At 59.8% G+C, this 55,908-nt stretch carries 59 protein-coding genes and 1 pseudogene (1 of these 60 only partly in view); 17 read left to right on the top strand and 43 right to left on the bottom strand.

The features are described from left to right. The 5 genes from V6766_RS18925 to V6766_RS18945 form a co-directional block, all read right to left on the bottom strand. Positions 1 to 355: ParB N-terminal domain-containing protein (locus V6766_RS18925; RefSeq protein WP_448469185.1), on the bottom strand; the 355-nt coding region annotated here is incomplete at its 3' end. Positions 356 to 607: 252 nt separating this feature from the next. After that, a complete protein-coding gene (locus V6766_RS18930) occupies positions 608 to 5,713 on the bottom strand; it encodes a DEAD/DEAH box helicase family protein (protein WP_024706430.1) in 5,106 nt (1,701 codons plus the stop codon). A gap of 87 nt (positions 5,714 to 5,800) precedes the next feature. After that, positions 5,801 to 6,199, bottom strand: a complete 399-nt coding sequence (locus V6766_RS18935) for a DUF3085 domain-containing protein (RefSeq protein ID WP_024706431.1) — start codon at positions 6,197 to 6,199, stop codon at positions 5,801 to 5,803. Positions 6,200 to 6,207: 8 nt separating this feature from the next. Then, positions 6,208 to 6,804, bottom strand: a complete 597-nt coding sequence (locus V6766_RS18940; protein WP_024706432.1) for a DUF1419 domain-containing protein — start codon at positions 6,802 to 6,804, stop codon at positions 6,208 to 6,210. A 201-nt stretch (positions 6,805 to 7,005) separates the two neighbouring features. Continuing rightward, positions 7,006 to 7,899 carry a DUF3991 and toprim domain-containing protein gene (locus V6766_RS18945; protein ID WP_036235775.1) on the bottom strand — a complete coding sequence of 298 codons (894 nt, stop codon included), beginning with the start codon at positions 7,897 to 7,899 and terminating at the stop codon, positions 7,006 to 7,008. A 397-nt stretch (positions 7,900 to 8,296) separates the two neighbouring features. Here V6766_RS18945 and V6766_RS18950 point away from each other — a divergent pair, with 397 nt between their 5' ends. After that, on the top strand, positions 8,297 to 8,761 hold the full coding sequence (locus V6766_RS18950) for a hypothetical protein (protein WP_024706433.1): 465 nt from the start codon (positions 8,297 to 8,299) through the stop codon (positions 8,759 to 8,761). Positions 8,762 to 9,112: 351 nt separating this feature from the next. Here V6766_RS18950 and V6766_RS18955 read toward each other — a convergent pair whose 3' ends face one another. The 17 genes and pseudogenes from V6766_RS18955 to V6766_RS19035 form a co-directional block, all read right to left on the bottom strand. After that, positions 9,113 to 10,621, bottom strand: coding sequence for a multicopper oxidase domain-containing protein (locus V6766_RS18955; RefSeq protein WP_024706434.1), 1,509 nt, complete (start codon positions 10,619 to 10,621; stop codon positions 9,113 to 9,115). A 58-nt stretch (positions 10,622 to 10,679) separates the two neighbouring features. Further along, positions 10,680 to 10,781 (bottom strand): annotated as a pseudogene (locus tag V6766_RS18960) (multicopper oxidase domain-containing protein); the annotation flags it as partial. A gap of 52 nt (positions 10,782 to 10,833) precedes the next feature. After that, positions 10,834 to 11,031: a hypothetical protein gene (locus V6766_RS18965; protein WP_024706435.1), complete on the bottom strand. Its 198-nt coding sequence runs from the start codon at positions 11,029 to 11,031 to the stop codon at positions 10,834 to 10,836. A gap of 81 nt (positions 11,032 to 11,112) precedes the next feature. Next, a complete protein-coding gene (locus V6766_RS18970) occupies positions 11,113 to 11,853 on the bottom strand; it encodes a cytochrome c biogenesis CcdA family protein (protein ID WP_024706436.1) in 741 nt (246 codons plus the stop codon). Positions 11,854 to 11,883: 30 nt separating this feature from the next. After that, on the bottom strand, positions 11,884 to 12,687 hold the full coding sequence (locus V6766_RS18975) for a DsbA family protein (RefSeq protein WP_024706437.1): 804 nt from the start codon (positions 12,685 to 12,687) through the stop codon (positions 11,884 to 11,886). A 17-nt stretch (positions 12,688 to 12,704) separates the two neighbouring features. After that, positions 12,705 to 13,331, bottom strand: coding sequence for a hypothetical protein (locus V6766_RS18980; protein WP_024706438.1), 627 nt, complete (start codon positions 13,329 to 13,331; stop codon positions 12,705 to 12,707). After that, positions 13,328 to 13,777 carry a copper chaperone PCu(A)C gene (locus V6766_RS18985; protein WP_024706439.1) on the bottom strand — a complete coding sequence of 150 codons (450 nt, stop codon included), beginning with the start codon at positions 13,775 to 13,777 and terminating at the stop codon, positions 13,328 to 13,330. Before V6766_RS18985 ends, V6766_RS18980 begins: the two co-directional genes overlap by 4 nt. Next, on the bottom strand, positions 13,777 to 14,418 hold the full coding sequence (locus tag V6766_RS18990) for an SCO family protein (protein ID WP_024706440.1): 642 nt from the start codon (positions 14,416 to 14,418) through the stop codon (positions 13,777 to 13,779). Before V6766_RS18990 ends, V6766_RS18985 begins: the two co-directional genes overlap by 1 nt. A gap of 60 nt (positions 14,419 to 14,478) precedes the next feature. Continuing rightward, the gene (locus V6766_RS18995) at positions 14,479 to 14,778 is read right to left on the bottom strand and encodes a hypothetical protein (protein WP_024706441.1); all 300 of its coding nucleotides are present in this window, start codon (positions 14,776 to 14,778) and stop codon (positions 14,479 to 14,481) included. Then, positions 14,771 to 15,202 (bottom strand): hypothetical protein, encoded by a 432-nt coding sequence (locus tag V6766_RS19000; RefSeq protein ID WP_024706442.1) that lies wholly within the window; start codon positions 15,200 to 15,202, stop codon positions 14,771 to 14,773. Before V6766_RS19000 ends, V6766_RS18995 begins: the two co-directional genes overlap by 8 nt. A 13-nt stretch (positions 15,203 to 15,215) precedes the next feature. After that, complete coding sequence (locus V6766_RS19005) at positions 15,216 to 15,764, bottom strand: TlpA family protein disulfide reductase (RefSeq protein ID WP_244435493.1); 549 nt, start codon at positions 15,762 to 15,764, stop codon at positions 15,216 to 15,218. 59 nt (positions 15,765 to 15,823) lie between these two features. Then, complete coding sequence (locus V6766_RS19010; RefSeq protein WP_036235782.1) at positions 15,824 to 16,420, bottom strand: DsbE family thiol:disulfide interchange protein; 597 nt, start codon at positions 16,418 to 16,420, stop codon at positions 15,824 to 15,826. 2 nt (positions 16,421 to 16,422) lie between these two features. Continuing rightward, positions 16,423 to 16,896 carry a c-type cytochrome gene (locus tag V6766_RS19015; RefSeq protein WP_244435494.1) on the bottom strand — a complete coding sequence of 158 codons (474 nt, stop codon included), beginning with the start codon at positions 16,894 to 16,896 and terminating at the stop codon, positions 16,423 to 16,425. Positions 16,897 to 16,904: 8 nt separating this feature from the next. Continuing rightward, a complete protein-coding gene (locus V6766_RS19020; RefSeq protein WP_256389227.1) occupies positions 16,905 to 17,036 on the bottom strand; it encodes a hypothetical protein in 132 nt (43 codons plus the stop codon). A 4-nt stretch (positions 17,037 to 17,040) separates the two neighbouring features. Next, on the bottom strand, positions 17,041 to 17,523 hold the full coding sequence (locus tag V6766_RS19025; RefSeq protein ID WP_152534433.1) for a DUF411 domain-containing protein: 483 nt from the start codon (positions 17,521 to 17,523) through the stop codon (positions 17,041 to 17,043). Between the two features lie 11 nt (positions 17,524 to 17,534). Further along, positions 17,535 to 18,473 (bottom strand): WD40/YVTN/BNR-like repeat-containing protein, encoded by a 939-nt coding sequence (locus V6766_RS19030; protein WP_200866632.1) that lies wholly within the window; start codon positions 18,471 to 18,473, stop codon positions 17,535 to 17,537. A gap of 133 nt (positions 18,474 to 18,606) precedes the next feature. Continuing rightward, on the bottom strand, positions 18,607 to 18,945 hold the full coding sequence (locus V6766_RS19035; RefSeq protein ID WP_024706446.1) for a hypothetical protein: 339 nt from the start codon (positions 18,943 to 18,945) through the stop codon (positions 18,607 to 18,609). Positions 18,946 to 19,243: 298 nt separating this feature from the next. On the opposite strand from V6766_RS19035, the gene V6766_RS19040 reads away from it, so the two are divergent. Next, the gene (locus V6766_RS19040; protein WP_024706447.1) at positions 19,244 to 19,834 is read left to right on the top strand and encodes a transglutaminase-like cysteine peptidase; all 591 of its coding nucleotides are present in this window, start codon (positions 19,244 to 19,246) and stop codon (positions 19,832 to 19,834) included. Between the two features lie 253 nt (positions 19,835 to 20,087). Here the strand turns inward: V6766_RS19040 and V6766_RS19045 are convergent, their stop codons facing one another. The 10 genes from V6766_RS19045 to V6766_RS19090 all read right to left on the bottom strand — a co-directional run bounded on the left by V6766_RS19045 (position 20,088) and on the right by V6766_RS19090 (position 30,212). Beyond that, on the bottom strand, positions 20,088 to 20,279 hold the full coding sequence (locus V6766_RS19045) for a hypothetical protein (RefSeq protein ID WP_024706448.1): 192 nt from the start codon (positions 20,277 to 20,279) through the stop codon (positions 20,088 to 20,090). A gap of 859 nt (positions 20,280 to 21,138) precedes the next feature. Next, positions 21,139 to 22,203, bottom strand: a complete 1,065-nt coding sequence (locus tag V6766_RS19050) for a transglutaminase-like cysteine peptidase (protein ID WP_051423965.1) — start codon at positions 22,201 to 22,203, stop codon at positions 21,139 to 21,141. 479 nt (positions 22,204 to 22,682) lie between these two features. Next, complete coding sequence (locus tag V6766_RS19055; RefSeq protein ID WP_200866633.1) at positions 22,683 to 23,669, bottom strand: arsenic resistance protein; 987 nt, start codon at positions 23,667 to 23,669, stop codon at positions 22,683 to 22,685. A gap of 428 nt (positions 23,670 to 24,097) precedes the next feature. Further along, positions 24,098 to 24,706 (bottom strand): SCO family protein, encoded by a 609-nt coding sequence (locus V6766_RS19060; protein WP_024706451.1) that lies wholly within the window; start codon positions 24,704 to 24,706, stop codon positions 24,098 to 24,100. Continuing rightward, on the bottom strand, positions 24,703 to 25,176 hold the full coding sequence (locus V6766_RS19065) for a copper chaperone PCu(A)C (RefSeq protein WP_024706452.1): 474 nt from the start codon (positions 25,174 to 25,176) through the stop codon (positions 24,703 to 24,705). The genes V6766_RS19060 and V6766_RS19065 overlap by 4 nt, the downstream gene beginning before the upstream one ends. A gap of 5 nt (positions 25,177 to 25,181) precedes the next feature. Beyond that, complete coding sequence (locus tag V6766_RS19070; RefSeq protein WP_024706453.1) at positions 25,182 to 25,775, bottom strand: SCO family protein; 594 nt, start codon at positions 25,773 to 25,775, stop codon at positions 25,182 to 25,184. A 144-nt stretch (positions 25,776 to 25,919) separates the two neighbouring features. Further along, a complete protein-coding gene (gene phnE, locus V6766_RS19075; RefSeq protein ID WP_024706454.1) occupies positions 25,920 to 26,678 on the bottom strand; it encodes a phosphonate ABC transporter, permease protein PhnE in 759 nt (252 codons plus the stop codon). Continuing rightward, positions 26,678 to 27,460: a phosphonate ABC transporter ATP-binding protein gene (locus V6766_RS19080; RefSeq protein ID WP_024706455.1), complete on the bottom strand. Its 783-nt coding sequence runs from the start codon at positions 27,458 to 27,460 to the stop codon at positions 26,678 to 26,680. Before V6766_RS19080 ends, phnE begins: the two co-directional genes overlap by 1 nt. Continuing rightward, on the bottom strand, positions 27,457 to 28,332 hold the full coding sequence (locus V6766_RS19085; RefSeq protein WP_024706456.1) for a phosphate/phosphite/phosphonate ABC transporter substrate-binding protein: 876 nt from the start codon (positions 28,330 to 28,332) through the stop codon (positions 27,457 to 27,459). The genes V6766_RS19080 and V6766_RS19085 overlap by 4 nt, the downstream gene beginning before the upstream one ends. After that, positions 28,332 to 30,212, bottom strand: coding sequence for a cytochrome c peroxidase (locus tag V6766_RS19090; protein WP_200866635.1), 1,881 nt, complete (start codon positions 30,210 to 30,212; stop codon positions 28,332 to 28,334). Before V6766_RS19090 ends, V6766_RS19085 begins: the two co-directional genes overlap by 1 nt. 92 nt (positions 30,213 to 30,304) lie before the next feature. Here V6766_RS19090 and mntR point away from each other — a divergent pair, with 92 nt between their 5' ends. Next, the gene (gene mntR / locus V6766_RS19095; protein ID WP_024706458.1) at positions 30,305 to 30,763 is read left to right on the top strand and encodes a manganese-binding transcriptional regulator MntR; all 459 of its coding nucleotides are present in this window, start codon (positions 30,305 to 30,307) and stop codon (positions 30,761 to 30,763) included. Between the two features lie 7 nt (positions 30,764 to 30,770). Here mntR and V6766_RS19100 read toward each other — a convergent pair whose 3' ends face one another. From V6766_RS19100 to V6766_RS19120, 5 genes are read right to left on the bottom strand one after another with little or no spacing between them, the layout of a single operon-like run. Further along, complete coding sequence (locus V6766_RS19100; protein ID WP_024706459.1) at positions 30,771 to 31,424, bottom strand: DsbA family protein; 654 nt, start codon at positions 31,422 to 31,424, stop codon at positions 30,771 to 30,773. Then, positions 31,421 to 31,858 (bottom strand): disulfide bond formation protein B, encoded by a 438-nt coding sequence (locus tag V6766_RS19105; protein ID WP_244435495.1) that lies wholly within the window; start codon positions 31,856 to 31,858, stop codon positions 31,421 to 31,423. The genes V6766_RS19100 and V6766_RS19105 overlap by 4 nt, the downstream gene beginning before the upstream one ends. Then, a complete protein-coding gene (lspA, locus tag V6766_RS19110; protein WP_024706461.1) occupies positions 31,845 to 32,330 on the bottom strand; it encodes a signal peptidase II in 486 nt (161 codons plus the stop codon). The genes V6766_RS19105 and lspA overlap by 14 nt, the downstream gene beginning before the upstream one ends. Continuing rightward, a complete protein-coding gene (locus tag V6766_RS19115) occupies positions 32,327 to 32,950 on the bottom strand; it encodes a methyltransferase family protein (RefSeq protein ID WP_024706462.1) in 624 nt (207 codons plus the stop codon). Before V6766_RS19115 ends, lspA begins: the two co-directional genes overlap by 4 nt. 4 nt (positions 32,951 to 32,954) lie before the next feature. Then, positions 32,955 to 35,144: a heavy metal translocating P-type ATPase gene (locus V6766_RS19120; RefSeq protein ID WP_024706463.1), complete on the bottom strand. Its 2,190-nt coding sequence runs from the start codon at positions 35,142 to 35,144 to the stop codon at positions 32,955 to 32,957. 148 nt (positions 35,145 to 35,292) lie between these two features. Between V6766_RS19120 and V6766_RS19125 the strand changes: the two genes are divergently transcribed. Continuing rightward, positions 35,293 to 35,733: a MerR family transcriptional regulator gene (locus V6766_RS19125; RefSeq protein ID WP_081725662.1), complete on the top strand. Its 441-nt coding sequence runs from the start codon at positions 35,293 to 35,295 to the stop codon at positions 35,731 to 35,733. 255 nt (positions 35,734 to 35,988) lie between these two features. Then, positions 35,989 to 36,702 (top strand): heparan-alpha-glucosaminide N-acetyltransferase, encoded by a 714-nt coding sequence (locus V6766_RS19130; protein WP_024706465.1) that lies wholly within the window; start codon positions 35,989 to 35,991, stop codon positions 36,700 to 36,702. Here the strand turns inward: V6766_RS19130 and V6766_RS19135 are convergent. From V6766_RS19135 to V6766_RS19150, 4 genes are all read right to left on the bottom strand, one after another. Next, positions 36,699 to 37,745 (bottom strand): L,D-transpeptidase family protein, encoded by a 1,047-nt coding sequence (locus tag V6766_RS19135; protein WP_244435496.1) that lies wholly within the window; start codon positions 37,743 to 37,745, stop codon positions 36,699 to 36,701. The genes V6766_RS19130 and V6766_RS19135 overlap by 4 nt on opposite strands. A 21-nt stretch (positions 37,746 to 37,766) precedes the next feature. Then, positions 37,767 to 38,447, bottom strand: coding sequence for a L,D-transpeptidase (locus V6766_RS19140; protein WP_024706467.1), 681 nt, complete (start codon positions 38,445 to 38,447; stop codon positions 37,767 to 37,769). 96 nt (positions 38,448 to 38,543) lie between these two features. Next, positions 38,544 to 39,104, bottom strand: coding sequence for a L,D-transpeptidase (locus tag V6766_RS19145; protein WP_036235789.1), 561 nt, complete (start codon positions 39,102 to 39,104; stop codon positions 38,544 to 38,546). 56 nt (positions 39,105 to 39,160) lie between these two features. Further along, a complete protein-coding gene (locus V6766_RS19150) occupies positions 39,161 to 39,505 on the bottom strand; it encodes a hypothetical protein (protein ID WP_024706469.1) in 345 nt (114 codons plus the stop codon). A gap of 442 nt (positions 39,506 to 39,947) precedes the next feature. Between V6766_RS19150 and V6766_RS19155 the strand changes: the two genes are divergently transcribed. The 8 genes from V6766_RS19155 (at position 39,948) to V6766_RS19190 (ending at position 48,395) form a co-directional block, all read left to right on the top strand. After that, positions 39,948 to 40,760, top strand: coding sequence for a ZIP family metal transporter (locus V6766_RS19155; RefSeq protein ID WP_024706470.1), 813 nt, complete (start codon positions 39,948 to 39,950; stop codon positions 40,758 to 40,760). Beyond that, positions 40,750 to 41,715: a cation diffusion facilitator family transporter gene (locus tag V6766_RS19160; protein WP_024706471.1), complete on the top strand. Its 966-nt coding sequence runs from the start codon at positions 40,750 to 40,752 to the stop codon at positions 41,713 to 41,715. The genes V6766_RS19155 and V6766_RS19160 overlap by 11 nt, the downstream gene beginning before the upstream one ends. Then, a complete protein-coding gene (locus V6766_RS19165) occupies positions 41,687 to 42,049 on the top strand; it encodes a SpoIIAA family protein (protein ID WP_024706472.1) in 363 nt (120 codons plus the stop codon). The genes V6766_RS19160 and V6766_RS19165 overlap by 29 nt, the downstream gene beginning before the upstream one ends. A gap of 155 nt (positions 42,050 to 42,204) precedes the next feature. Beyond that, the gene (locus tag V6766_RS19170) at positions 42,205 to 42,909 is read left to right on the top strand and encodes a cytochrome c oxidase assembly protein (protein WP_024706473.1); all 705 of its coding nucleotides are present in this window, start codon (positions 42,205 to 42,207) and stop codon (positions 42,907 to 42,909) included. 185 nt (positions 42,910 to 43,094) lie between these two features. After that, positions 43,095 to 44,090: a cytochrome c oxidase subunit II gene (gene coxB / locus V6766_RS19175; RefSeq protein WP_024706474.1), complete on the top strand. Its 996-nt coding sequence runs from the start codon at positions 43,095 to 43,097 to the stop codon at positions 44,088 to 44,090. Continuing rightward, positions 44,087 to 46,633, top strand: coding sequence for a cytochrome c oxidase subunit I (gene ctaD / locus V6766_RS19180; RefSeq protein WP_061449947.1), 2,547 nt, complete (start codon positions 44,087 to 44,089; stop codon positions 46,631 to 46,633). The genes coxB and ctaD overlap by 4 nt, the downstream gene beginning before the upstream one ends. A gap of 9 nt (positions 46,634 to 46,642) precedes the next feature. Then, the gene (locus V6766_RS19185) at positions 46,643 to 47,020 is read left to right on the top strand and encodes a hypothetical protein (RefSeq protein WP_024707551.1); all 378 of its coding nucleotides are present in this window, start codon (positions 46,643 to 46,645) and stop codon (positions 47,018 to 47,020) included. A gap of 28 nt (positions 47,021 to 47,048) precedes the next feature. Further along, positions 47,049 to 48,395: a c-type cytochrome gene (locus V6766_RS19190; protein ID WP_061449946.1), complete on the top strand. Its 1,347-nt coding sequence runs from the start codon at positions 47,049 to 47,051 to the stop codon at positions 48,393 to 48,395. Positions 48,396 to 49,155: 760 nt separating this feature from the next. Here V6766_RS19190 and V6766_RS19195 read toward each other — a convergent pair. Next, on the bottom strand, positions 49,156 to 49,299 hold the full coding sequence (locus V6766_RS19195) for a hypothetical protein (protein ID WP_156484764.1): 144 nt from the start codon (positions 49,297 to 49,299) through the stop codon (positions 49,156 to 49,158). 334 nt (positions 49,300 to 49,633) lie between these two features. On the opposite strand from V6766_RS19195, the gene V6766_RS19200 reads away from it, so the two are divergent. From V6766_RS19200 to V6766_RS19215, 4 genes are all read left to right on the top strand, one after another. Continuing rightward, positions 49,634 to 51,025 (top strand): hypothetical protein, encoded by a 1,392-nt coding sequence (locus tag V6766_RS19200; RefSeq protein ID WP_036238496.1) that lies wholly within the window; start codon positions 49,634 to 49,636, stop codon positions 51,023 to 51,025. 93 nt (positions 51,026 to 51,118) lie between these two features. Further along, on the top strand, positions 51,119 to 53,785 hold the full coding sequence (locus V6766_RS19205; protein WP_244435624.1) for a UvrD-helicase domain-containing protein: 2,667 nt from the start codon (positions 51,119 to 51,121) through the stop codon (positions 53,783 to 53,785). A 156-nt stretch (positions 53,786 to 53,941) separates the two neighbouring features. Beyond that, positions 53,942 to 54,787, top strand: a complete 846-nt coding sequence (locus V6766_RS19210; protein WP_024710155.1) for a type IV toxin-antitoxin system AbiEi family antitoxin domain-containing protein — start codon at positions 53,942 to 53,944, stop codon at positions 54,785 to 54,787. Continuing rightward, entirely contained in the window at positions 54,777 to 55,700 is a 924-nt protein-coding gene (locus V6766_RS19215; protein ID WP_024710154.1) for a nucleotidyl transferase AbiEii/AbiGii toxin family protein, read from the top strand. The genes V6766_RS19210 and V6766_RS19215 overlap by 11 nt, the downstream gene beginning before the upstream one ends. A 145-nt stretch (positions 55,701 to 55,845) precedes the next feature. Here the strand turns inward: V6766_RS19215 and V6766_RS19220 are convergent, their stop codons facing one another. After that, on the bottom strand, positions 55,846 to 55,908 hold the 3' portion of the coding sequence (locus V6766_RS19220; protein WP_024710153.1) for a hypothetical protein. Its footprint extends 177 nt past the window's final position; 63 of the gene's 240 nt are visible here — the last part of the coding sequence; its start codon lies off the right edge, out of view — the gene reads right to left on this strand; its stop codon occupies positions 55,846 to 55,848.

Below are 55,908 nucleotides of genomic sequence, written 5' to 3' on the forward strand. Positions count from 1 at the left end.
CCATGACGGCCGTACGAACCCAACAGGACAGTTGCGACACAGAACCTAAGAGCGGTTCGCGGGCGATGTTCTCGACCATTGAGCGCATGGCGCCGCCGTCGTCTGCCGGATCGGTCACGATAACCTCGATCTCTTCAAGTTCGGCGGCGATCGCTCCCTTGGTGCGGCGATGGCCGGCCTGGATGATGAAGCCGTTGCCGCCATCAGCCTCGGGAGAAACGACGGGCGGCTGGATGATGCCGACGGCCTTGATGGTCGCGGCCAGCAGCGCATCGCCCTGAGGCGTGGATTTGGACTTCCGGGCATCGTCGGGATTGTCCTTCAGCGCGCGCGGGTCGATCTTGATAATATGCATTGGAAGCTCCTGGTTGGGGATTGAGGACCCGGCACGCCACCGGTTCCCTTTTTCGTCTTCTTCTCGAAGACATCCCCGGGACCGCGGAGCGGGCGGGCCGGTGCAACTGCGGCCGAGCGTCCCTGCCCGGCCGGGTGAGCGGGGCTGGCCAGCCCTGCGAAGAACGACGGGCCGGGATGGCGCAGGCGGCGGTTGAGCGACAGCATCACCGAGCCCAACCGATCTGCGACCGGTCCCTTTCCTCCTTCTTCTTCATGCCGCCGCCCCGGCCTTCTCCCCCTCCTTCAACACCTCATCTGCCAGATCGGCCTCGATTTCGGCGAGTTGTTGGCGCTTCTCGGCAAGCTCGTCTTCGAAGCCGAATTCTCCGCCCTGGCAGGATTGATAGGAGGCCCGCCGGCGCTTGGCATCATCGAGGCGGAAGCGGTATTGCGAGCGCTCGTCCTCGAAGCCGGAAAGCACATGCTCGATGCGCGAGACCGCACCGAGCGGCGTGACGGTTAGCGCAAGGTCGATGTCGGTCTCCACGCCGGTCCGGACGAGTGCAACGTCATATTGGAAGTCGCCCTGAACGTAGCGCTTGCCGGAGAAGACGAGATCGAAGCCGCCTATATTTGCGATGACCGTTTCGCCCTCTTCCTGAAGATGTACCAGCGTCATGATTTCCTTCATCAATGCCCGGCCGGCGGGCTTGCGCTCGGTGAAGTATTGGCCGCCCACGGTCATGGCGAAGGCCTCGCCTACTGTCGGAATCCTGCGTTCGATGTCCTTGCCGATCTCGGAGATCCGCCGCGCGTCGTGCTCGATATCGCGCTCGGCATTGCGGATCTGGCGGCGAACGGCGAAGAGATCGTCTCTATGCGCGGCGCGCAAGCGTTCGAGCCGGGCGATATCGGCCTCGAGGCCTGCCTTCTGCATCAGGCGCTGATCGCCGGAAGCGATCGCTTTGGCCATGGCAAACTGGTTGGCCTGCCCCTCGCCCAGATCTTCGAGCCGGCGGACGGATGTGTCGCCGGACAGCGCCGCAGCGATGAACCGGGCCTTGCGCTCGTTGTTCTGCCACATCTGCGCATCCATCGAGCCTTCGGTGGCGTAAGCGAAAATGTCGATCTCGTCATGCTGATTGCCCTGCCGCTCAATGCGGCCCTCGCGCTGCTCGATCTGGGCGGGAAGCCAGGGCACGTCGAGATGGTGAAGCGCCTTCAAGCGAAGCTGGGCGTTGACACCTGTACCCATGGTCTCGGATGAGCCGATCAGGAAGCGGACCTTGCCCGCGTTCACGTCGGCAAACAGCCGGTGCTTGGCTTCGGTCTTCTTGTAATCCTGCATGAAGGCGATTTCCGACGGCGGGACACCGAGCCGGACGAGCTCGTCGCGGATCCAGCGATAGGCGGAAAAGCCTCTGCTTTTCTCGACGCTGATCGTGCCGAGATCGGAAAAGATCATTTGCGCCGCACCGGGCAACTCGAAAGGCTTTCCCTCGCGGGTCAGGTAGGTATTGGCGCCGGTCTCGCGCCAGATGCGATAGGCGTTGGCGATCAGCTTGTTGAGCTTGTTGTCCGGCTCGTTGTCATTGTCGGGATCGACCAGCCGGAGATCAATCGCCGCATGGCGCCCGTCGGTAATGACGGAAAGCAGAATGTCGTCGCCGGGTTGGGCAGGACCCTCGCGCATTTCGATGGCCTTGATGCGGGCATCGAGGACCTGCTGATAGAGCTTGAAGTCGTCGGTCGGCTTTGCGGTAACGATCTGGCGCTTGCCAGTCGAGACGGCGGGGATTTTCACATATTGCTTCAGATCCTCCGGCAACACGACATCGGCGAAGCAGCGGAACATGGCTATCAGTTCCGGCACATTGACGAAGGTCGCAAAGCGTGAGACGGGCTTGTATTTGCCCGAGGGCTGCAATTCGAGTTCGGTCGTCACATCGCCGAAAGTCGAGGCCCAGGCGTCGAATTCGTGCAGGCCGCGTTCCTTGAGCGCCTCAAATCCGAGGAAGCGCTGAACCGAGAACATCTCGCCGAGCGTGTTGGTGATCGGCGTGCCCGAGGCCAGCACCAGCGCGCGGCCCGGATTCTTGGTCTCGATGAAGCGGGATTTAACATAGAGGTCCCAGGCCCGCTGCGAGCCGTTCGGATCGACGCCTTTCAGCGTCGACATGTTGGTGGCGAATGAGAGTTTCCGGAATTCCTGCGCCTCGTCGACGATGATCTGATCGATGCCGATCTCGGAAATGGTCAGGAGATCGTCCTTGACGGTCGCCAGCGATTCCAGCCGGTCCTTCAGTCCCTCCTTCAACCGTTCCAGTCGCTTGCGTGACACCCGATCGTCGCCCTCGACCCTGGTGAGAAGATCTTCGTAGAGCGCGAGCTCATCCTCGATCATCTGCTTTTCGAAGACTGCCGGTACGGCGATGAACTTGAAGGCCGAATGGGTGAGGATGATCGCGTCCCAAGTGGCCGTCGCGGCGCGCGACAGGAAGCGGTGACGTTTGTCTTTGGAAAAATTCGTCTCGTCGGCGACGAGTATCCGGGCTGTCGGATAGAGCGCAAGGAACTCGCGGGCGGCCTGGGCCAGGCAATGGCCGGGCACGACCAGCATGGCTTTCGAGATCAGGCCGAGCCGACGTTGTTCCATGATGGCGGCGGCCATCGTCATGGTCTTGCCGGCGCCGACGGCATGGGCGAGATAGGTTGCGCCGGACGAGATGATGCGCCAGATGCCGCGTTTCTGGTGGCCATAAAGAACAAAGGCGCCTGATGCGCCCGGTAGCTGGAGATGGTCCCCATTGAAGGATCGGGGTGCGATATTGTTGAAGCGGTCATTATAGACCCGCGCCAGCCGGTCAGTCCGGCCCGGATCGGACCAGACCCAGCGCTGGAAGGCGGCCTTGATCTTGGTGAGCTTCTCCTTTGCCGCCTCGGTATCTACGACATTGAGGACGCGCCGCTCGCTGTCGCCGTCTTTGATCGTGTCGAAGATCTGCGGAATACGGCTGTTGAGGGCATCGGCGAGCAGTTCGCCGGCATGCCGGCGCTTGGTGCCCCATTCCGACGTGCCCTCGGCCCGGAAGGCCAGCATGCGGGCATCGACCGTCCAGGAGGCGAGTTCCGGCATGTGCCGGATCGTGATATCCGTTCCCATCGACTCCTTCACAAAATCGACGACATCACTTGCCGGAATCCATGGTGCACCGAGCCGGGCGGTGATCTCGGACGGGCTGAGATCGGCCGGCTGCACCGCCTCCAGCGCCTCGACATTGAGCCTGTAGGCCGGATCCAGCTCGGCGGCCGCTTCCGCGATCGCCAATTTGTCGCGGACCGGTCCGGATAGGTAGGCGTCGGATGTCTGCCAGGACCCGTCTGTCGGATCTCGATAAATCGCGCTGCCGAGTTCCGCGATGACGGTCTCCCGGTCTTGATGCAGCAGTTCGGCGATATGGTCTGGATCGACATGGCCGCGTTCGTTGAGGACGACGGCCAGAGCGTCGGCGGCGCTGGTGATCACCGGGGGCGATGGCGGGGCAATGACTCGTTCGGAGAAGATCGGACCGGGCTTCGCGGTATCCGTATCGAGATCGTAATTCTCGATGGAGGCGACCAGCCAGCAATCGGGATCGTCGAGGAAGGGCTGCAGGTTCGGGCGGCGATGCGTCTCGCGGGTTTCGCCCGTCGCATCGCTCTCCGAGATCGACACCCTCGTGTGGTTGATCGGCCCGAAATCCCGCACGAAGCTCGACCAGGCGATGCGCAGCTTCACCTGAAGATCGCGCCACGGCTGATCGGTCTCCTGGGCCTTGAGGACCGCGCGCACCGCATCGCGGACCGGGATCAGCTTCCTGACGATGTTGATCTGCTTTTCCGAAATCCCCTCGCCTGTCCGGCCCTTGCGGACGGGAACCGGCGCGGGCTTGCCGTGGAGAACCTGCATCAGCCCTTTCGGTGGGGCGATGAAGAAGCTGCCCTCGCGGACATGGGCGTCCCCTGGTCTGGCGACATCGGTCGGCGTCGTACCGAATTCGAGATCGAAATCGATCTCTCCGGGTTCGCCGTCATAGAGCGCTTCCGGAAGAAGATGGATTGCGGCGTCCAACGCAGCTTTGAGATCGCCGTCACCTGCCAGGCAGGTATAGGTCTCACCGAATGGACCAGATGTGGTCGCGTGGCGGCCGAGCACATGATCGGGGTGATCGGCGAACCAGCGGTTGACCCTGACCGCCTCGCTCTCCTCGCTGGCCGAAATGACCTCGGCCACGTCCAGCCACGCCGCGTCGCTCGGGGACTCGCCCGGCTTGCGCTTGCGGAAGAACAGTATGTCGACGACGACGTCCGTTCCCGCATCCTGCCGGAAGCTGCCTTCGGGCAGGCGGATCGCCGCGATCAGATCGGCGGATTTGGCAATGTGCTCGCGGGCCGCGGCATCCGCCTTGTCCATCGTGCCCGACGAGGTGACGAAGGCGGCAAGTGCACCGGGTTTCAGGAGATCGATCGATCGCGCAATGAAATAGTCATGCAACCGCAGGCCCATTGACCGGTAGGCGCGGTCGGATCGCACGGTCCGGTCGGAAAAGGGAGGGTTGCCGATGGCGAGATCGAAGTGCGCCGGCAGATCGGTACGCGCGAAATCACCTTCGATGATGCGGGCGACCGGCTGCAGGAACACGGCAATCCGGGCTGTCACTGGATCGAGCTCTACGCCCGTGAAGAACGAGGATGCACGAAACGGCTCAGGCATCAGGGCTGGGAAGAGCCCCGTCCCGATCCCCGGTTCGAGCACGCGACCGCCGAGCCAGCCGAGCCGTTCGAGACCTTCCCAGATCGCCCGGATGATGAACTCCGGCGTGAAATGGGCATATTGGGTGCAGCGGGCAAGCGAAGCGTAATCGGCCTCGTTCACGGCCTCCTGCAGCTCTTCGCCAAGGTCTTCCCACCCCTTCCGGAACCCGTCCTCGCCGGGCCGCGAGAAGATCGCATTGGCAAGATCGGAGGCGCCAAAGCCTGTGAAGTGAACAAGACGAGCCTGTTCCTCCGGCGTCGCGGGCCGGTTCTCGGCCGCGATTGTAGCAGCGAGCGAGATGGCGGCGAGATTGTCGCGCGCTCGGGCTTTCCAGCCCTTGGCGAGGTTCCGGCTACCGGAAAGATGAAAATTGCTGCCGCGCTCGGGCGCTTCGGCGGCTTGTCGTTCCGCGGGCCGCCGGCTCTTGGACCGGTTGGCCGCTGCCGCCGGCAGCGGTACGCCCTTGTCGGGTTCGATTTCTGGGCTGTCGGCAAAAGCGGCGACGCCGAAGCCAAGCCCGGAGGACAAGGCGTTCTGCAAACTGCCAAACATGTCGAGGGTGAAGCGGTCGTGGTCTGACATTGATGGTTTCTCCTGGATTGAGGGCGAACGAAGCCGCGCCGCCAGGGGACCCAGCGGCGTCGCCAGCGTGCGGATTTGAAAGCGGAGTTAGCGGGTGATCAGCGAGAACGAGATCTCGTTCTCGGTGAGCTGGATCCCGAGATGGGACGCGGCGAAGTGCCGGTTGAAGCTCGGAACGACAAGGTCGGCATCGATGAACTCGATGCCGTCATCGCCACCGAAATGCCGGCGCTTGTAATCCCACCAGTCGTCGCTGCCCTTGGGGTGGCACTCGTTCGAATAGACAACGAGCGGCTTTTGGCCCTCGGCGAGCTTGCCGTTGGAGATGATGTAGACGCCTTCGTCTCCCACAAGCCAGAAGCCGGGTTTCTCACCCTCGCCTGGTCTGGTGCCGTAATAGGGATTGCGAAAGCCGCCATTGGCGGCCGCGTCCTCTTCCCCGCGCGCGATAACCTTGCGCACCGCTTGAACCGGAAATGTGAACATGACGGACCTCACGCGGCTGCTGGCAGCGGAAGGTGGCGCAAATGAACGCGCAGCTTTTCCGAAATCTGCTCATCCGTCAGGTGGTCGAGCAGCTGAAAGCTGGTCCCCGGGCGACCGTAGACGATGACCGTTCGCTTGCCTCGATGCTCGGGCCGGAAGGCCCCTCCGGCATAGCCTCGATAGTCGTCCTGCGTGGCACTCCAGATGTGCTCGATCCGTTCTTCGCGGGTCATCGCCTTGACCGGCCAGCGTTCGCGCTCGACAATCGCGTCGCGCATCTCGTACGGCGAGCGTGGATCGGCAAGATCGCAATAGGCGTGAAAGAACCGCGTCACTCCATTGATGCTGAGCGTGTAGAAGACGCTGGTGATGCTGCCGGTCAGGAATTCGCGCATGGCGAACATCTCGCCGCGCATCCAGAGCGGCGGCAGGATTTCGAGCATGTAGTCGTGTTCGGGGCGGGCGATTTCGAACCATTCGCCGGCGTAAAGCGCACTGTCGTCTTTCTGCCAGCGGTCGGGTCGCCCAGCATGGCGGTCGAAGAGTCTGAACATCTGATGGCGGTCGGCGATGCCGAAATGGATCTTGCGGATGAGAGAGGTCATGGCGGGCTCCTTTGAAGCCTGTCACGGGCTGGAGCGCGGCGCACCCTTTCGGCATCACCATCTTCTTCAGCCCTTCCGGACCCCCTCCCGCGGCCGCCTCTCCGTCCGGCCGGGTCAAGGGCCGGCGTCAGCCGGGCGAAGCGTCACCCTTGAGGCGGACGGCGGGCATGCGGCATGCCGTCCTCGTTTTTCTCTTCTCCATCATTCCTTCCATTTCAAGGAGGCGTTCCAGTCATCTGATGGCGGCCTGAGCCGCTGCCAGTTGGAGCCTTCCTCCTCAGCGAGAACCCGCAGGCGCTCGGCAAAGGTCTCGCCCTGGCTATTGGCGTCGGTGGCTGCGACCATGAGGACATCCGGGCGGGCGGCGAGCCCGCGTAACGCAGCATCGGTCGATGACGACCAACCCCCGCCGGTGCTAAGGTAAAGCGATCCCGGACGACACTGTTCGATTGCCGCAAGGCTCATTGCGTCGATCGCCGCCTCGGCAACGCAAAGACGCGTTGCATCGGCGGGCCCGAGTCGGAAGAGGACTTTCGCACCTCCATTGGCAAAACCGCGCCATTCCGGACCGCGTTCCTCCCAGCCGGTGATCTGGCCGCGATCGTCTTTATGGGCGGCCCACATGCTGCCGTGCGGGCCTTCGCGCAGCACATCGGAAGCAATAGCTTGGCACAGAACCGGGTCGGGAATACCGCGCATCTCACTGAGATAGCGCCATGTCGCCGAGCCGCGCCACGGCTTGCGGCGGCTTTGCCAGCGTTCCGCCACGGTCTGGTCCAGCATCCTCTCCCTGGCCTGACGGGTCCAGGCGGGCTCTGACGGCATGAAGCCGATGAGGGCGGCGACGACATAAAGGGCGGCGGCGAACGGGATCCCGTCGAGATGTTCAACAAGGCGGAACACGTCGCCCTTGGCGTCCGACAAGGGGTCAAACCAGCCCTTGCCGTCATGAATGACGATGACGATGTCGCCGCCGCGGCGGTATTTGACCGCTTTGCGGGTGCTTTCCTTCAGATCGACGGCAAAGCCGGCGGATTCCAGGACGGCCCCACAATTCACTTTCTCTCTCAGTTCTTCCAGTTCGGCTTTTTCCATTCACTCTCCGCGTTGCGCGCGGTCCTCTGTCCGGGTTTGCGCTCCCTCACTTTTCGGGGCTGGACCCGGAGGCCGCGAAGAGCAAGGCAGGACAAGGGCGCGGATGGCAAGCCGGCAGTTATGACGGGTCGCGGTTTTCGCCGCCAGAAGCGGCGAAGCCTCCCTTGCCGGCCGCCGCGCACAAGCGGCATGGGTGTTCTGGCTGGTCTCTTTAATACCTTCGGCGCCAAGGACCTCAATAGAATAAAGTATAACATTTTCTCGCAAAGCAGTGGTTTGCGAATGCAGCCGCTATCCGCTATCAACCATACACACGCGTAGCAATTTCCCTTCTTCCCGCCGCAACCATTAGGCTCATGCAGCAATCACATTCGCCGTCCAATGCTAAGGAAACCAGATGGACCACGTGACACGCCTGCCCGAATTCTCGGTGATCGTATTCTCCTTCCTGCTCCACTTTGTCTGGGAGTTCTGGCAGGCACCCACCTATGCGGGCATGATCGAGATGAACCATTGGGAAGGCATCAAGCTCTGTTCTTCGGCAACATTCGGGGATGTCGGATTCGCCATGACTGCATTCTGGATTACCAGCGCTGCCGCACGATCCCGCTTTTGGTTTGAAGCACCCAAAGCCTGGCAGATACTGTTGTTTGTTGGGGTCGGCATCGCTCTGACTGTTGGTTTTGAATATTATTACACCAACATATCGCAGCGCTGGACCTACTCCGATCTCATGCCGCTGGTGCCGCCGTTCGGAACAGGACTGAGCCCGCTGCTGCAGTGGGTTTTCATCCCGCTTGCCGTGGTCTGGCTTACACAACGGCAGGCCGCAGGGGCCAAAGCCATGGAGGACCGGAAATGATGAACGACACAATGGGAGGCGGGATTATGGGGCTTGGCGGTGTCTGGATGCTGCTGATTGCCATTCTGGTAATCCTGGCCATTGCCGCACTGGCCAAGTACCTCATGAAGTGAGGCTGCAATCCGTTCCGTCGATGACTTGACCGGTCGGACGTGCGGTAGAAAGGCTCCATTCCCCTCTGCCATTAGGCTGCGGGCCGGCAAGCCGTAGACAGCAAAACATACCGGGCGATGCGTGTTTTGATGACGGTATTCATCAAATGCAACAAACCGCACGCGTTGCCGTCACAGTCCAATGTTTTCGGATTAAGGATTGCCAGGCTCTACGTTGTCGCGAGCCTGCCGTGCGTGGCTAACTCACTGTGAATTGCCCCATCATGCCGGCATCTTCATGCTCAAGAATATGGCAATGATACATGAATGGCGTTTCCTCGGCCGCTGGCTGAGTGAACTGGACAAGCAGCTCCGTTTCACTGTCGACAACGACCGTGTCCTTCCATCCCAGGCTCTCCGGCCGCGGTTCTCTTCCGTTCTCACTGATCACCTGAAAGGAGACACCATGAACATGAAACGGATGCGCGAGCATGCTGGTGCTGATCACCCACTTCTCGGTGTCGCCGAGGCGCACGCGGTCGTTGATGATACTCATGTCGAATGGCTGCCCGTTGATGGCCATGCCGCCCATCATGCCGCGACCCATTCCGCCAGATCCCATCATTCCGCCTCGCATGCCCATATCGAGAGAGAAGTTGCGCAGCTTTGACACCCTGGCGGCTGTGAGGTCAGGTTGATCTCCACCGAGCACATCGGGGATGCGGGTGACTTTGGCGGCAAGCCGCTCGTCGACCAGAAACGGAAGCACTTCGAACCGCCTGCCTCCGGTTATTTCATCGAGCAGGCCGCGGGCCCTTCCCATCATGCCGCCCATACCCGCATTGGGGTCACCCTCACTCATCAGCGACATGCCATGACCATCCGAGAAGTCGACCAGAATCTCGGCACGTTCTCCCGGTCCGAGGCGGAGCGTCTCAAGCTGTACCGGGGCTGGCAGATATCCACCGTCAGTTGCGATCAAGTGAATGGGTCTGTCGTCGCTGGAAAACAATGAATAGATCCGCGCATTCGAACCGTTGATCAAGCGTAGCCGCACGACTGACTTCGGCACAGCGGCGACGGAACCTGCCTGACCATTGACCAGTATCGTGTCGCCGGTCATGCCATGCATGATATCCATCATCGAGTTGGCGTAGGCAAGCTGGCCGTCCGTGGAGAAGCGGCGATCCTGAAGCAGCAGCGTCATGTCATCGACGCCATAGGTTTCCGGCAAGCCTCGTTCGCCGTCGAGCCCGTCTGCTACGTGCAGCACGCCGGCCAGTCCGGCGTACACGTCACGCGCGGTTCGACCATGGATGTGGGTATGAAAAAAGGCGGTGCAGGGCCCCTGTCCAATTTCCATGTCCGGCGCCCATACCTCTCCCGGTTTGACGGGCAGGTGTGGCCCTCCGTCGTGATTGCCTGGCACCACCAGGCCATGCCAGTGCGCGCTGACCGGCCATGACAGTCCGTTTTCCACACTCGGCCGCAGCGCGCCGTTGCTTATCCGAACCACGGGTCCGAGATAGGCTTGATTGAAGCCAATCGTTTCTGCTGGATGGCCCGGAAAGAAGGATGTTGTGCCTGACTGGGCAGTGACCAGAAATTTTCCTGTGTCGACTGTGTCGATCAGCGGCGGAAACTGCAACACTGGACGACCTGCGGCACCAGATGAGGGTGAGATGAAGCGGCTATCTGCCCATGCGTAGAGGGCGCTGCTGGCTGTAAGTGCCGCGCCACCGGCGAGCAGGTTCCTTCTCTTTATCATTGATATGTTCCTTTCGGCAGAATTCGTCTGGTTCCACGGTCATCAGTTCGCTTGCCCATCAGACCACCTCAAACCAGGTGTTCATTCCGGCTGCCGCATGTTCAAGCATGTGGCAATGGAACAGCCATTTGCCGGAACTGTCGGCCACGAAAGCGATCTCGGTCGTCTGGTCAGTGGTGGGCGATTGCGCCTGCCCGTAGAATTTACGGCTTTCAAGAGTCGCGGGGCTCGATCAGATCGCGATAGGAATCGATCAGTGGACGGTTACTCACAGTAGACCTCGCATACTCACCATCCATCTTTTCCAGTGCCGCGAGCATGAATTCGGCGATGTCAAGCCGATCTTGCCGGCAGGCATACCTGAACACGCGCAGGATATCCCGCTCCAGGATTTCGGTTTTCGAGATCACAGCTACCTCCCTATAAAAGTCAAGCCTGCGCCTTTCAGCGACAGGAATGTCAAATCACAATTTCCTCAACGGGCCGTTGGCCTAGCCGATTGTAGACAGCAACGGGAACGTCTCCAAAAGCCAGAAGGCGAAAGCGGACAGATATCCTGTCATCATGGCGACTCCCATCAAGATCATAACCGCTCCGGCGAATGTCCGCAGAATACGCCCGAGGCGTCCGAAGGTCTTCAATCTTGCTGCCAAGGCGCCGGTGAAAACGGCGGCAAGCAGGAACGGCACACCGAGGCCCAGCGAGTAGATCGCTAATAGTGCGACGCCGTCGGCGACCGAGGCTGATGCCGCGCCAACGGTCAAGATGGCACCGAGGATCGGACCGATGCAGGGGGTCCAGCCGAAAGCGAATGCCAGGCCCAGCACATAGGACGATACGGCCTTGCCGCCGGGCAGATCAAGGTGAAACCGTGCCTCGCGCATCATCCACGTGGGTCGAATGGTTCCGAGCATGAACAATCCGAACAACGTAACAATCCCGCCTCCGACGATGTTCATCTCGAAGCGGTAGCGAAGCAGCAATTGCCCCAACGCTGTAGCGCTGGCACCAAGGATGACAAAGACGGTTGTGAAGCCGAGCACGAAGCAGAGGCTGAAACCGAGCGCTGCGCTTCGCGCAACAGAAACCTCACCTGAGGGTGATGTAATCGTCGACCGGCCGGCGACATAGGAAACATACCCCGGCACCAATGGCAGTACGCAAGGCGACAGGAATGAGACGATGCCGGCAACGAAGGCGCTCAGGATACCAATATTGGAGAGTTCAGGCATTCGGACGGCCCTTCAAGTCTTCTTCCGAGCTCACTGGTCACCGCTTTTCCGGGCACGCGCGATCAGCGTTTGCATGGTTTGCAGGTCGGTGGCGCCGCGCAATATTTCCTCACCGATAACAAAGCCCGGCGTACCGTTGATCCGCAGAACTTGGGCGAGCGCAAGGTTGCGCGCGATTTCAGCGTCGACAGCGGGATCGGCCATATCGTTTCGCAGCCGCTCGACATCCAGGCCGATTTGCCCAGCAACCTCCATCACTCGTCCCTCGTCGGCAGCTCCTGACACCTGCATCATTGCTTTATGGAATTCGGGGTAGAGGTTCTGCTGGCGGGCCGCGAGCGCTGCCCTTGCCGCGAACACGGAATTCGGCCCCAGAATGGGAAACTCCTTGTAGACGATGCGCAGTTTCGGATCGTCTGCTTCCGCCGCCATCATCGTTGGCGCAACCTGGCGGCAATAGGGGCAATTGTAATCGAAGAATTCGACCAACGTCACATCGCCTTGCGGATTGCCGCCAACTGGGCTTTCGGGACTTTTGAACAGTTCGTCACGGTGCGTGGCAAGGGCTGCCTGAGCTTCCGTCTGTTCCGCCTCCCGTTGCTTCCGTTCGAGGTTCTGCATGGCCTCGACGATGACCTCTGGGTTGGCTACAAGATAGTCGCGCACGCGCCGCTCGAACGCGTCCTGCGGCAGGTTCTCCGACGCGATAGTGGGCTGCTGGCCGGCCCTGAACCCTGGATCGATCAGATACCAGGTGCCTGCCGCGATGATCAGCAGCAGGGGCAGCAGGAGAAAGCCGAAGCGGCGCCCCGTGAATTTCGAAAATTGCGTCAACTTCCTTCTCCCGCTGTTCAGAACAGGCCTGTCAGCCATTCCCACCACCCCTTTTCGGTAGGCGGCTTTGGCGCATGCGCGTTGTTGATGAGCTGGTTGATGTAGAGGGTCAGATTTGTTTTGCTGAAATCGGATCCATGGAAAATACCGGCATTCCGTCCGTTGCGGTCGATGACATGCGCCATCGGCAACTCCTGGTCGCGGCCGCTGAACGCCGCAAATCGATCCGCCAGACTGGCGGTTGTCTCGTCGTCCGATGGGATCACGCGCCGCCAGTTCGCCTGGTCCGACGGAGCCTGGGTCGAGGCATCTGCGTCAAGGACGGTTACAAACGTGACCATTTGCTTCATCGGCGAAGCATTCACCTGTTCCTGCACGCTCGCAAGAACGGCCTGTTGTTTGGCGCATGGACTGTCACAGTTCTGCGGAACAAAGCTCAGCACGATGATCTGATCATGGAGATCGCCGAGGCGCAGGACATTGCCGCCTGGTTCTTCGACATCCAGATCGGGCGTGGAAGGACGATCCATCACCTCGAAGGCCAACTCCTGTTCAGTCATCACCTCATCGATGCGCTCACCGGGATGATTTGCGAATGCCGGCTGTGCAACCAGCAGGAAGGCCAGGATCAGGAAGCGCTTCATTCAGCAACCTCCTGTGGCCCCTCGGCCGCTATTCCGAGCACGGAAACCTCAACGGTGATCTCTCCGGCGTTCTCGAAGCTGAGCGTCATAGGGAATGTCGTGCCCTCGCTGAGTTTGTCTTGCAGTCCCATCAGCATCAGGTGCATGCCGCCGGGCGCGAGCGTGAACCGCTCACCCGATGGCAATTCAAGCGTTTCGATGTGTTTCATGCGGCTTATGTCGCCGTCCTTTTCGATCGCGTGGATCATGACGTGGCCTGCGACCGGCGTCGTCACGCCTACAAGCCGGTCTTCCGAGGCGCTTTCGATCGTGAGATAGGCAGCGCCGGGCCGGGACGCGAGGATGGTCGCGCGCGCCCACGCATCGGAAACGCGGACACTCTCCTCTGCGAGTGCCGGCGATGCGCCCGCCCAGACCGCCACCGCTATTGCAATCAGTATTTTCATCAATATTTTCCATTCATTCTTGCAAGGACCTCGACGGCCATCTCTTCCGCGAACTGTTCGCCTTCGCGGAAGACATCCTCAAAGCGGCCTTCGGGTGTCATCAGGTAGATGTGCCCGGAGTGCGCCATCAGATATCCGTCCGGCGCTGTTTCCTCTTCCATCTTCTCGTAGTAGACGCGGAAGGATTGGGCAGCTGCGGCGACCGCGGCTTCGGATCCGGTCAGTCCAACCAGCTTCGGGTGGAAGGCCTGGACATATTCCGCCATCACCTCCGGCGTATCGCGCGACGGGTCGACGGTGATGAAGATCGGTGCGACCCGCTCGACCTCGCCGCCAAACCGATCCAGCACATTCGCCATGTAGGCGAGCGTGGTCGGGCAGACGTCGGGGCAATAGGTGAATCCGAAGAACACGAGTTGCCAGCGCCCGAGGAAGTCGGCCTCGGTCACGCGATTTCCGTTGTGGTCGATCAACGAAAACTCGGAGCGAATTGCGGCCTCGCCGGTGGTGACCGACGGCGGCTCGCGGACGCCGATCGTCCGGACGAAATAGGCACCACCGATCACCAACGCGGCAATGGTCACCAGGAACCACAGGCCGTAGCGAATTCGTCTGAGATGTGTTGTTTTGCCTGATGTCATGTCTGTTTCTCGCAGCCCCCCCGCCCGGACCAAATGTCCGGGCGGGGGGATCTCAGCCTCCTATTGGTCTGTCGACGATTTCATGTTGTCTGTCATGCTGGCCATCAACTTGGTGCACTGCTCCATCATCGGCGCCATCTGGGCCATCATTTTCATCATGCCCATCATGCCGTCCATTCCGCCCATGCCGGACATTCCGTCCTGATTCATCATATCTTTGTTGTTCCCCATGCTGCCCTCTTCCATCATGGAGCCCTGGTTGCTTGGAGTTTTGTGCTCAGCGGCTTGAAGGGTCGGGACTGCGGCGATGTTGATCATCAAAACGGCAGCCATAGTGAGAGACTTGATAGGTTTAATCATCGGTCGTGTTCCTTTTCTGCTTGGTTAGGGATAGGGAATGCCGTGACGAAACCGCCACACTGACGGATTGTGCGTGTTGCACGGTTTCGTCCGACAAGAGGTCATTTTGGGCTCCGCCCGGTAATGAAGGTTCACCGTCTGCGGCAGCAGGGTTTCCGGCCTGGTTTGACTTGCAGGAACCGCCGGTAACCTTGTTCATGCAGAGTCCGAGCGCGCACATGGCGACACACGGCAGTGCTGTGAGGAGCAGCGGCGCTATGCCTGCCGCGGCTAGCCAACTCCAATTAAACGCGAGACCGCCAGCAATCAGGACCGCCGCAAGTATGAGGTATCCGCGACGGCCGCTGAGGTAGTAGCGAAGCGCGTAGAGAACATCGCGGCCAAACGAACCGTCCTCGGTGCTGTATTGTCGCGACTTATCCATGAAGGCTTCCTTTTCAGTTCGAGGTCTGATGTGTTCTGAGAAAATCGATCATCTCGGGCGCGTCCCATTCTGCCGGGCCGACGAGCCGTCCCAGTTCCCGCCCCTCACCGTCGATCAGGAGCGTCGTAGGTAGGCCGACAGCCGCAAGGTCGAACGAAGCCCGCATCGATGCATCGATATAGAGGCCGAGATTCCGGATACCGATCTCGGCATAGAATTTGCGGACTACCTCCGGCCCGGCCCGGTCGACAGAAAGAGGCACAACCTCGAAACCGGGGCCGCCGAGTTTTGCCTGAAGCGCATCAAGCGTTGGCATTTCCTCGCGGCAGGGCACGCACCAGGTCGCCCAGATGTTGAGCAGAACGGTTTTGCCTTTGAATGAGGCCAGCGTGAGAGCCTGACCTGCCCCGTCCTCGAACGTGACCACGGGAAGCGGCCGAGGCGTTTCGTGCATGACGAAGGGCTGGGGCAATAGTATTGTGCCTGGTCTGTCGCCAACGGGGTGGGAGCCCTTATCGCCGTCGATGTAAATCATTGCGGCGGTGACTGCGAGCGCGACCACCACGAGGCCCCCTGCCGCAAGTGCGATTAAGATTGTGCGTTTTGCGTGCAATAGAGCCGTCATGAACCAGCGCCCCGCATCTTCTGGTCCGCGGTCTGCTGGCGCAATGATTCCACCAGCGGCAGGATGGTTTTCGCGAGCACCTCTTCGTTCACCGGTCCGATATGCTTGTAGACGATGAGCCCGTCCGCATCGACCACAAAGGTTTCGGGTACGCCATAGACGCCCCAATCGATCGCCACCTTCCCACTGATGTCGGCTCCGGTGCGCGTGTAGGGGTCGCCCAAGCTGTCCAGCCATTGCGCCGCATCGTCCGGCTGATCCTTGTAGTTGAGGCCGTGCAGCGGCACGGTGCCTTGCGCTGCAAGCTGCATGAACAGAGGGTGCTCTTCGCGGCAGGCAACGCACCAGGAAGCAAAGACATTGACCAGCGATACCTCTCCTTTGAGATCATCGCTCGACAGCCCGAGCGATCGTCCCTGAACCGGCGGCAGGTCAAATTCCGGCACCACCTTGCCGATGAGCGCGGACGGAAGACTGCCAGGGTCTTGGGTCAAGCCCCAGGCCAGAAAGATGGCAAGCACCGCAGCGACAGTAAGCGGCAGGAAGGCCAAAACGCTTCGTCCCGTTTTGGCGAACGACTGTTCCCTGTCCATAGTCATAACCCACCACCGGCTTTGGCCGTCACTCGAGCCTGTGATTCCCGCTGGCGCTCGGGCCAGGTACTCTTGATGAATGCGAGTACCGCTGCGATCTCCTCGTTGCTCAGGATGTCCTCGAACGCGGGCATGTCGCTCTCATAGCCCGCAACGACACCGCCGACGCCGAACTTGGTGATGTCGAACAGGTCCTGGTCCGAGTGATGCCAGGTGTGGCCGCTCTCGTCATGGGGCGGCGCCGGCATGCGGCCGTTCTCCAGCCTGCGCCTCCAGTTCGGCTGACCCTGGAGCTCGGCGCCATGGCAGGAGGCGCAGTTTTGCGCATAAACTTGCCTTCCGAGGGTGATCTGCTCGTCTGTCACAGGATAACCCAGCACAGTCAGGTCTTCGGCTTGTGTACCGGTACTTTGCGATTGCCCCTGCGCGGCGATAGCTGCCAGACCCGAAAAGGCGACAGCGGAAAGGAGAAGCATCATCCGCCTCATTGCCGCCCCCGCAGAAACTTCACCAACGCGAAAATGCCGAGGACCAGAACAGCCAGGATCAGAAGGCTGAACAGACCACCTCCGAACATCATAAAGCCCATCATGGAGCCATCCATCATACCGTTCATGCCATCACTCATCGGAGTAAACGGCGACGCCGTCCTTGCCGAAGGCGTAGGTCTTTAGCGTGCCTGTCTTTGCCGGTGCCATGCCGGGAGCATTCCCCGGCATTCCGGGCAACGTGATGCCGGTGACATCTGGACGCTCGCTGACCAGCCGTTCGATAATCTCGACAGGCACGAGCCCGCTTACGACATAGCCGTCAATCTCGGCCAGGTGACACCCGATACCTCGCTCGGGAACGCCCATTTCAACCGAGCGCTTGTCGAAATCGCGATCATCGACGCGCGTCACAGAAAAGCCGTTGGTCTCCAGATAGTCGGCATAGGTATCGCAACATCCACAGCCGGGGTCGCGCCAGATTGTGATCGCCTTGGCACCAGCAACGCTGGCACTTGCGTCTTGGGGAGCTTGAGCCGAGGTCAACGCCGTAAACGCCACACTACCAATGACAGCCAAGGCGGTAACGGTTGCGGCAACAAAGATCTTTTTCATGTTGTTCTCCATTAATTGTTAGCGAGCGGGGTCCAGGACAGACCGCCATCGCGAGTTTGGATGAGACCGTCCTCGGTGAGGGCAACGACTTGATCGGCATTGTTGGGATGGACGGCGACCGCATCAGTGCGGAAAGACGAGCGTCGCGCCCAGACGACCCCCGCGTCCGCGGAAGCCCACACACCGGAAGGTAGGGCGGCATAGAGCCTCATCGGAACCGACGCTGCGCTCACCAAAGCGTGGATCGGTTCTCCGGTGGGCAACGGTGCCTCCGGCGCAGGCGCTGCCCCGGATACCAATGCGTCCATCGCATCGCCTGGCTGCACGTCCTGCCAACGGCAGAAACAGTCGGGCACGCGGGTGAGACCCAATCCGGTTCCAGCGTATAACCAGATGCCGCCCATGCCCGTGGCCAGATCGACCGAGGCCAATGCAGTCAAGTCGCGTTCGGCATCTGCCAGCCAAGGCCGGTCCATCGCGAAGACCCAAGACCGGCCAGCATCTTCGCTTTTCCATAGACCGTCGCCATGAACGGAAACATACAGGGTTTCGGGGTTTGAAGCAGCCGCTGCGACAGCAACTACTGGAGCCTCGGGTAAACCCTGGCTTCTCGCCTCCCAGCTCTGCCCGCCGTCTTCGGATAGCGCAACGCCCCCATTGGACAGCCCCGCCGCAATCCGACCGGCACGGTCGTTGTGTGTCGCAAGCGAAAGAATGCTGCCGCCCTTCGGACCGGGCAGCGGTGTGGACACTCCGCCATCGTCGCGGCGGGTAAGCCCAGCACCTCCGACGATGAGCGCATTGCCATCGAAGGCTATTGCGGAGGGTGTTTCGCCGGGCGCAGCACGAGCTGTCCGGTTTACCGAAACCGAGAGCACTGCACTGGCCCCGAAAGCCATAGCGGACGTGATAAAGGCTCGACGCGTTGGCGTCGGTAGAAACAATGTCATGATATTCCAACTATCCTGAGGGGAACTCAAACCCGCAGCGCGCGAACCCCGCGATGCTGAGTAGGACCATGAACGATCAGATTGATCGCGCATGAAGTCAGCCGCAGCTAGCCGAAACGGATTCCGGGCAGCGTCAGCTCAGGGTGGAGGATCTCGGAGGGTAAGGGTTCGGCAGTCCGGTGCGTCCGGCCATGCTTCGATAAACCGCTACTTCGGTGGTCGTCACCGCCTCAGGCAGGCCGGCCTCGCCCGATGGCAGGATGGCCGACAGGGGAGAAACGCAGAAATAATCGCACGGCTGCATGTCACCGCCGCCGACAGGGCAATCTTTGCAGCTGCCCATATCGCCGTTTTCGACGGCGGTAAGGGCCATCGTCATATTCATGCTGGCTGCATTCGCGGTATGCGCGACCGAACCCGCCGCGAAAACGGCGAGCATGAGGATCGTTAGAATGCGGGCATACCTTTTCATCTCATATCGAATAGCTAAAACTTGGTGACCTGTCCATACACGTTTTGTCGCACCGCTTGTAAGGGTTCAGGAACGCATCAATTGTGGAACTGGTGTCCGGTCCTATCCGATTTTCCAAGCCGATGGGCGTGTGATTTCGCACTGAGCTACTAAAGTTCAGCAATCCAATTGTTTCTAAATCGTGTGTTGCTAAAGCAGCATTTGAATCGCATTTGAGATAAATCCAAGTCTTTGATTTTTCCCAGTTTTTATCTGTTCCTCGTAGTGTCTTTCCATCAACTTTGGGGAAAGGTTCAACATGGGAAAGTCAGTTATTGCGGCGCTTGCGCTCGCCTTGTCATGCGGCGCCGCCGGCGCCAATGCACTCCATCTCAACCAGACGCAGCCAACTAGCGTTGCGAATATGGTGACGTTCGGCAGAACGACAATACCTATCGGCTATTATGACTATTGCCAGCGCTACGCCGATCGCTGTGACCGCCCCGCAGATGGCCAGATCGTCGAATTGACACGCGAACTTTGGAGCGACATCATTCAAACCAATGATGATGTGAATACGTCCGTTGCACCTCTGACCGACAACGAAATATTCGGGGTTGAAGAGCGGTGGGAATATCCCAAAAATGTTGGCGATTGCGAAGATTACGCACTTGAAAAGCGCAAACGCCTAAATCAACGGGGCATACCCTTGGGTGCACTATCAATGACGGTTGGACGGGATGCAAATGGAGGCGGACATGCGGTCCTGACCGTTATCACCGATCGGGGGGATTTCGTTCTGGACAACGTTGAACCTCGGGTTCTGCTCTGGAAAGAAACAGAACTCTATTTCCTCAAGCGCCAATCGCAACATGACCCCAACACATGGGTCAGTCTCGTCTCTGGTTGAATCGTGGGCTGGAGGTCGATATCCAAACACCTCCAGCGCCTACAACAAGAGCTAGCAAAAAGCTCGCGAACCCTCCGTACAATGCTTCCATCATGTTATGGCCTCCGACAAGACAAAAAAGGCCAAACAGGACTGCAAAGCCCGAATAGGCCGCCAGGGTCGTCGCGCTGAAAAGGCCGATACGTGCCAGCAGGTGAGAAAGTCCGATGTGATCCATCCCCAAATTATGGATGCACCATCGGCACACAGCCAATCACTTGTCGGTGATTGGCTGTGAAGGCAACGGATCCATCTGGGTTTCCAACTGCAGGTGAGTGATGCTCACGCCAAACACGGTTACTGCGAAGCAGCACAACGCCAATAGCAGATAAATGTTCCGGCGCTTGCGCTGTCGCGCCAACGTGTGCGATTCTTCGATCGAAAGTCGCAGAGAAGTGTCGGTCATTTTTGTCCATTACCTGATCTTGACGATTTGTCGAGATCGGATACACGAAGCTGCTCGTCACTGGAAGGCACGCTGACCCAAAAGACTGCGGCGCGCTTCCAAGAGAAGCTGGTTCCCAGCTCGGGTGGATGGAACTCGGTGCGGAGAAAGACGTCCTGAGCGAGCCGGGGCCTTGGATTGGCATATGTCTCCAGTCTTGGCTGATCGCACGACGGCCTGGCCAATGTTCTAGGCCGAGCGCAAAGTCCCAAGCGGGAGCGGAGCACGGAAATGCCCGTCTCTAATACGGGCGGCAATTCACCACGTCCCAATCGCGTTTGGCAAAGGTAAGGACCGTTTTCGCATTCGAGCGAGACCTCCTTCGTCAGCATAGCGAGCTCGAAAATCCTTGCTGGTACGTAGTTTTGCACCTCATCAGTTTCAATAGCCAGGACCGACCCACCGGCCCCCAAAATCGCATGGCCCCTTCTTGGTGCTAAACCAGCCCCGAGCCCAATTTTGGTGAGCCGGCTTATACGCGCCAGGAAAACGAGCCCTTCATGGTGCCAAAGAGGAGTGGCTGGTGAATTTGCCAGGAATTATATATCTAATGCATGTCGCGTTCAAATGGATTCATTTGAACGCGACATGCATTGATTCAAAGAGTTACAGCGCCGCGCATCCGATTGGATGTGCGGCGCTGTAGTCGATAGGTTTCGAGCACACCATACGCATCTTGTCCTCGGGCCACGTCCGGCGCGTCAAGAACACATCAAAAATCATTCTCGAAGCGAAGAACGTGGCGCGGCTTGAGCGGACCGAAATTCCGCTTCATCCGGAAATGCAAGTTCGATTGGAGAATTGTGCCAGGCTTATGCGCTCAGAAGCCTGCACCTGGCGCAATTGCTCCGAGCTCCTTGAGTGAGGCCGTAAGGTTGGACTTGCCACCCTTGTAGCCGAATACGTAGTTTGCGGTGCCAGAAATCGAAAACAGAGGCTCATAGCTTTCCTTCGCCGTGTCAGCTTCAACAGCATCGGTCACGTTGTCGAGGATCAGGCTACGATTCTCAAATGCAACAGACAGAACGGCGTGAAATAGATTACGGCTGGTATCCTTGAGCACGACTATTTCCATGGCGCTCATAGGAACATCGAGGCGGGCCAGCAAAGCCATTTTCAGGATGGCGTAGTCTTCGCAATCGCCACTGCTGCGATCCAGAATTTCACCGGGCGTCGACCAGTAGTCCACCCGTTCATGGTTCTGGTCGTCTGCCTTGTAGGCGACAATTCTGTTGACTGATGCTGAGACGTGGCGGAGTTGCTCGCTGACAGTTGATCCGCTCAACGCAAGTTGATCGGCAAGGTCTGCGCACTTTTCGGTGCAAATGTCGTCGGGTGCGCCGGAAGCGACAGCCTTCTTGATCAGGCCGGATATGCGGGCACCACTCTTGATCTTGCCGAAGCGGATCCTGTAGGCACCGAACAAAGGCGCTTCCTGACGAATGGTCTGGCTGATCGACACCCCAGCGGGGGCCGCCATCGCAGGAATCGAGGCGGTGATGACCTGGGCCTGGTCGATCATCTTTTCATTGAGAGCCGGATTTTCCGCCAGGCCCTTATCGGCAAGTTTTGTGAGCGCCGATGGTAGTGCGAGGTCGTTGGTGGAAGCAAGGTCAAAGTCAGGATCGACATCAAGATCAAGGGGAGCGAGGCCAGCTTGGGTCAGGGCAAGGGTCGTGGTGAGGTATTCCGTGGTCAGCCAAGCTGAACCCCGGGCGACATTCCGGTTCTGCAAGAGGGGAGCGGCGGCACTGGAGCTTATAAGAACTTCAGGATTTGTTTCGAGTGTTTCGTAAGCACAAGCCTGTGCGAATGAAGCGCAGAGCAACACGAGTGCGAATGCAGATACTTTGGAATATGATTTCGCTTTATATTTATCTTGCATCTGATTATTCTCCCCTTCGTTGAGGAGAAGACTACAATGCAGAGTATAATATCCCGCAAATGGGCATGCTTAACGATTTTATACTTATTTCTCTAAAAATTTATCCAATTTCATTGCGAGACTCCATCGTTCGTGGTTGGGCATTTCCGCTTCTGCGGAGCATCTTGATTGATCGCTGGATCGCCGCGCGGTTGCGGCTGATTTTAATCTCTCAATCTGCGACTTTTCATGCTGTCATGTCGTCAGGATCAGCTTGCAGGTATCGCATCCTGCGTTCGCATGCTTTGTCCCGAAGATATTTCCTCAATCTCGTCGAAGATAGGTTCATGAAGGCACGGCTGAGCGGTAAACGCGCAGTCCTCGGGTAGAGTAACATGCGCAGAGATCAAAATGCTCCCTTCCGTCTCAAGTCAGCTGCATCAGCGCCATGCCGGAATTGTTGCCGTTGTTTCGTATCGCGGTCTCCGCCGCTGGATCCGTCATGCAGCCATTTTGGAACCGAGCTTTGGCGCCAGACGGACATACGCCAACTCGCTTATAAGTTCGATCAATGTCTGCGTGACAATGATCGCAGGAAGGAGTGGGACCGCGCCGGGAACAGCGAATGCCAGCGGAAGGACGACGAGAGAATTACGCGTTGCGGCACTGAACGCGAGGGCCCGCCCGGCTGGCGCATCAAGGCAAAACAGCCTGCTCATGCCCCATCCCGCCAAGGGTGCAATAACCGCATATGCCACGTAAATCGGGACGACCCGTAACGTGTCATCAAGTGCGGGGCCGAGTTGCGGCACCACAGCGGCCACGACAACGAATAATACAAACGCTGTCGCGGGAACTGGGAGCAGCCCAAGAACCGAGGCTACACGTGCCCCCGCGGCACTTTTGATGGCCCAAAACTGGACGAGAGCGGAGAAGACAAGCGGGACCGCAATCAACCAGGCGAATGCGTGAACAAATGGCCCCGCTGTCACAAGAGACCCAGCCTCAGGGCCAAGGAAAAAACCCAGGTAGACGGGAAGCATCATCATCTGGATGACCAGAAGCGCGGGCGTCGCAGCTAGCAGGAGACGGGCATCGGCACGACCGAGATGCGAGAAGGTTACGACATAGTCGATGCATGGCGCGAGAAGCACCAACAGCACGCCTAGCCTTATCATCGGATCGGGCGGCAGAAACTGAACAAGGGCTCCCACCAGAACAGGAACCACAACGAAATTGGTCAGCAGCAGGACGCCAAGAAAGCGAAAGCGCGAGAAGGCCACTCGCAACTCGGCTAGGGGGACCTGGAGGAACGTCACGAATAACATGAATGCCAGCGCGGGGTTGATGCCGATTTCCAGCGCCGTCATTCCGTTGAGAGTTACCGCCACAATCATGCCGAGGACGACAGCGCCAAAATAGATGGGGACCTGACGGTTTTCGAGGGTTTCACGCAGGAGGGTCAATCGAACTCTTTCGTTTGTCATTTTGGCTTCGGGGAAGGTCTATATGGAATTACGGGAATGGCTATCCCGGTGGCGCCATCTTTTTGTCAGACCCAAGAACGGGATGTGAGTGACGCAATCTATGCCATGCGCGCCTTGAAGTCAGCGCATCCAGCGTACAGGTGATTGGGGGCTTAGGTCTCCTCAGGGGTGGGGCATGCAACGCAGCCGCATTGATTGGTTGCAGATGTCGCGAAAGTGCTTCCACCCACAACAGTTTAGCGACGAGTGAGGAAGTATCCGATTTCCCAACGGCAGGCTGAACATCAGAGCTTGTGGGGTCCAACAGGATCGAAAGGCAACCTGTCGCCGCAAGCCGGGTCAACGTCGGAACTCTTCAAGAGCACCGCATGAAGTTCGTCGTGAAGGCGGCTTGTTTTGCGACCACAACACCAAGCCAACAGAGCCGGTCAGCTAGCCGCTTTCAACAACCTCTGGATCTTCAGCAGAGCCACATGCCGATCCTCGTGATAATCGATGATCCCGCCAAATCGCCCGTCGGCCCGAAACAGGAACACGCCGGCGGTGTGGTCCATGGTATAGTCATCCTCCCTCGGCACCTTCTCGAATGTTGCGCGGAATTCGTCCGCGGCGCGCTTGATCTCGGCAGGTGACCCCGTCAGACCGGTGATTCTTGGATCGAAGTTCGACAGGTAGTCGGCAAGAACCTGTGGAGTGTCGCGCTCCGGGTCGACACTGACCAGAAAGATATTCATCCGGTCGGCGTCAGGGCCGAGATCTTGCAGCCAGAGCGAAATATCGCTCAGCGTTGTCGGGCAAACATCGGGGCACCAGGTAAAGCCGAAAAAGACTATTGTCGGGCGGCCAATCCACTCTGATGGACTCACCGTCACGCCATGATGGTTCGTCAGGGTGAAGGACATCTTGCCGATACGCAATGGTATCAGCGCGGAGCCCGTTTGCAGGCTGTCCCGGCTCTGCCACCACCCCAGACCGAGCGTAAAGGCCAGCGCGCCGACGCCCGACGCCCCGGCAACGAGCAGCGTACGGCGTCTCAATCTTTTTTGTCCACGCAGCCTGCATCTTTCGCACCCATTCCCCGGATCGCCACGGGAACGGTCACGTCGCCTGCCTCGCGGAACGTCAGTGTAAGCGGGAACGTCTCGCCTTCCTTCAGCACCTGTGTAAGACCCATCAGCATGCCGTGATAGCCGCCTGGCTCCAATTGCACGGTGGAATCTGCTGGCACGGGAATCGCCGTAGCGTGCGGCATCGAAGCCACGCCATCCTTCACCACTGTTTCGTGCAGCATGGGCTTTCCGGACACCGGCGTCGCGATGCCGGCAAGCACATCGTCTTTCACGCCAGTGTTGCGGATGGTGACATAGAAGGCGCTGGGCCGGGCCATTCCGATCGAAGCCCGCGACCAGGCTTCCGAGATTTCGAGTGAGCTAAGTTGAACAGTTTCACACGCCAGTACCGGGGTGGCGGATAGGCTGAGAAGGAGAGCGGTCAGAAGATATTTCATCGTATTCACAATCTTTGCCTGAGGTCGTTAAGGATTTCACTTGCTGGCGTGCCATAGCTGAATTGGCGCAGCCAGTTTCCGTCAGGTCCGATCAGGTATAGTGCTGCGCTGTGTGCCATTGTGTAACCATCCGGCGCGCCGGAACTGTCCTCGCGCTCATAGAAAATCCGGAAACTGCGGGCTGCGGCGCGGGTCTGCGCCTCGTCGCCAGCCAGACCGAGGATTGAAGGGTGAAAGGCCGCAGTATATTCCGCGAGTTCCAGGCTGCGGTCTCGTGTCGGGTCGATAGAGATGAAGAGGGGCTGTACCTTTCCTGCGTCATCTCCCAGACCCTCCATCACTTGCGCCACTTCGGCAAGCGTCGTCGGGCAGACGTCCGGGCAATTGGTGAAGCCGAAAAAGACCAGAAGATGCTTCCCCGCAAAGTCCGAGGGCATGCGCACTCTTCCCTCAGCATCAAGCAGGGAAAAGGTCGGCCGGAAAGACACTTCGGCCACCGGTGTTTCCGCGCGCTCATCAAGAAGATGCAACGCGCCGTAAGCCGGAATAGCAAGGGCCACCGCCGCCCAGAGCATCTTCTGCAGAACCTTCAATCGCATCCTTGCCGTTCCTCGCGTTCCGGCTAGTCGTATAAAGCCTCTAGTGACATGAGCTTCAAGCGGAATATCTGAACATGCTCGGTCGGGAGGCGCTCCGCTGGTTAATCACTTCTGGGAGGGTCGCAGCGGGCCGGACGCAAATAATCATGAAAAGCGGCGACGCAATGCAACATTGAACGCCTCGATAGCAAGAACCATGGCGATGACCGCCAGCGTGACACTGGCAGCCTTTTCGTATTGAAATGAGCGAACATAGGTCTGAATGTAGAAGCCGATGCCACCGGCTCCGACGATGCCGAGGATAAGCGATTCTCGTAGGTTCAGCTCGAAACGAAAGATTGTATCACGGGCGATCACCGGAGCCATTTGCGGCCAGATTGCATAGCGTAGGCGTGCAAGCGGCCCGGCGCCCGCACTTTCCAGTGCGGCGATCGGTCCGCGGGCAACCCCATCAATTGCTTCAGCATAGAACTTCGCCAGCATGCCCGTTGCATGGATGGCAACCGCGATGATGCCCGGAAGCGGGCCGAGGCCCACTGCGCCAACCATCAACATGGCGACGAGAATCAGCGGAATGGCGCGAATCAGCGCGAGAGCTGTCCGCACCGGACGGTGAACGACGGGCGGGGCCATGGTTTCCGATGCAAAGACGCCGAGCGGCCCCGACAGGAGCACAGCACCGAGTGTTCCAAGGATGGCGATGCGCAGCGTCTCGGCGCTGCCGTTGATGATCTCGGTCATCACTGACGGATCCGGTGGAAACATCCGCGCAAGGAAATCACCGATGCGCGGCCCGGCGGAGAAGAGGCGGGAAAGTTCGACGTCGGTCGTCGCGAGCGACCAGAGCACGGCCCCGGCGACGAGCCCGCCCGTCGCGAAGCCGCCCCAACCCCGGCTTTCCATCACGGCACCGCCTTCAGGCGGGGCTGTACGGCAGCATTCGCATCATCATAGAGCCGGGCTGTCGCGCCCTCGGTGAGCTCTGCCGTCGGAGTGTCGAAAACGATCCGACCGTTGCGCATGCCCACGATTCTCCGCGCGAAGCGCCGCGCAAGGTCGGGCTGGTGAGAGGAGAAGACTGTGGTCGCGCCTCGTCGACGCGCGGCTTCGGTTAGAAGCGAAAGGATCTCGGCTGCGCGTGCGGGGTCGAGGTTGCTCACCGGTTCGTCGGCAAGGATCAGGCGCGGCTCCTGCGAGAGGCAGCGTGCGATTGCGACTCGCTGCCGTTGTCCGCCGCTCAGACTGTCCACCCGTCGCTCAGCCAGGTCGACAATGCCGCAATCGGCCAGCGCCGCGCGCGCAACCGCAAGATCGTCTTTCGACGGCCGCCCGAGCAGGGCACGCAGCGGCCTCATGCGGCCCAGCCTGCCGTTCAGCACGTTGCGCAGCACGCTGGCGCGTTCGACAAGAGCGAAGTCCTGAAAGATGAACCCCGTATCGGCCCGGCACGCGCGCGGCGGCGCACGGTCCGCATCGAGCGCGTCGCCCAGCACCGAGACGCGGCCGCGCCAAGCCCTCAGGCGACCATCGAGCAGCGTCAGGAGCGTCGTCTTGCCCGCCCCCGAAGGCCCGATCAGCGCGAGCGCTTCACCCGGCGGGATAGACAGCGTCACCTGATCCAGCGTCGGCAGGCCCGAGGTGACATGGGAGAAACATAGCTCCTCGATGCGGAGGGCCTCGGTCATTGCAGAAGCCCGTAGCGGCGGGCGAGTGCCCGAACACCGTCGAAAGCGACCGCATCGGCCGGGACATAGCCGTCCGGGCCGTAGAGATGCCGCAACATGGCGCGATGTTCGAGCTCGTTCAGCCGCAGCATAGCGTTCACGAAATTTTCCTGCACCTCGGCGTCCAGTCCCGGGCGGGCAATCACCAAGTGGCTAGGGATCGGCTCGCTCTCGGCGATCCAAGTGACTTGGGACTGTTGGCCTGGCGCGAGCAGGAGATCGGCATACTGGCTGGCGCCCGCGGCATCGACCAGTCCCTCTGCCATTGCCTGCATCGCCTGCTGATATCCGCCCGCGAAGAACACTCTGCCGAAGAACGCTTCCGACTCTGCGGGTCCCGCGATCAGTCCCGCGCGCTCGAATTCAACCAGCGGGTAGAGATAGCCTGACTCCGAAATTGGATCGGCAAAGGCGATATCGCGTCCGCGCAAATCGGCCAGCGTGGTGATGCCGCTGTCGCGTCGCACGAAGACCCGTCCGGTGTAGGTGGGGGCGTCGCGATAGATCTCGGATAAGAGCGGCACCGCACCGATTTGCGCCTCGGCCAGAACAAAGGGCAGCGCTCCCATGAAGGAGATGTCCGCATCGCCGTTGCGCAGCGCCTCGACGGCGGCGGCGTGATCGATGGTCACGAAACCTTCGACCGGCACGCCGATCTCTCGTGACAGCCAACCGGTGATGGCCTTGATGTCGCCCAGTAGCTTTTCAGGGTTCTCCTGCGGAATAAAGGCCAACCGCAACGGGGCAGACTGCGCGCGAACCGGTGCCGCGAGGGCCGCGAGACTTGCACAGCACAGCGCCAGCATATGACGGCGGGAGAGCATGGAGTTCATCAGAACGCCCTTTCTTCGATGGCTTGCGCCTCGGACTGAAATGCGGCCCAGCTTGCCTCTGCGGCGGCCCAATTGTCGGCGCGGACTTCTGCGCCAACTGCAGCCAGGTGTTCTGCGAGGGAGTAGATCTCCGGGCGTGCGACAAGGTTCGCCATGGTGCCAGCATCCGCTGCAAGATCGGCGGCGACGGTATCAGTCAGGAGCAGGATGTGCTGAGTGTCCCGGCGCGGCAGAAGGGTATCGAGGGTGGAGGCAAAGGTTGTCAGCTCCGCAAAAGCCAACCGGAATGGCGTATTCTCGGTGTCGAAGTCCTCATAAGGTTCATCCGCCGCGCCAACGGTCTCAAGGTAAGCGGTGAGATCGGCGCGCTCGGACTCGCTGAGGCCAAGGCTCTTGGTCGTGTCGAACCAGTTGACAACGGCGGCCAGCGTCGGCATCGAGCCGTCGTGGAAATAGGGCGCGGTATAGACGGTCCCGAGCAGGGTCGGCGTGTCCAGCGCCCCGCCGCGCGACCCTTCATAGGCCGGGATGACCGATCCTATGTCATGTGCCTGCCGGTCCAGGAAATTGCCATCTGGCACATGACAACTGGCGCATGATTTGCCGTTCAGCCCGTCAAAAGGCTGGTTGAAGATCGCCGCGCCGCGCTGTGCCGCCTCAGGCGCGGCCTCGGTCAGGCGGCCGTCGCCGGTTAGCATCGCGTTCGGCAGAAAGTCGAACTCGGTCATGTACGCGACGAGGGCGTCCAGCATGAAGGGCGTCGGCTCGGCCCCAGCGAATTCGTTGACGATCACGTTGCGGGTGAAATCGCGAATGCTGGCAAACCGGCCGTCACGGCCATAAGGACCCGTAAACCGCAGGCCGCGCAGGCTGGGAATGTCGATCGGGTCGGCGCGGCGGTCGTTGAACATCGGATTGAAGAAGGCACCGTCCACATCCACTGCTCCGGGTTGATGGCTGGCGCCGGGAATGAAGAAACGCTGGTTGATATCCGAACGGTTGTGGCAGGTCGAGCAGGCGATGCCAATTTCACGCGCCGGGCCGCTGAATATTTCGGGGCTGTCGAACAGCATGTCGCCATAGGCGATGAGCGGCAGGTCGGTCTCATCTATGCCTTGCTCCTCGAAACCCAGTACAAGCAGGGGCAACGGATCCTGATCGAAGATGTCAGAGCCCGGAGGCAGCGTCGCGGGAAGCGTTACCGCACGGCCGCTGAGGGCGATGGTTTCCGGCACGGCGGTGAGGGTTGTGCGCGGTGCAAAATCGGCGACGCGGTAGTTCGCGGCGAGATAGTCGGAAACAACCACCCGCGCTGTCGCCATTGCGTTGAGATCGGGTTCGGTCGCTCCAGCACCCAGCACCCCGGTGGAGCCGGTGGCACTGGACAGCTCCAGCCAGGCCCGTCCGAGCGCGCGGGCCGCTTCAGGGTCGGCGGCGGCGAGATGATCCTCGATTGCGCGATAAAGCTCTCGGGCCGTGCGTACCGCCTGCTGGGCTGCAGCGGGGCTCTCGGCCGCCAACGCCGCGTCAAGCTCTTCGTCGATGCGGGCGGAGATAATACGCGTCGCGGCCTCGAAAACCGCTGCCCGATCTTCGCGCGCGATGGCAGCTGTCAGCGGCTCGGTCGGTAGGGAGCTTTGGCCCGCGAGCCAATCGAGCGCACCTTGCGTGTATTCCGATCCGCGATAGGGCTCCTCCCAGGCGCGCCCCAATTCATCCCAAGGCACGGGAGTAAGATTGCCCAGAAACAGGGTCAGCCGGTAGGCGGCAGCCTCGGGTAGCCAAGGGGTATCTCTGGCCGGGGTCGCCATGGCCGGCCCGGCGAGCAGACCGATCCCCAGCCCAAAGCCGAAGACGAGAGCTAGTAATTTGATACGCACACGCGCCTCCATCCCGATTCTTAGCTAAGGCTAACTTATACATCCTTGACCAACATATTGTCAATCGGGCAGCGATCCGGCATTGTCCTCTGATGATTGACCAAACTTCACAGTCTAGCGACGATCTCGCGCCGGACAGCCGCGCCCCCGAAGCACAAGCCAACGGGTTCGCGACCGTACGCGAGGCGCGGCGTAACGAGTTGGCCGAAGATTATGTCGAACTGATCGCCGACCTGATCCACCAGTATGGCGAGGCACGTCCGGTCGATATCGCCGAGCGGTTTGGCGTTCGCGCGCCGACCGTGACCAAAACGCTGAACCGCTTGGCGCGCGAAGGACTGATCACCCGCGAGAAGTACCGTTCAGTGTTCCTGACGGAAGCAGGTCGGACGCTGGCACAGGAATGCCGCCGTCGCCACGAAATCGTACTGCGGTTCCTGATCCGTCTCGGACTTGACCCCGAAACGGCGGAGCGTGATGCCGAGGGGATTGAACATCATGTCAGCGAGCAGACACTCGCCCTGTTCGAATCCTATGCCAATCGGCCCTAGCGGAACCTCACGTACTCTCGACCGCGCTGCGGACTTCAGCGATGAGGCCGTCCAAACTGGGTTCCGATAGTTCGCGCCCGTTTAGAAAAAAGGTGGGAGTCTGACGGATACCCACCGCTTCGACATCTGCCTTATCCTGGTTCAGAATTGCTGTAATTCCGGGAAACAACCTGTCGCTCTTGGCCCGTTCCAGATCAAGACCGGCAGCCGCCGCGATCTGCCAGGCCAAGTCCATACGCGGTGCACCGTGCACAGCCCATGCTGGTTGCTGCTTCAGGATGGCATTGAGCACAGGTTCAAACTTGTCCTGCATTCGTGCGGTCTCCAGGATACGCACCGCCTCGTCCGATCCTTCATGAAACACAGTGTAGCGCATGACGACGCGCACCTGCTCCGGGAACTCCTCGCGTATTGCCTGAACTGCCGGATGAAAGGCCCTGCAGGCCTCGCAGGAGGGATCAAAAAATTCAACAAGGGTGACCGGAGCCTCATCGGGGCCGAAGCTTGGCGAATAATCTCGAATCAACTGCGCCTCATCAACTGCCGGGGTTACTGCCTCGGCCTCGGTCAATTGTTGGCGCCGGGTCAGGAAGAAGGCGCCGCTACCGAAAGCGGCTAGCCCGAGAGCCGAAGCTCCAATCAAGAGAGTGCGTCTGTTCATGCGCGTCTTCCTTTCGATAGAACAAGGCAACTGAGGATCGCTCCAAAGGCGATCAGGGATAGATAGGGAATGGGCAGGCCAAGGATGGTCTGTGCCTGATCGGTGCAGGACGGCCCGGTTTTTGCACAAGGCGTGACAGCCTCTTGGATCCAGCCGGAGTAAAGGCCGGAATGCCAACCCGCCAACATCAGGCCGGCCGCTGCCAACGGCAGGCCGTAGGGTCGGGCCATGCCGTCGGCGCGCCAGATCGAAAGGCCGACGATGGGCACCAGGGGAAACATGGCAATGCGTTGGTACCAGCAAAGAGTACAGGGCATCTGTCCGAGCACTTCCCCAATGAAGAGAGCGCCAAGTGTTGCGGCCAGAGCGATAACGAACGCCGCCAGCAAGGGCATATCCTCGCCGGACAATGATTGAGGGTCAGGATTGGTCAACGACGGTGTCCTTAGATCGGTGTGAAGCGAATGTGGCGAACACGATAAACAGAGCGCCAAACGTAATCGCAATATCGGCTGTGTTAAAAGTTGGCCAGCGCCAGCCCTGAAAAGAGAGATCTATGAAATCAGTGACCGCGCCCTGTCGCAACCGATCAACCACATTGCCAAGCGCGCCACCCACTATCAGAGAAAATCCGATCTGTTCGACCGGGTGACGCGCCCGAAATGCCATGATGGCGAGGACCACGGTCAAGGTGCCGGTCAGCGCGGCCATGACCAGCGGTTTACCAGCCATGAGGTCAGAGAACAGACCAAAGCTCACCCCTACATTAAAGCCGAGCGTCAGATCCAATCCGGGCAAAACTGCCACTGAATTACCCTGCAAGAGCAGCGACAAGGCCGCCGCCTTGGTCAGTTGATCAGTGGTTGTTGTGGCTCCGATCAATGCCCACACCCACCGAGCGTTCATGGCCTTATACCGCGACGCATGCTAACCCAACGCGGCACAGTTGCGGCATACTGCTCATAATCCCGCCCCAACGCTTGGCTAAGTATAGCCTCCTCGGAACGAACCTGTATCGAGGCTGACCAGAAAAAGATCAGCGGGGCAAGAATCGTCGGGATTGCTGGAACCGCTAGACTGATACCGGCCAGAAGCATGAATTGACCGACAAAGGTGGGATTGCGGCTGAACCGATAGAGTCCGTCCGAGACGAGGTTGCCGGTCGCTCCCTCGGTTACACCAACGCGCCACGAGCTCCCCATCGACATTTGCGCCGCGAAGGCAAGCATCGCGCCGACCCCTGCTACGAACACGCCGATCAGACCAAGCGCTGCTGTAGAGCCTCGGCTCCAGAACGGATCCATCTCGCGCAAGACAGGCATCACCAACCAAAGTAGCGGCGCAACAGAAGCCAGAACAAAGGCCGCACGGAACCCCATTGCGGCCCATCGGTCACGTCCCCTGGCACGGCCAAACAGCCATACCGGCTTTCCCGCTGCCCGTGCTGCGATCGCGCTGCCCCAGAAGAAGAGGGAAAGGTAGCCAAAAAGAAGGACCAGCACGGACCAACCAAAGCTGGAAATCATGATATCAGGCCTCCTGCTCTGGATTGAACCGCAGCAGCCGCAACGCGTTCAGCGTGACGAGCACCGTCGCTCCGGTATCGGCCATAATCGCGATCCAGAGACCGGTCAGCCCCAAAACGGATGTCACGAGGAAGACCGCTTTCAGACCGAGCGCAATGGTAACGTTCTGGCGAATGTTGGCCATTGCCGCACGGGTAAGCCGGATGGTCGCCGGAATGTCGGTCACCCGGTCACGCAGGATGGCCGCATCGGCCGTTTCGAGCGCGACATCGGTCCCCGATCCCATGGCTACGCCAACGCTTGCCTGCTTGAGGGCTGGGGCGTCATTAATGCCGTCACCGATCATCATCACGCCGCCATGTTCGCTCATGTCGCGAATGGCTTTAAGCTTGTCTTCGGGCATCATGTCGGCCTGATATTCCATGCCCAGGTTTTGCGCTATTGCCGCTGCCGTACGCGGATTGTCTCCGGTCAGGATGATGGGTGTAATACCGATGGCTCTCAGCTGGCGAACCGCTTCGGGCGCATCGGAGCGCGGTTCGTCACGCACAGCGATAATGCCGAGCGGGGTCTTCTCGCGGAAGACCACCACAGCGGTCTTGCCCTCTTCCTCAAACGTTGTGGTCTGGGCGAGGTCAGACTCGTCAATGCCGGCGTTCTCCCTGGCATATCCGGGCGAAGCCACCCAAGCGGAAGCGCCTCCCACAGTGGCGGTCACACCCTTGCCCATCAGCGCCTTTGCATCGCGTGCCGGTGGGATCACTATGCCTTCTTCCTCGGCCTTGCGCAAAATGGCGACAGCCAAGGGATGGCTAGAGCCGCCTTCTACGCCCGCCGCGACAGAGAGAAGCTCGGCCTCGGTTGTTTTTCCCAAAGTCACGACGTCTGTCACCACCGGTCGCCCATGGGTCAACGTCCCGGTCTTGTCGAAGGCCACGCGGCTCACCTTGGCAGTCGCTTCAATCACGGCGCCGCCTTTCAAGAGAAGGCCCCGCCGCGCACCGGTGGAAAGTGCCGAAGCGATGGAGGCGGGAACCGAGATCACGAGGGCACAGGGGCAACCTATCAACAAGAGCGCCAGCCCGCGGTAAACCCAGGTATCCCAAGGCTGGCCAAAAGCCAGTGGCGGCACGAGCACGACCAGCGCCGCGACAGTGACGATTGCAGGCATGTACCAGCGGCTGAAGCGGTCGATAAACCGCTCGGTCGGCGCGCGAGCCTCCTCGGCCTCTTCCACGAGGCGAATGATGCGTGAGATGGTGTTGTCTTCGGCGGCTTTGGTTACGGTAATCCGCAGGGCGGCTTCGGTATTGATCGATCCTGCAAATACAGGATCGCCCGGACCTTTGTTCACCGGCACACTTTCACCAGTTACCGGACTGTCGTCCACCCCGGAGGTGCCTTCTGTGATCTCGCCGTCTGCCGGAATACGATCGCCGGGACGGACGAGCACGATCTGTCCTATAGCAAGACTTGCTGCCGGCACTTCGCGTGTGACGCCGTCCATTTCCAGAAGCGCCGTTTTCGGGACGAGATTGGCAAGCGCCCGTATCCCGTCGCGCGCCTTGCCTGCCGCCACGCCTTCCAGGACTTCGCCCACTGCAAAGAGGAAAACAACCAGTGCCGCCTCTTCCGCCGCATTGATGAACAGTGCGCCGATAGCGGCAACCGTCATGAGGCTTTCGATGGTGAAAGGCTGCCCCACGCGCAAAGCGACAAACGCGCGGCGGGCAATGGGGGTAACTCCGATCAGACACGCGGCGACAAAGGCCCAGTTTCCCACCTCTGGCACAATCAGTTCCACTCCCCAGGCTATCATGAGAAGCAAGGCGGTAAAAATCACCAGTCTGCCCTTGGCCGTCTGGTACCACCGCTTGCCTCGATCTGCGGGATCGTCATGTACGTGTCCGGGACTGCCATGACCGGAATGATCTTTTGCCTTGCCGCCGGCCTGGGAGTGGCCGGTACAGCTTGCACTCTGATCGACAGCTTCGTCCTGCACCGCCGTCGCGACGCGCGGTTCGATACCGTAACCGAGCGCACGAACAGTTCTTTCAACCTTGTCGCGGCCGGTTTCACCTTCGTCCAGCGTCAGGCGCAGGCGTTCGGACATAATGCCGACCTCGACGCCGGTGACTCCTGGCAGCCTTGCCACGGCGTCCTTGACCTTCGTCGCACAAGACCCGCAGTCCATGCCAGATACAGTCCAGTCGCAACTGATTCCCTTTTTTGCTTCCGTTTCCGACACATTTTTTCCTTCGCTCAACAGGGGTTTCTCGGGCTTGATATCGTCAGCCACCCCTTTTAATGTCTCTAGCTACTGTAGCTTCAAGAGAAAAATTATGCTGACCATTGGAAAACTTGGGCAGGCGGCGGGGGTCAAGGTGCCAACGATCCGCTACTATGAGCAAATCGGCTTGTTGCCGGCGGCTGAGCGCAGCGCTGGCAACCAGAGGCTCTACAGCCGTAAGGCGCTTGACCGTCTAACCTTCGTCCGACATGCGCGTGAACTTGGTTTTACGCTTGACGCAATCCGCGATCTGCTCAGCCTCTCTGACCATCCTGATCAGCCGTGCGCAGCAGCCGATGCGATAGCCAAAGCTCAATTGGCGGAAATAGAGAAACGCCTCGCACGTCTCGCCTCGCTGAAAGTTGAACTCAATCGCATGGTTGTGCAGTGCGCAGGTGGCAAGATTGCAGATTGCCGAGTTATTGAGGTGTTGAGCGATCATTCGCTTTGTGCGACCGATCACCGTCACTTGCAGGACGAAAAGGATCATTAATCCGTTTGGATTGTTTATCATCCATGCGGCGGCACCGCTGGTTGAAATGGGTGGCTTATTGCCTGCTGGGCTTCGATGGCGCTGGGGGGAGAGGGTCCTGTGGCCGCTGGCAGCCGCAGGACAACGGCTGGACACTCCGTTCTGAAAGGCGCTGAAAACAATGTTCTTGGGGCTGGCATGTATGCACTGCGGAAGCGAGAGAGTTCAGAAATATCCGTCGCTTGACGGTCGGCGAACAAGGTGAGGTTGAAAAGCATGAGAAAAAACAGATTGCTAGCCGTTGACGCAGCACGAGGGACGGCAATTGCCGGCGTGGTTCTTTTCCATTTCGTCTGGGATCTGGAATTCACGGGATTTGTATCGGGCGTGGCTTTCCATCCGCTGTGGCTCGCATTCGGGCGTTTGCTGGCCGGGAGCTTCATGTTCCTTGCAGGAGTGAGTCTGGTTCTGGCGCATGGCACAGAGTTGAGAGCTCGGACGTTTTTCCGCCGGTTGGCCATCATTGTTGTCGCGGCCTTGGCGATAAGCGTTGTGACATGGTTCACATTCCCCAACGCATTTGTTTACTTTGGAATCCTGCATTCGATCGCGGTCGCAAGTCTCCTCGGGGTGATGTTTCTCAGGCTCCCGGCTTTGGCCAGCCTGTTTGCCGGCCTGGCGATAATGGTGCTTCCCTGGTACCTATCGCTGTCTGCTTTCGATCCCCGCTGGCTAGCCTGGATCGGCCTTTCAGCCAACCCACCTCTCAGCAATGATTTCGTTCCGGTGTTTCCCTGGGCAGGCATTACACTTCTTGGCATGAGCTTCGCCAAGGTCGTGGACATCAATAAGAGCCAGATGGCCAGTGCTGGTGCGGAAAACGCTTTCTTCGCACGGCTCGGCTGGCTGGGCCGCCACAGCCTGCCAATCTATCTGCTTCACCAACCCGTGATGCTGGCGATCATCGTTCCTCTGTCGCGCCTATTTTAGCGGGCCTTCGATCCGGCGCCGAAGGGATCGGCAAGCGCTGCTGTCGGCCGACTAACGGGTACAGAAGTCGATGAAGTGATTTCCGACAAATATTGCGGGCCCTTCTTGGCCAGTATTTTTCGGAAGATCGGATTCATTCCCCCATCCGAATAAGCAAGGCCGACATTCTGGCCATCGCTGAGCAGGTCTTTCATTTTCTCAAGATCCCCCACCGACCTCTCGACCACTTGCTGGATCTCCGGTTCAAAGGCCGGACATTGTCCAAGCGGATCGGCGGGCATATTGCCGTTGACGGGTTCGCCAAACCTGTAGCGTCCCTCGCAGAATTGAAAGCGGGGAGGCTGGCGCAACACTTCAAAGCGATCATAACCTGTCTTTAGGTCCATCCAGAAGTCAAAATTGGGATTTTCGCGGTGCGCGGCAAGGTTTTCTGGCGTCATCCGAAACGGATAAGACTGGACCTGGACAGCCTGTTGCCCGCCACGCAAGGCATCCCGGACAAGGGCGTAGACTTCCGCGACATGCTCGTCGGAAATAGCAAAACAACCCGAGGAAGAACATGCTCCATGAACCATTAGGGCCGATCCGGTATAGCCCTTTGCGCGCTCCAGCCGATTCGGGTAGCCGAGATCGAAGGAAAGGTAGTATTGGGACCTCGGGTTCAGCCCGCCGGAACCGACTGTGTAGAAACCTTCAGGCGCCTGGCGGTCGCCCTCGACTTTTTTCGGACCCAAAACGCCCGACCACCGGCACATCGGATAAGTTTTCATCAGTGCATACTTGCCTGATGAATCTCGCTTCCAAACCTCCAGTTCGCTCTCCTGTTTGAAGATGCGAACCAGCACCGGATCAGCGGGCTCCATGCCCATCTCCCGCATTTGCGCCATTGTCTTTTGGGGGATCGGAATGTTGCCTCGGTCATCAAGCTCCAACGTCTTCGTCACACATCCGGACGCGATCACGCCCGCCAAAAGGACGCTGATCAAACTGGGTCGAAACCCTTTTTTGATGTGTTGCATGGAACCGATCATCTGCAGCTTCATATCCGTTTCTTGCCTTTGGCGTCAGATCACTATCAGCCGGGCTCCGTTGGTGACTCGGCCATAGAGATCGACAACATCCTGATTGATCATGCGCACACACCCGCTCGACACCGATTTACCTATTGTCCAGTATTCCGGCGATCCATGGATGCGATAGAGCGTGTCCACGCCATTCTGGAAGATGTAGAGGGCTCGCGCGCCGAGAGGATTGTTTAGCCCGGGCGGCATGCCGCCATTGCTCGCGCTCCATTTTGCCAACTCAGGTTGTCGCGCGATCATTTCTTCGGGCGGGGTCCATTTCGGCCATGCCTGCTTCCATTGGATCACGCCTTCACCCGACCACTCGAAACCCTGCCGGCCAAGGCCAACGCCATAACGCATGGCTTTTCCATTTTCCTGGATCAGATGAAGGAAATATGTCTTTGTGTTGACGATCACTGTGCCAACCGGATACGGGCTGGTGAAATTCACCTGACGCCTCCAGAATTTTGATGGCACCTTGTCTATGTTGATAGCGGGGAGGGGGAACCGTTCGTCTGGCATCGGTCCATACATTACCCGGACATTGCTCAACCTTGGATCCGGCGAAGGCTTCTCATCCAGCTGTCCGGTCTTGGTTGCGGTTGTGCATCCGGACAAAGCCAGCACTGAAGAGCCCGCTGCTGCACAAATGAATTGACGGCGGTTCATAGTTTCTTTCATCGTGGACTCGTTCAAAAAACATCGGGGAAAACGAGCCGCAAATCCGGGCCTGATCTGCGGCTCGCAAGTTCTTGAATGTGAAGAACGGTTTTGATGCTACAGCACCACAACCCGGGCGCCGACCGGCACCCGCTCAAAGAGATCTTCGACATGTTCGTTGATCATGCGGATGCAGCCATTCGAAACTGAACGCCCGATCGACGATGGCTCTGTCGTGCCGTGGATCCGGTAAAGCGTATCGCGCCCATCCCGATATAAGTAAAGGGCTCGCGAGCCCAGCGGGTTCTTCGGGCCACCGGGCACACCCTTGGCGAAACGTCCGTACTTCTTCGGATTGCGTCTGATCATGTTTGCTGTAGGAGTCCACGATGGCCACTTGGCTTTTCGTCCCACCTCCGCTTGTCCGCGGAAAGCCAGGCCGGACCGCCCAACGCCCACCCCGTAACGGCGCGCCATGTCTGTCTCGAGTTGCAAATATAGGAAGTGGTTTTTCGGGTCGATAATTATCGTACCGGGCTCGTAACCGCTAAAGCTGGTACTTTGTGGCTCGAATTTCTCGTCCAGTTTGAACTTGTCGTCATGGGCGTAGGCGGGAAGCCCACAGGAGGTGGCAAGGCCAGCGCCAATGCCAAACAGCAGTCCTCTTCTCGAAATCATGTTTCACACTCACGTCGTTGAATTTTCCGATTAGCGCAGAATGCGCATTTGGACATTCAAGCGTGAGCGTCTGGCGGTCGCGGGACCACGTATCCTATGTCGAAGAGAAGCAAGGCTTTGAAGCTGGCGTCATACTCCTGCGCCTCATGCATGATTGGCGAAACATTTGAGACCGCAAATATCGCAAAGTGCATCTGACAGTGCGCGGAAACTTTGTTTCCGCTTTTCTCACCCAGTGGGATCTCGCCTGAACCAAGCGCACCTTCACTGTCGGTTGAATTGCACCCGACCGTGTCACCGGCGATTTGGCAGATAGGCAACACATCCACAGCATTGGCCGGGTGCGCCAGCGCTGGAAGCGCCAACAACAATGCTGCAACAAAGGTCAACACGCGAGTCATCAGGCCTTTGTCACTTCATTGGCGCGGTTTGTCTATATGACCGCTGATTAATTTTTTGTGATGAATACGGGCATTCTACACTCTCCCCGTGTTACGGACGTTGCTATGCGGCATCATCTTTTTTTGGTTGATGTCGATCCTACGTCGATGTTTGATTCAAAACTGTCCGGTGCCGGGAGCAGGGTTATCTCAGCGGACGGTACAGTGACCGCGGAACCCGTCTTGCACTCCGGTGGCTCGGCGAAACTCAAGGGTTCCGGGATTCGATATGTGGTCACTGCAGCACCTGCGCCGGCAGTCGGGCATGTTCCTTTTACCAACACGGTGGAACAAATCATGTCCCGCTAAGTTTGCCTCCCAAGGACGCTTCAGTGTGTGATGCGCGCGAAGCGGGTGTGTGGGACGGAGCAAATGCGAACGGCAGCATTGTGAAGGAGCGGTGGTGAATAACCTGTGGCTGGTCATTGGCCTCGCGCTTCTGCCTGGGCTCGGAAATTTCGCCGGCGCAATGGTTGCCGAATTCGTCCGGACATCGCCACGACTTCTTAACTTGGCGCTGCATGCGGCGTCGGGCATCGTCATCGGCGTGGTGGCCATCGAGCTGATGCCCGAGGCACTTGAAAATCTCGCCGGCTGGTGGATTGCCCTGGCGTTTGCAGCAGGGGGAGCGGCCTATATCAGCGCCGGGACGCTGATCGGGAAGATGAAGCCGTCGGAGAAGAGCGGCGGCAGCACCGGTATGTGGATGATTTATGTTGCCGTAGCTGTCGACCTCTCCGGTGATGGCTTGATGATAGGCTCCGGCACTGCGGTTGGTGCCTCGCTCGCCGTTGTGTTGGCAGCGGGGCAGGTACTGGCCGACTTTCCGGAGGGATACTCGGTCGTGGCAAACCTCAAAGAAAACGGCGTGTCGCGCAAGCGGCGGATCGCGGTCTCGTTGTCATTCCCTCTCTATTGCCTCGGAACGGCTGTACTTGCATGGTTGCTGCTGCGAAGCGCGCCGGATGCAGCGAAATACGCCGCGCTGAGCTTCGTCGCCGGGCTCCTGTCGGTCGCAGCAGTCGAGGACATGCTCGAGGAAGCACACGAGGCCGCGACCGACAACCGCCTCTCGGCACTGGCCTTCGTCGGCGGCTTCGTTCTCTTTACCCTGGTTTCCGCCGGTCTGGAGACAGTCATGGCCCGCGGTGGCGGATCGACCGGCCAGAGCAGTTCAGGGATCGAGCAAAGCAGGACATATGCAAATGCCTCATGACCATAGCCATGGCCATATCGACCCGCAATCGGGCGACCGGCGGGTCTCCATCGCGATCTGGGCCAACGGCGTCCTGACCGCCGCACAGATTGTCGGCGGAATTCTGTCCGGCAGTCTTGCCCTGATCGCAGACGCACTGCACAACTTCTCCGACATGGCGTCGCTGCTCATTGCCTTTGCCGCACGCAAGATTTCTCGACGGCCCCCGGACGAGCGCATGACGTTTGGCTATGGCCGCATCGAGATCGTCGCGGCGCTGATCAACTACACCACGCTTGTTCTTGTCGGCTTCTACCTGATCTATGAGGGAGGAATGCGGATGATCGACCCACCCCAGGTCCAGGGCTGGACTGTCGTCATACTGGGCGCTGTCGCACTCGCGGTCGACACGCTGACAGCGATGCTCACCTATTCGATGCAGAAAGGCAGCGTGAACATTCGCGCGCTTTTCCTGCACAATCTCTCGGATGCGCTGGCTTCCGTCGCGGTCATCATCGGCGGCGCCCTCATCATCCTCTATGACATGCGCTGGGTCGACCCAGCGATCACCATCGGCATCGCACTTTATATCCTCTATCTTGCCATAACAGAGATCGGCACTCCGATCCGGACGCTGATGCTCGGCAGCCCGCCGGAGATCGACGGCGGCGATGTCGTCAGAACCCTGCGCGGCGTCGAGGGCGTCGGAGATGTCCACCATGTGCATCTCTGGCAGATGCAGGAGCATGAGGCGGCACTCGACTGCCATGTCGTCGTGACTGCCGACGATTGGTCGCGGCTCGAGGCCATCAAGAACGAGATCAGGGACAGGCTGAACGATCGGTTCGGCATCGCGCATTCCACCCTTGAATTCGAGCATGAGAACCGAGCGCACGAAAATGCTGACCTCTATGGTCACGGCAATCCCGAGGAACAGGAGGAAGACCATGTTCACCGAGACGCGGACAAATCGTGACGACGTCATCGCAATCGCCTGCGAAGGCGAGCTCAGCGAAAGCGATCTTGAGCGGATGCACGCGTTGCTGCACGAACGGCTCACATCTGTAGAGAAGCCCGGCCTCGTCGTCGATCTGACGAATTTCCAAGGGTACACGGGCCTCGCTGCAATGCGAGAAGACTTCAAGATGGACACCGCCCATCGAAACGATTTCTCCCGCATCGCCGTTGTCGGCGAGGCGGCGTGGCAGCACTGGGGAACCACCCTCGCGAAGGCCTTGACCCGTGCCGAGATGCGCTGGTTCGACGCAAGCGCACTGGACGTGGCCGCGGAATGGGCGGGCGGGGTGTGACGCGACCGCCACCCTCCTGCCGTGCCCACGGCTTCCGTGGCCGCGCAGGCCGGCTTCCAACCCCTCTCCTGTCCGGGGCAGTCGCAGCCTTTCGGCTCTCCTCGCGCGGGCATGTGCCGGGAGCGTGGCTCACTGTCGGCTTCTGCGTTGCGGCCATGGTCGCCTCCAGCGCTCGCGCCCATACCGAGGGCGCGCCGATATCGCCACACGACTTCTGGACCGCATGGTCGCTGCAACTCACTGTCGTGGCGCCGATCGCGGTGGCGCTGCTGCTTTACGGGCGCGGCCTGCACCTCGCCTGGAGCCGCGCCGGCATCGGCAGAGGTACAGCCGTTTGGCAGGCTGGGCTGTTTGCGCTCGGGCTGACCGCACTCTGGGCAGGCCTCGTCTGGCCGCTCGACGCCATCGGCGAGAGCCTCTTTTCCGCCCACATGGCGCAGCACATCGTGCTGATGGGTGTGGCCGCCCCGCTCCTCGTGCTGGGTCTTCCGATGCCGACGATGATCCGGTCCCTGCCGAGAGAATGGCAACGCGGGCTGGCGCTGGCGGTCCGCTGGCAGCCGTGGCGCAGGTGCTGGAAATTCCTCATCCGCATTGATGTCGCAACCATTCTGCAACTGCTCGTATTCACCTTGTGGCACATTCCGGCGGCGATCGCGCTGTCGCTCGAAAATGATTTCGTGCACTGGCTGATGCACGGCTCGATGCTCGCCGCAGGACTTCTGTTCTGGACGGCCATTCTGCGCATGCGAAGCGACGAGTTCGGATCGGCGATCCTGGCTCTGTTTGTGAACTTCAAGTTCTCGCTTGTCCTGGGTGCGCTGCTTGCCTTCTCCTCACGTGCCTTTTACGAAAGCTAGCTGGATCGCGGCCTCCCCTGGGGCGTCACTCTTTTGGAAGATCAGCAATTCGCGGGCGTCCTGATGATGGTTGTCCAGTCAATGATGTATCTGCTGGCCCTGGTCATCCGGGTAGCTCTTCTGCTCCGCTCGCCCGACAGCCGCGTTGCAACCAGGTTGACGCCGCAGACCGAAGGCCTCTCCCGATGACGAGACCCGGATTCCTCGCGGCGGCGCTGATGATCGCCCCCCTCGCCGGCTGCCAGGGCGCGCAATCCGCCTTCGATCCGGCGGGTGTCGAGGCGGAGCGCGTGCTCAACCTGTTCTGGATCATGCTGGCCGGCGGCACCGCCATCTGGATCGTCGTGATCGGCGTCAGCTACTATGCCGCCAGGGGCAAGTCCGGGCCCTATTCGGACAAATCCGGCATTCGGCTGATCGTCTGGGGCGGCTGCGTCTTTCCGGCCGTGGTCCTGGCGGGGCTGCTCTGGTGGGGTCTGACGATGATGCCGGAACTGCGGCGCGCAGCTGACGGACCCACCATCGCCGTCTCCGCAGAACGGTTCTGGTGGCGGGTGGCCTATGCCGTCGAGGGCGAGCCCGGCGTTATCCGCAAGCTGCCGCGTGGCGGCGTCCCGAGCGCGAACGAGATCTGGATTCCGCTCGGCAAGCGCACCGAGATCCTGTTGAGCAGCCCTGATGTCATCCATTCCTTCTGGGTGCCGCCCCTCGCGGGGAAGATGGACGCCATACCCGGCCGGGTGAACCGTCTGGTGCTGGAGCCCACCAGTCCCGGCGTCTTCAATGGCGCCTGCGCCGAGTACTGCGGTACGGCTCACACCTATATGGGATTCCGCGTCGTCGTTGTGCCCGAGGCAGAGTTCGAAGCCTACGTCACGTCGCAGGCGCTCCCCGCCGCAGTGGTTGACGGTCCCGGTGCCGGATTGTTCCTGCAGAACGGCTGCGCCGCCTGCCACACCGTGCGCGGCACCGCCGCGGACGGTGCCGTCGGACCCGACCTGACCCATGTAGCGAGCCGGCGCACAATTGCCGCGGGCCTGCTTCCAACAACCGTGGAAAATCTGGTGGCGTTCATCCGCTCGACCGAGCACATCAAGCCGGGCGTGGAGATGCCGGCCTTCGGTATGCTCCCCGAGGAGGAGATCACCGCAATCGCGCAGTGGCTGGGGACGCTCGAATGACCGACACGACGGACAAATCATCCACTGTGCCCGATCAGGAAGACGATGCGGTCCGTCGCGCGCAGGAGGACCGGCTGCGCGAGGTCTGGGCGGCACCGAAAGGCTGGCGCTACTGGTCGGCCGTCAACAATACCGAAGTCGGCATCTGGTACACGGCGCTATCCTTCATCTTCATGCTGATTGCCGGCGTGCTGGCGCTGATCATGCGGGCGCAACTGGCGGTGCCGGAGAACAACCTCGTCACGCCCGACTTCTACAACCAGGCGTTCACGCTGCATGGCACGGCGATGATGTTTCTCTTCGCAGTGCCGATCTTCGAGGCGGTTGCGATCATCCTGCTGCCGCAGTTGCTCGGCGCACGCGACCTGCCGTTCCCGCGGCTTTCGGCGTTCGGGTTCTGGTGCTTCCTCATCGGCGGCGTTTTCGTCATGGGCTCGATCTTCTTCGGCCAGGCACCGAGCTCGGGCTGGTTCATGTATCCGCCGCTGACAACGGAGGAGGAATTCACGCCTGGCTACGGACCCGACATCTGGCTGCTCGGCCTGTCGTTCATCGAAATCGCCTCCCTCGCCGCGGCGGTCGAACTGATCGTCGGAACTCTGAAATGCCGGCCGCCGGGAATGCGGCTCAACCTGATGCCGCTTTACACCTGGTATGTTCTGGTCGTCGCCGGCATGATCCTGTTCGCCTTTCCGCCCCTGATCGCCGGCGACATCCTCTTCGAACTCGAACGGTTGTTCGACTGGCCGTTCTTCGACCCCAGTCGCGGCGGCGATCCGGTCCTGTGGCAGCACCTGTTCTGGATCTTTGGCCATCCGGAGGTCTACATCGTGTTCCTGCCGGCGATCGCGCTTGTCGCCATGATCGTGCCGACCTTCGCGCAAAGGCCGATCCTCGGCTATTCCTGGATCGTGCTCGCCGCGGTCGGCACCGGCGTCATCTCGTTCGGCCTGTGGGTGCATCACATGTACACCACGGGACTGCCCTCGATCTCGCTCGGCTTCTTCTCGGCTGCGTCCGAAGCGGTGGCGATCCCGACCGGCGTGCAGATCTTCGTGTTCATCGCGACGCTTCTGACCGGTCGGGTAATCCACTCGGTGCCGATGCTGTTCGTGTCCGGGGCGCTCGCCAATTTCGTGATCGGCGGGCTTACCGGCGTCATGGTGGCGCTGGCGCCGTTCGACTGGCAGGCGCACGACACCTATTTCGTCGTGGCGCACCTGCACTACGTCCTGATCGGCGGCATGCTGTTTCCGGTCGCCGCAGGCGTCTATTACTACTGGCCACTGGTCAGCGGCCGGAAGCTTTCCGACAGGCTCGGCCGGATCGCGTTCTGGATGATGTTCGCTGGCTTCAACCTCGCTTTCCTGCCGATGCACTACTCCGGCCTTGCCGGCATGCCCCGGCGCGTCTGGACCTATCCGGAAAGTCTTGGCGTAGGCACCGCCAACATGATCTCGAGCGTCGGCGCCTTCGTCTTTGCCACCGGGATCCTGATCATCGTCTGGGACGTGCTGCGCCCGCGCGGCAACGAGCCCTACGCGAAACGCAATCCCTGGAACGCTGGCACGCTGGAATGGCTGGTCGAGATGCCGGGCGAGAGCTGGGGCGTCCGCTCCATTCCGGCCGTCACCTCGCGCTATCCGATCTGGGAGCAGCCGAATTTCATCGATGACGTCGACAAGGGAAGGTTCTACCTCCCCGACGCTGCGGAGATGAAGCGCGAGACAATCATCACGTCGGTCCTCGATGGCAAGCCGCTGCAATGCCTGCGCGTACCGGGTCCGAGCTTCATGCCGATGATAGCCGCGGTCTTCACCGGAGCCGTGTTCATCTTCGCGACCTTCCATTGGTGGGCAGCGACGATCGTCGGGATGGGGCTGTCGACGATCTCGATCATGGTCTGGCTCTGGCGCGGCACCGCCGTGATCCCGGAGAAACCGGAGAAGGACGTTGGCCTCGGCCTGAAGCTGCCGCTCTACAAGTCCGGGCCGCATTCGGTCGGCTGGTGGGCCATGTTCATCATGATGATGGGCGACGCAACCGCGTTCCTCGGCCTGGTCTTCGGCTACTACTACTTCTTCACCATCCATGCGGATTTCCCGCCGCCGGCGACGGTCGGTCCCGGCGTGCTCTGGCCCAGCGTCGCTTTCGGCCTTTTCGCGGTCGCCTGGGCGGCGGCGCTCGGCGCACGCCTATCGAATCAGGCCGGCCGCGTCGGGCGCGCCCGGGCACTCATGGCGGCGGGCGCACTCGTTGCCCTCGCCGCAAGTGCGGCGCTGCTCTGGGGACCATATGTCACGGGGCTCCGCCCCACGGCGCACGTCTATCCGGCGACGGTCTGGGTTATCATCATCTGGACCGCCGCGCACGGCGTCGCGGGAAGTCTCATGCTTGGATACTGCCTCGCCCGCTCGCTGGCGGGGCGGATGACGCCAGCGCACGACATCGATATCTTCAATGTCGCGCTCTACTGGCACTTCGTCGGGCTCACGGTGATCGTCACAGTAGGGACGCTCGCCTATCTCCCCGTCCTGATGTGAGGGCGATACATGCAGGTATTCGGCAAGACGCAAGACAACCTCTGGACCCTGGTGGCCGCGCCGACCATCTGGGGCTTCCATTTCCTGTTCAGCTATTTTTTGGCGGCTTACCGATGCGCGCCGAATGATGATGTCTTCAGGAACATCGGCGGCACGCGAATGGCGATTGCCGGAGTCACAGCCGTCTGCCTGCTGCTGATCCTGCTGATTGCTCGCCGCGCCTGGCGCGAATGGCGCGCCGATGGCGGCGGCTATAGCAACAATCAGGACACGCCCGAGGCGCGTGAGCGCTTCCTGGAATTCTCGACGCTGCTTCTCGCCGCGCTCTCCTTCGCCGCGGTGGTCTTCGAGACGCTACCGGTCTTCGTCTTCTGGGACTGCCGGTAATGCGCCCGCGATCGCCCGGGAGGGATCCATGCACCTGAACGTCGTCATCACCTGGAAGAGGATCTCCGGCCTCGCCGTGCTTGGCTTGACAGGCGCGCTGCTGGTCGGCTGGATAGGCCTGGTTTCGATCGCTGCCTCGGCCGGGCATTGGTCGGTGACACAATGGTTCCTCGGCTGGACGATGGAGAATGCTGTCAGAACACAGTCGATGCTGATCTCGAAGCCCGAGGAGATCGACCTCGGCGACCCGATGCTGGTGCGTCGCGCGGCCGGGCATTACGCGACCGGCTGCGCATCCTGCCACGGCGCCCCCGGCGTGCCGCAATCACCGGTGGTCGAGGAGATGGTGCCCTCGCCGCCGCGCCTCGAGGAGAAGGTCGCGGAATGGAGCGACGAGGAGCTGTTCTGGATCGTCAGGAACGGCATCAAGTACTCGGGGATGCCGGCCTGGCCGGCGCAGGACCGCAAGGACGAGGTTTGGGCGCAGGTGGCGTTTCTTCGGGCGCTTCCCGAGATGTCCCGGGCCGAATATGCGAACCTCGCGCTGGGCGGCGGATTGGCTGACGACGATCTCGAAGCGGGTGGTGAAACCATGCCCGCACTCGCCGGCATCATCGACAACGCGCTCTCCGATTGCGCCCGCTGCCACGGTCGCGACGGGCTGGGCCGCGGAGAGGACGAGGCCCGCCACGCCTTCCCGGTAATTGCCGGCCAACCCGCGCCCTATCTCTATGCCACCCTGCTCGCCTTTGCGCGTGGCGACCGTCAGAGCGGTTTCATGGAACCGCCCGCGACCCGCTACGAGACGGAGGTGCTCGCCGAACTCGCGCACTACTTTGCGGCGCAGCCGGCGCCCCCTGGTTCCGACGACGAAGCCGTGGCTGCTCGCGGACCGGCTGGTTCCGACACGAGCGACGACGCGCCCGCATCCGCCCCGCCGGCGGTCGCGACGGATGCGGTCGAAGCGCTGGTTCCGGCCGCCGAAACACAACAGGACGAGGCGGGGGTGCTCGAGGGCGAAGGCGATGCCGGGGGAAGCGCGGTGCCGATGGCAGCGGCTGCGGGGCCTCCGGCCAGCCGGGATGAACTTCTGGAGCTCGGGCGGGGCATCGCACTGGAGGGCATCGCTTCTCGCAAGCTTCCCGCCTGTCAGAGCTGTCACGGCGCCGCCGGCCGTTCGCGAAACCCCTATTATCCCTATCTCTCCGGTCTGCCCGAATGGTACCTCTCGGAGCACCTTCATCTCTGGAAAGAAGGAACGCGCGGCGGCACGCAATACACGCACGTCATGGCAGAGATCGCCGAGAACATGACGCAAGAACAGATACAGGCCGTCTCCGCTTGGTACGCGACGCAAGCCTCCGAAGGCCGATAAAACCGCAACGGCGCCACGATGGAGGATCCGCTCGACAATCCGGACGTTTTCTGTTCGCCCACCGAGGCCAGTGCCGCACCATCAAAATCACGCCGCCGACATCAGCGGCAATCTGCTGGCTGATGAGGAGAAGTTGGGCGCCTTCAAGTGCGAGGGCATCGAGTTCGTTTGAACAGGGCTCAAAGCCGGCGCAACTGGATCGATTGGCCTATTCTCAAGCAGTCGAACCGGCGGGAGCAGCGAGCCCTCAACCACGTTTACAAAAGCGTCGTTCCGAAACCTCAATGTCATTGCGAAAACTCGAGCAATGGGATTCGGCCATTCCGTTCCGACCTTAGCTAGACGAAGGTCTGTTTTTTGAGAAGTGTAACCAAGAGCCGCCAGCCAGCGGTCGGCCCCTTTCCGGTCATTCGTTGATATCTCTGAGAGCAGCCCTTCCCCCCTGTTTTGCCGACTATAAGGTCTTGAATGGAATCGAACCCGCGACCCAGCTGCTACCAAAGTCCTCGGCCTCAAATTCTTCAACAACCTAGTTTGGCTTGATCTCAATAACATGACGGATCTGGGGCGAGACCGAAACTGGGCGCCTCTGGATTTTGACCGTCACCGGATGACGGAAACCCGATCTTGTTTTCTCCCTCGTTCCGCGCGGCTGCGGACTATCGCGGGGAATGGAGAAGATATGTTGATCGCGTGGACTGGACAAAGCGACGGGCGCCAGCTCCTAAAATTGCCTGGGCCACCGTTGCAGCCGCCGACATCACCACATTCCGACGGAGTGACCCGATAGATAGCCCGCTCCCGCCACAAGAAAAGTCAACAACACGGCGACGATTGCAAAGCGCCCGTGAGCGCCAGCTTTGATTCCGAGGATTTCAAGAAAGAGAGAGTCTTTGGGTTCCATGGCGCAGTCCTTTCACCAAAAGAAATGTTGGTGGGCTGCTACTGCTACGCAGTTTAGCAGCCACTGGAGGTTTGCCAAGTGGCGGCGCCAAAAGTCGGTCTAGACCGCGTTTGCTAAGCCACTGATTTGACGAGGAAGTATTTTCGCTGGCAAGTACTTCCATCTAAACGGCTGTCCGCAGGAGCGCACCGGAGCGCGCAATTCGAAAACGGTCTATTCCTCACGGTTTTCCTGAACCCGCGCGTACGGCTTTTTACGCGGGGAGAAAAGGATTTGGGCTTTGACCTCAAAATCGTAAGATTGCGAACAGTGATTTGGTCGTTCGGGAACAGCCATGGTTGATAAACCGCAGCAGCAGCCACAAAGAGAGCACCACTTCTTCGTATCGACTGCGAAGTTTCTTTTCCATCATCCTCAGCACGGCATCGTCGCTGTCCGCGATCCCATAAGGCTGGCCGATGCGAAACGACGCGAGCTGGATCCCATCATACTCTACGGCGTCACCGTCGCCGGCCTGCCGATCCGCTGGCTGACATTCTCGACCGTCGGCCAGCGCAAATCTTTATGCGAGGTGCTGTGGACGGCTTGGAAAGACGCGGAGGGGTTGCGGGGCTTGCCGGATGTTCTTCGTGTCAATCGCTATATGGCACAGGCAGATCCGGGGCTCGCGGCGGATCTCGCCACAATCGGCGTCCGTCTTGAGGTTGCCGATACCAAGGATAAGACAGCTCCTGCATCACTTCGCTCGGCTCACGATGACTCCCGATGGCTGTCGCAACGGCATGATCCGGTCGATTTGTCGTTGGCCGCATGCGTGGAAGCCCTTTGTCTCGATGCGCAGGACGCTCACAACCGGAGTGCGCACCGCGGGCCTCGCGGCCTCAGCAATCGAAAACTGGAGGACAGCATAGAGCAATGGCTGAGCTTGCCGATGCGCCAACCGCCATCTGTTCCCCTCGAAGACCGGGATTGGGAAGCTGGCCGATGGCTGTCATCCTGGGAAACGGCGCTCCCACCCGATCAACCCCGCTATTTTCATTACGACGGTATGAGCCGAAGGACTTGGCTGATTTCGGGAGAAGAGCCGTCAGACGATGACGACGATGATGACTACGAATTTCCGGCCTACGAAGAGCACGACAATACGGCTGAAATCGCCCGGAATCTGGTCGCCTGCTGGCCCAACCCGCCGAAAGACGTCGCAGCGGCAGCCGGGATCACCCTGCGCCAACTCCAATGGTTTACCTCGGAACGTGCGACCCTAGACAAATCGACCCACTACGACCTGCGGCATCTACTGGGCATCGAGTATGACGAGCGGATGGGCGGCTATACGCCGGCAGGGCCCTATGTTTTGATCGCCAGGAAAGCTCAAGCGATCGAGGCAATCTATCAGGAGATTTCCGGAGGCGGTGATGCCTGCCCCTGCGAACTCGTTCCGGCTCAGGGACAGGCCGATCCGAGCTGGAGGTACGTCTTGATCAATGCGCATAGCACACCGCCGACCATTGTCATGGCCCCTCGCGGCGAGGTGATCACGGAACGGCTTCCCGACCTGATTCTAAACTACGAGGGCATTCGGCCGGTTTCTCAGGCTTTATACCGAGATGTTGTTACCACCTGCGCCCGGGCCTGCCAGACACCTCAGGCCAATGTCCGAGAGATGACGGAATTCGCAAAACGGTATGAACGATACTGGATAGATTGCGCATGGCTTCCGGACTGAACGTTCTGGTAGAGCTTAGCCCTGATGTCTGATCGTGTTCGAACATACCGGCCTGGTTTCGTTGCGCGCTTCCTTCCCCAAGGGAAATGGAAGGTGACACTGCGCCTGTCTTTACCGGCGACCATACAAATTACCCAGAACGGCGCCGAGAACATTGCGTGCCTGAATGTTGTCGCGATTTCCGTCAGCAAAGCGTTGCTCTGGCATTCGGTCGAAGTCCGGGCTCGCGATCAGGTCTACAGCCTAAATTGTCTTGGAGAAGAGGCTGCCACCCGGTTGGCGGCCGATCTCTATAGTTTCATCAACAGCTACCTCTTCGATCTGATCAGCTCCGATACCGAGCATCTGAACGCGGTGGATACGAAACTGATGGCTATCGTGGAGGGACAAAACCAATATCTCGCCCATGCTGACCTTGCACGGGCTATTGCCAGTGTGGAGAGTCAAGCCGCCGCGGCACTTTCGCACCCCCTGTTCGATCCGGAATTGATGACAGCCACCGTGAAAGCGACGCTTCCCCGATCGCTCGCCTTCATCACCGATCCTGCTGTCCGCCACAGATACAACGATGCGTTTGTCTCGGCCGAGCTGGCGAGATACCGATCGTTCTTCGACGACCTGGACGGCCGGTCGTTGTCCGATCAGCAACGCGAAGCTTGCATTCGACTGGAGGACAACAACCTTCTTGTCGCCTCCGCTGGATCGGGCAAGTCCGCCACGATGGTCGGCAAGGTCGCCTATGTCCTCGACAAGAAGCTTTACCGCCCGGAAGATATTCTTGTGCTCGCTTTCAACAAGGACGCGGCCCACGAACTGAAGGAGCGAGTAGCCCGGCAGCTGGCGGTCGATCCGGACGATCTGAAATGCAAGGTGACCACGTTTCACGCGCTCGGTCTCGGTGTCATTCGGGAAGTCGAAGGACAGCCGCCACAGCTTGTCAACTGGGTTGAGCACCCCGCCGGCGAAGCGAAGGTCATTGAACAGATCATTGACGAGTTGCTGCGGTCGGATCCGGAGTTCTCCCGGCTCTGGGTCAATCTCCTCGTCCTTCATCCCAAGGCGGATATTCCGGCAGAAGTGTTCGATTCCAAGGCGGACTATGATCGGTACCTCTCAGCACGTCGACGAAAAGGTAATGCGACCATTGGCACAATGGCTGGCATCTATGTGAAATCACTTCAGGAACAGACGATCGTCAATTGGCTCTGGTTGCAGTCCGTCGAATTCGAATACGAGCGTCAGATCCCCATCGAAGAGGATAATGGCGGGATCCGACATCTGCATCCGGACTTCCACTACCCTGCCAGCAATACCATCCATGAGCACCTCGCCATCAATGCGGACGGTTCCTCCCCGTTCGACAACTACATTACCCATGCCGAGCATAAGATGACCGCCTACCGCAACGCCGGCATCGACGTATTTCAGACAACGTCGGCGCAAGCACGCGACGGATCGCTGCTCGCAACCCTACAGGCAGAAATCACGAAACGAGGCATTCCACTCCAACAAAAAAGCTACACGGCAATCGTCAAAGGTCTCGAGCCAGTGGTCATCAAGCACTATCACAAGCTGACAGCGGTCTGTATCAAGCACATCCGGGCTAGCCACCTCACCCTGGACATGCTGCTTGAGCGAGCCAAATCGCTCCATGACCGGACCCGTGCCCGAGAATTTGCTCAGGTGATCTGGAAGATCACCGAATCCTATTCACGGAAGCTGGACCAGGCTAAACGCATCGACTTCGACTCGATGATCGCGAACGCCACACATCTCGTGGAGACGGGGCAATACCGGAGCCCCTACTCGCTGATCCTTGTCGATGAGTTCCAGGATGTATCGGAGCCACGCGCGAATCTGATCAAGGCGCTGAAACACCAGAAGCCGTTCACGAAAATCTTTGCCGTTGGTGACGACTGGCAATCGATCTATCGTTTTGCCGGTTCTGACATTACCATTTTCACGCAGTTCGAGGCAAACTTCGGAGCGAGCTGGCAAGGTCGACTGGAGCAAACGTACCGTTGCAATCAGCTCATAGCGGAGACGGCCGCCAGCTTCGTTCAGCGAAACTCGGCTCAGCTGAAGAAGTCGGTACGCTCGACGCGACCAGCCATCCCACGATCGATCCGGGTCATTCCGATCAGTGGTGAAGGGAGCAAGCCGGAATTCGGCGAGGCGTGTCACCAGCTCTTGCAACGGCTAAATTCGTTCCTGGGTGGGATTTCGGGGCAATGGCGGACAAAGGGGCGCGAAAAGCTCAACGTCATGGTCCTATGGCGCTATAACCAGCTCGATCCGTTCAAGGGTACACCGCCAAAATTCGAAAATATCGAGGTTTCCGGACTGTCGTTCCATCGCGCCAAAGGACTCGAGGCCGACTACACAATCCTGCTCGATGTCAGCGAAGGCGACTACGGCGTGCCGAGCCGGATCGAGGACGACGAACTTCTCAATCTGGTCATGCCACGACCAGAAAGCTTCGAGTTTGCCGAAGAGCGTCGCCTTTTCTATGTCGCATTGACTCGGGCAAGCCGCGGCGTGTTTTTGCTCACGAATAGCCGGGAGCCTTCTCGATATATCCGCGAACTTTCCGACATTGCCGGCGAAGATTTGCGATTTGAATCGATCGATGGCGATCCCCTGCATCAATGTCCCAAATGCCGGGTTGGCCAGTTGGTCGAAAGGAATGGCCGCGGTAACAGCCGGTTTCTGGGATGCAATCAGTATCCAGAATGCGAGCACACTGCACAGTTGCGCTGAACCGTCTAGGGCGATCCGAGTCCGTTACGCCGAGGGAGCATCAAACTTCTCACGTCACTTTTCAGTTGACACAAATAGTCAATTCAGAATTGACAAATTGATTTATTTGTAAAGTTTCATTCGCACCTGCTTTAATTTTGTGGCATAACGTCAAACATGAATGGACAACCAGAGACAAAGCTAAAGCAACTTCTCCAGCAAGTCCCCCCCGGCTTCCTGGTAGACTCGAAATGGATGGCCCGCCATGCCATCTCGCGACAATCCGTGTCTGGCTATATCAAGCAGGGCTGGCTCGAGCCAGTCATGTCGGGCGTGTACCGCCGCCCATTCTCCTCAGATACCAATCCAGAAGCTGTCGGTGGCTGGAAGATACCCCTGCTCTCAGCCGTCTGGCTCATGCGGCATGAGTTCCATGTCGGCGGGGCGAGCTCCCTCTCCTTGCGGGGACATGCTCATTACCTCTCGTTCAGCCGCGAACTTACCCTCTATCTCTATGGATCCGATATCCCGACATGGCTATCGAAGCTGCGGACGGACGCCGACGTGAAGACCAGGAGTAACGTCCTGTTCGGCGAAGGGGCGACCGGCGTCGAAAACGCGGATTTCGACCTTTCCAACGACGATGATCCAGAGCTGGCACAAAGCCCATGGCGCTGGCCAATGCCGATGTCCTCACCCGAGCGCGCGATCCTCGAAATGCTAGACGAAGTCCCAAAGGGCGAAAGCTACCACAAGGTGGACGTGGCGTTCGAGAGCCTTGCCAATCTGCGCCCGAGATTATTGACGACGCTCCTTACCCTGTGCCGAAGCGTCAAAACCAAGCGCCTCTTCTTCGTGTTTGCTGACAAGCACAATCATGCCTGGCGCCGGCACATCGACGTCTCCTCTGTCGATCTCGGAAAGGGCGACCGGGCGCTGACACCGGGCGGCCGGCTGCACCCCATCTATCGCATCACAGTCCCGAATGACTTGATGCCAAAGGAGGCCCAGTATGGCCCGTGACCAATACATGCGCCAGGTCGACCTTTTGGTGCGGACCCTTCCATTCATCGCCCGCCACGAGGCCTTCGCCCTGAAGGGTGGAACGGCAATCAACCTCTTCTATCGCGACATGCCGCGGCTCTCGGTCGATATCGACCTGACCTATCTGCCGATTGAGGATCGCGAAACGACACTGAAAAATATCGACACGACACTGGAGCACATCCGCGAAGACTTGATGGGCAACCTGCGGGGCGTGAACGTCCAGAGGATCGCCGGCGGCGGCAACAACCACACCCGCCTCCTCGTCCGGCAGGGCATTGCCGAAATCAAGGTCGAGACATCTCCCGTTGCGCGCGGAACTGTCCATCCACCCGAACGCCGACGCGTGAGCGCGGCCGTAGAGGACAATTTCGGCTTCGCCGAAATGCAGGTCGTTTCGTTCGAGGACCTGTTTGGCGGAAAGCTCCATGCGGCGGTAGACCGGCAGCATCCGCGTGATCTGTTCGACGTAAAACTGCTCTATGAAAACGAGGGGCTGAGCGACGCGTTGTTTCGAACATTTCTGATTTACGTTGGCAGTTCCGGCCGCCCGCCGCACGAGTTGGTCAGGCCTTCGCTCGCAACGCTAGACGAGGCCTTCGTCAAGGAGTTCGAGGGGATGACGATCGAGCCAGTCGGCCTCGACGATCTGAAGGCAGCGAGGAACCGGATGACGGCGGATATCCTCGCAAAGCTTGACGACAACGCGATGCGCTTCCTGCTGTCACTCCACGACGGCGAACCAGATTTCGAAGCCATCGGGTTGCCACAAGCGGCTGATCTGCCGGCCGTTCGTTGGAAGGTTCTCAACCTCGAGAAACTGAGGGCACAGAACCCCGAAAAACATGCCGAGCAACGGCGAGAGATTGAGGGGCTTCAGTCAAAAGAATAAGCACGGGGCACGCGGCGGTTGTCCTGACGAGCCGCGTTCCGCGCGCTGCATTTTCAGATCTTGGTAGCCGTCTGCGCTGTGATGTTTCACCGTGTTGCTCGCCATCAATGATAAACCTCTGACCAACAGGCCGATCCAGAAAAGCTCAAGAGGCATCGTCGCGAGGATTACGGGCTTCGAATCCGACAATACGGCTCTGTACCACGAC

The sequence above is a fragment of the Martelella sp. AMO21009 genome (assembly GCF_053484295.1).

Bases quoted from the DNA above. Each gene is read 5' to 3' on its own strand.
- V6766_RS18930 (WP_024706430.1), bottom strand. From the start codon at position 5,713: ATGTCAGACCACGACCGCTTCACCCTCGACATGTTTGGCAGTTTGCAG.
- V6766_RS18935 (WP_024706431.1), bottom strand. From the start codon at position 6,199: ATGTTCACATTTCCGGTTCAAGCGGTGCGCAAGGTTATCGCGCGCGGG.
- V6766_RS18940 (WP_024706432.1), bottom strand. From the start codon at position 6,804: ATGACCTCTCTCATCCGCAAGATCCATTTCGGCATCGCCGACCGCCAT.
- V6766_RS18945 (WP_036235775.1), bottom strand. From the start codon at position 7,899: ATGGAAAAAGCCGAACTGGAAGAACTGAGAGAGAAAGTGAATTGTGGG.
- V6766_RS18950 (WP_024706433.1), top strand. From the start codon at position 8,297: ATGGACCACGTGACACGCCTGCCCGAATTCTCGGTGATCGTATTCTCC.
- V6766_RS18955 (WP_024706434.1), bottom strand. From the start codon at position 10,621: ATGATAAAGAGAAGGAACCTGCTCGCCGGTGGCGCGGCACTTACAGCC.
- V6766_RS18970 (WP_024706436.1), bottom strand. From the start codon at position 11,853: ATGCCTGAACTCTCCAATATTGGTATCCTGAGCGCCTTCGTTGCCGGC.
- V6766_RS18980 (WP_024706438.1), bottom strand. From the start codon at position 13,331: ATGAAGCGCTTCCTGATCCTGGCCTTCCTGCTGGTTGCACAGCCGGCA.
- V6766_RS18985 (WP_024706439.1), bottom strand. From the start codon at position 13,777: ATGAAAATACTGATTGCAATAGCGGTGGCGGTCTGGGCGGGCGCATCG.
- V6766_RS18990 (WP_024706440.1), bottom strand. From the start codon at position 14,418: ATGACATCAGGCAAAACAACACATCTCAGACGAATTCGCTACGGCCTG.
- V6766_RS18995 (WP_024706441.1), bottom strand. From the start codon at position 14,778: ATGATTAAACCTATCAAGTCTCTCACTATGGCTGCCGTTTTGATGATC.
- V6766_RS19000 (WP_024706442.1), bottom strand. From the start codon at position 15,202: ATGGATAAGTCGCGACAATACAGCACCGAGGACGGTTCGTTTGGCCGC.
- V6766_RS19010 (WP_036235782.1), bottom strand. From the start codon at position 16,420: ATGGACAGGGAACAGTCGTTCGCCAAAACGGGACGAAGCGTTTTGGCC.
- V6766_RS19015 (WP_244435494.1), bottom strand. From the start codon at position 16,896: ATGCTTCTCCTTTCCGCTGTCGCCTTTTCGGGTCTGGCAGCTATCGCC.
- V6766_RS19020 (WP_256389227.1), bottom strand. From the start codon at position 17,036: ATGAACGGTATGATGGATGGCTCCATGATGGGCTTTATGATGTTCGGA.
- V6766_RS19025 (WP_152534433.1), bottom strand. From the start codon at position 17,523: ATGAAAAAGATCTTTGTTGCCGCAACCGTTACCGCCTTGGCTGTCATT.
- V6766_RS19030 (WP_200866632.1), bottom strand. From the start codon at position 18,473: ATGACATTGTTTCTACCGACGCCAACGCGTCGAGCCTTTATCACGTCC.
- V6766_RS19035 (WP_024706446.1), bottom strand. From the start codon at position 18,945: ATGAAAAGGTATGCCCGCATTCTAACGATCCTCATGCTCGCCGTTTTC.
- V6766_RS19040 (WP_024706447.1), top strand. From the start codon at position 19,244: ATGGGAAAGTCAGTTATTGCGGCGCTTGCGCTCGCCTTGTCATGCGGC.
- V6766_RS19045 (WP_024706448.1), bottom strand. From the start codon at position 20,279: ATGACCGACACTTCTCTGCGACTTTCGATCGAAGAATCGCACACGTTG.
- V6766_RS19050 (WP_051423965.1), bottom strand. From the start codon at position 22,203: ATGCAAGATAAATATAAAGCGAAATCATATTCCAAAGTATCTGCATTC.
- V6766_RS19055 (WP_200866633.1), bottom strand. From the start codon at position 23,669: ATGACAAACGAAAGAGTTCGATTGACCCTCCTGCGTGAAACCCTCGAA.
- V6766_RS19065 (WP_024706452.1), bottom strand. From the start codon at position 25,176: ATGAAATATCTTCTGACCGCTCTCCTTCTCAGCCTATCCGCCACCCCG.
- V6766_RS19070 (WP_024706453.1), bottom strand. From the start codon at position 25,775: ATGCGATTGAAGGTTCTGCAGAAGATGCTCTGGGCGGCGGTGGCCCTT.
- phnE (WP_024706454.1), bottom strand. From the start codon at position 26,678: ATGGAAAGCCGGGGTTGGGGCGGCTTCGCGACGGGCGGGCTCGTCGCC.
- V6766_RS19080 (WP_024706455.1), bottom strand. From the start codon at position 27,460: ATGACCGAGGCCCTCCGCATCGAGGAGCTATGTTTCTCCCATGTCACC.
- V6766_RS19085 (WP_024706456.1), bottom strand. From the start codon at position 28,332: ATGAACTCCATGCTCTCCCGCCGTCATATGCTGGCGCTGTGCTGTGCA.
- mntR (WP_024706458.1), top strand. From the start codon at position 30,305: ATGATTGACCAAACTTCACAGTCTAGCGACGATCTCGCGCCGGACAGC.
- V6766_RS19100 (WP_024706459.1), bottom strand. From the start codon at position 31,424: ATGAACAGACGCACTCTCTTGATTGGAGCTTCGGCTCTCGGGCTAGCC.
- lspA (WP_024706461.1), bottom strand. From the start codon at position 32,330: ATGAACGCTCGGTGGGTGTGGGCATTGATCGGAGCCACAACAACCACT.
- V6766_RS19115 (WP_024706462.1), bottom strand. From the start codon at position 32,950: ATGATTTCCAGCTTTGGTTGGTCCGTGCTGGTCCTTCTTTTTGGCTAC.
- V6766_RS19120 (WP_024706463.1), bottom strand. From the start codon at position 35,144: ATGGACTGCGGGTCTTGTGCGACGAAGGTCAAGGACGCCGTGGCAAGG.
- V6766_RS19125 (WP_081725662.1), top strand. From the start codon at position 35,293: ATGCTGACCATTGGAAAACTTGGGCAGGCGGCGGGGGTCAAGGTGCCA.
- V6766_RS19130 (WP_024706465.1), top strand. From the start codon at position 35,989: ATGAGAAAAAACAGATTGCTAGCCGTTGACGCAGCACGAGGGACGGCA.
- V6766_RS19135 (WP_244435496.1), bottom strand. From the start codon at position 37,745: ATGAAGCTGCAGATGATCGGTTCCATGCAACACATCAAAAAAGGGTTT.
- V6766_RS19140 (WP_024706467.1), bottom strand. From the start codon at position 38,447: ATGAAAGAAACTATGAACCGCCGTCAATTCATTTGTGCAGCAGCGGGC.
- V6766_RS19145 (WP_036235789.1), bottom strand. From the start codon at position 39,104: ATGATTTCGAGAAGAGGACTGCTGTTTGGCATTGGCGCTGGCCTTGCC.
- V6766_RS19150 (WP_024706469.1), bottom strand. From the start codon at position 39,505: ATGACTCGCGTGTTGACCTTTGTTGCAGCATTGTTGTTGGCGCTTCCA.
- V6766_RS19160 (WP_024706471.1), top strand. From the start codon at position 40,750: ATGCCTCATGACCATAGCCATGGCCATATCGACCCGCAATCGGGCGAC.
- V6766_RS19165 (WP_024706472.1), top strand. From the start codon at position 41,687: ATGTTCACCGAGACGCGGACAAATCGTGACGACGTCATCGCAATCGCC.
- V6766_RS19170 (WP_024706473.1), top strand. From the start codon at position 42,205: ATGGTCGCCTCCAGCGCTCGCGCCCATACCGAGGGCGCGCCGATATCG.
- coxB (WP_024706474.1), top strand. From the start codon at position 43,095: ATGACGAGACCCGGATTCCTCGCGGCGGCGCTGATGATCGCCCCCCTC.
- ctaD (WP_061449947.1), top strand. From the start codon at position 44,087: ATGACCGACACGACGGACAAATCATCCACTGTGCCCGATCAGGAAGAC.
- V6766_RS19185 (WP_024707551.1), top strand. From the start codon at position 46,643: ATGCAGGTATTCGGCAAGACGCAAGACAACCTCTGGACCCTGGTGGCC.
- V6766_RS19190 (WP_061449946.1), top strand. From the start codon at position 47,049: ATGCACCTGAACGTCGTCATCACCTGGAAGAGGATCTCCGGCCTCGCC.
- V6766_RS19195 (WP_156484764.1), bottom strand. From the start codon at position 49,299: ATGGAACCCAAAGACTCTCTCTTTCTTGAAATCCTCGGAATCAAAGCT.
- V6766_RS19200 (WP_036238496.1), top strand. From the start codon at position 49,634: ATGGTTGATAAACCGCAGCAGCAGCCACAAAGAGAGCACCACTTCTTC.
- V6766_RS19210 (WP_024710155.1), top strand. From the start codon at position 53,942: ATGAATGGACAACCAGAGACAAAGCTAAAGCAACTTCTCCAGCAAGTC.
- V6766_RS19215 (WP_024710154.1), top strand. From the start codon at position 54,777: ATGGCCCGTGACCAATACATGCGCCAGGTCGACCTTTTGGTGCGGACC.